Genomic DNA, 57,671 nt, shown 5'->3' with positions numbered 1-57,671 from the left:
CGGCTTCGCCGTACGGGTCGTCCAGCCGCCGTGCGTACTCCAGGCTCCGCTCCAGTGCTTCGCCCGCCTCGGCGCGCCGGCCGAGCCCGTCCAGCAGCAGTCCGCGGTTGTTGAGACAGCGGCGGATCCAGGAGGGGTGGTCCAGCCGCCGCCAGATGGCGAGCGCGCTGTCGTTGAGGGCGAGGGCGTCGTTCTGCCGCCCGGTCAGGAAGTGCAGCCCGGCGAGGTCGACCAGCGCGTAGGCCTCCGCCGCCGCGTCACCGAGCCGCCGGGCCACCCGGAGGCCGGCCTGCCCGAGCACCTCCATCTCGGCGACGCGCCCGCGGCGATGGGCGTACGGGAAGATCAGCCGGGCGAGCGTGGAGACCAGGCCCGCGCGCTGCTCCGAGGGGTCGTCCGCGTACCGCGCGACCAGGGCGACGACGTTCTCCAGCTCCCTGTCCCCCCAGGCGAAGGCCTCTTCTGCACCGGCGAAGGGGGCGACGGTTTCGACGTGGGCCGCATGGCCGCCCGGTTGGCTCGGGGTGGGTCGGCGGCGGTCGTCCCGGTCGGGACCGGGTTCCACGATCGCGGCGAGGACCCGCTCGGCGACGGCGGCGTACCAGTGCAGCGCGGTCTCGGCGATACCGGCGGTGTCCTGCTCCCCGGCCCGTTCACGGGCGAAGTCGCGGACCAGGTCGTGCGGTGCGTAGCGGCCGTAGGTCGTCTCCTCCAGCAGGGCCACGTCGAGGAGGCGGTCCAGGGCGGCCTCGGTGCTGTGCTCGCCCGTGCCCGCGAGGCGGGCGAGCAGGGGGGCGCCGTACGTGGGCAGGTCGAGCGCGCCGATACGGCGCAGGGTGCGTGCCGCGTCCCGGTCGGCCTCGCGCTCGGAGGCGGCGAGCGCGTCGTGCGCGACGGCCAGGGAGCGGCAGACGCTCAGGTCGTCGTACTCCAGGTGGTGCAACCGGAGTTCGGCGGCGGCCAGTTGTCCGGCGAGCGCGTCGGGGGTCAGGGCCCGGCGGGCGGCGAGCCGCGCGGCGACGACCCGCAGGGCCAGCGGGAGCCGGCCGGTGAGTTCGACGAGGAGCCGGGCGGCATCCGTGCCGTCCAGACCGTCGCGGCCCGAGGCCCTGCGCAGGAGTTGAGCACTCTCCTCGTCCGACAGCGGGGCGAGCGGGAACCGGGCCGCACCGTCGAGGGCGGTCAACGGCGAACGGCTGGTGACGATCACCCCGCAGCCGGCACCGCCCGGCAGCAGCGGCCGTACCTGCGCGGCACTCGCGGCGTCGTCCAGCACCAGGAGCGTGCGGGTCGGCGCGAGCAGCGAACGCAGCAACGCGGCCGCGGCCTCCGGCTCTTCGGGGATCCGGCAGGGCTCGGTGCCGAGGTCACGTAGCAGGGTGGTGAGGGCCTGAGCAGGAGTGAGGGGGGTCATGCCCGGGGTGGCGCCATGCAGGTGGAGGTGAAGCTGACCATCGGGGAAACGTTCCGCCAGCTGATGGGCGACGTGCAGCGCGAGGGCGCTCTTGCCGACACCCGCCATGCCGCTGATGACGGCGGTGGGGTACGGATCGGGTGCGGTGAGCGTGCGGTACAGGGTGTCGTGTACGGCGGTGCGGCCGATGAAATGGGGTGGGGGCGGGGGCAGTTGGGCGGGCGAGGGATTCGGCCTGCCCGGTTCGCCCGAGCCGTTCGAGTCCCTTGAGTCCCTCGAGCCCTTGGAGTCCCTTTCGCCCGCGGCTCCCCGCAGCACCTCCACGTGTGCCTCCCGGACCCCGGCCCCGGGCTCGATGCCGAGCCGGCCGACGAGGCGGGTGCGCAGTTCGCGGTGGACGGCCAGGGCCTCGGCCTGGCGGCCGGTGCGGTGCAGGGCGAGCATCAGCTGCCGGTGGTACACCTCCCGCAGCGGATACTCGCCGGTCAGCGCCGCCAGCTCCGGCACCAGCTCGTGCAGCCGCGGGCCTCCCAGCGCCAACTCGGCGTCGTAGCGCCACTCCAGAAGCAGCAGCCGGGCCTCGCACAGCCGCTGCGCGAAGGCGTACCCGCCCACCTCGGGCGGCAGCCCGGCGAGCGGTGCGCCCCGCCACAGGGCGAGTGCGCCGGCGCACTCGCGCACGACCCTCCGCCAGTCCCGGCCGGCGTGTGCGGCACGCGCCTCGGTGACGTGGGCGTCGAAGACGTGGACGTCCAACTCGCCCTCGTCGATCCGCAGCACATACCCCAACGGCACGGTGCGCAGCCGTCCGGGATCGTCGAGCAGCCGCCGCAACCGGGTGATGTGATTGTGCAGCGAGGCCTGGGCGGACGCGGGGGGCTCCCCGCCCCACAACGCGTCCTTGAGCGACTCGACGGAGACGACCCGTCCGGCGTCGAGCAGCAATGCGGCGAGCAGCACACGGGACTTGGGGCTCGCGATGGCCCGGGCATCATTCCAGCCACCCGCCTGGCCGTCCTCTCGGTCGCCCTCCCTGGCGTCATCGAACAGCACCGGCGGCCCCAGCAACCCGAACCGCATATCCCCCGTGCCCCCCGCCGTGCCGAATGTCCACCCGAGGGCAGCGAATTTCCGCCACCTCGCTTCCACCGGTTCCACCGGGACCTGCCGCTGCCCTGGCCGTCCTCGACCTTGGTTCAGTGACTTCCGGCCAATCGGGAGACGACTCAACGGCGAACCGTTGGCCATATGTTAGCGATCGGTTGGCAAAGCCTGATGTGATCACTACATCGGATCTGGCCCGGCGGTGCGCGCGTCTGGACGCGCAACTCGGGGGAGTGTCGCCGCCGCGGCCGGATCCGGGTCCCGGTCGGCAGAGGTGATCGGCCGGGGCCCACTCCATCGCTCCGGCGGGCCCACTCGATCGCCCCGGCGGACCGACTCGATCGCCCCGGCGGGGCCTCCCAATCGCTCAGGCGGGGCCCACTCAATCGCTCGCTCCGACACCTGCACGGCGTCAGATGACGGGCGGCCGCCCCAGCCGGGTGAGCCGCCACACCGTCCGCCACCGCATGGGCCGCCGCTCCCCCGCCGACTCCCGTACGCCTTCCACGAATCCGCCGGCCCACGCCCGCAGTCCGGCACCCGACCGGTTCCGGGCGAGGGTGAGCAGCACCCACACGCCCAGGTGGACGGGGACGAGCGCGAGCGGCAGCCGGCGGCGGGCCAGCCAGACCCGGTTGCGGGCGTTCACCCGGAAGTAGATGGCGTGCCGGGCGGGCGAGGTCTTCGGATGCCGGAGCAGCAGCTCCGGCGCGTACAGGATCCGCCACCCGGCATCCACGGCGCGCCATGCGAGATCGGTCTCCTCGTGCGCGAAGAAGAACTCGGCGGGCCAGTCGCCGACTTCGTCGAGCATCGCCATCCGCAGCGCGTGCCCGCCGCCGAGGAAGCCGGTGACGTAACCGCCGCGGAGGGGGTCCGAGTTGCCGATCCGGGGCACGTGCCGCTGCTGCGTCTCGCCGAGCTCGTCGGCGATGCGGAAGCCGACGATGCCGAGCCGCTCGTCGGCGGCGTACAGATCCCGCACGCGGCGCAGCACATCGGCGTCGACGAGCAGACCGTCGTCGTCCAGGTCCACCACGACGTCGATGTCACCGAACTCCCGCAGCCGTGCCAGGGCCGCGTTGCGCCCGCCGGGACAGCCGAGGTTCTCGTCGAGCTCGACGGTGGTGACCTCGCCGGGCAGCGACAGCCGGGCGAAATCGGGCAGCGGGCAGCCGTTGCCGACGACGACGATCCGCTCGGGCGGCACATCCTGCTTGGCCACGGACTCCAGCAGGGCGTCGACCTCGTCGGGCCGGTTGCCCATCGTCACCACGGCGACGGCGATCCTGGGCGCCCCCATGTCCTCACCTCGTACCGGTCGGCAGCTGACTGATTGACGGGCGATGCTAGCCGTTCACGGTAGGGACGCCTTGAGTACGCCTGCCGGACGGCGGTTCCCCTACGCCGTTCAGCGCAGGCGGCACCCGACCGGAACGGGCACAGGATGTCGGGTGCGGCAGGGCACGCGCTGCCTAGCGTGAAGGCACGAAAGGAAGGAGACCGGACGTGCTGGACCGGCTCAACCAGGCGATGGACCGGATCGAACGGGACCTCGCCCACACCGTGGACGTGGCGGACCTGGCGCGTACCGCATGCACCTCGGAGTACCACCTGCGCCGTATGTTCTCGGCCCTGTCAGGCATGCCCCTGTCGGAGTACATCCGACGCCGGCGGCTGACGGTCGCGGGCGCGGAGGTGCTGTCGGGGGACGCGACGCTGCTGGAGATCGCGGTCCGCTACGGCTACGGCTCGGGCGAGGCGTTCGCACGGGCGTTCCGCACGATGCACGGCGTGGGCCCGGGCGAGGCCCGGCGCACCGGCGCCGCGCTCGTCTCCCAGCCCCGGTTGGCCTTCCGCCTCACCGTCGAAGGGAACAGCAGCATGCACTACCGCGTCGTGGACCGCCCGGCCTTCACCGTCACGGGCTTCAAGACCCGGATCCCCCTGATCCACTCCGGCCCGAACCAGGCGATCATCGACTTCGTCCGGGGCCTGGACAAGACCGCCGTGGAGGCCCTGGAGAAACTGTCCGACCAGGAGCCGCGGGGCGTCGTCGCGGTCTGCGACGACCTGGACCCGAGCCGCGCGGAGGGCACGGAACTCGACTACTACCAGGCCGTGATCACCTCGTCCCCGACCCCGGCGGGGGTCCCCGAGGGCACCACCGCCCTCCAGGTCCCCCCGGGCACCTGGGCGGTCTTCACCACCTCGGGCCCGGCCCCCCGGGCCATCCAGGAGCTGTGGCGCGACGTGTTCACCGAGTGGTTCCCGTCCAACCCCTACCGCACCCGCCCCGGCCCGGAAATCCTCCGCACCCACCTGTCACCCGACGGCACGGAGGCGGACGCGGAGCTGTGGCTGCCGGTGGAACGCGAATCGACCCACTGATACCCGGCCACACGCAAGAACCCCAGGTCGGAGTGCATCCGACCTGGGGTTCCAGTGGAGCCGCCTTCGGGATTCGAACCCGAGACCTACGCATTACGAGTGCGTTGCTCTGGCCATCTGAGCTAAGGCGGCGCGCTGTCCGCACTATGGTGCGATCAGCAACGACGGTAAGTCTACACAGTTTCGAAGGGTGCTCCGCACCAGCCCCGGAGGCGGGCCTTCCGGGGCTGGGAACAGGGCTATGAGCAGCGCTTTCCGTCCGTGGGAGGGGTACCGCGGAGGAGGTAGGCGTTGATCGTCCGGTCGATGCAGGAGCTGCCGCGGCCGTAGGCCGTGTGGCCGTCGCCCTCGTAGGTCAGCAGGCGCGCCGAGGAGAGCTGGCCGGCCAGGGCCTTCGCCCAGCGGTACGGCGTCGCGGGGTCGCGGGTCGTGCCGACCACGACGATGGGCGCGGCGCCCTTCGCCTCGATGCGGTGCGGCTCACCCGTGGCCCGCACCGGCCAGTAGGCGCAGTTCAGGGCGGCCCAGGCGAGGCCCTTGCCGAAGACCGGCGACGCCTTCTCGAACTCGGGCAGGGCCCTGCTCACCTCGTCGGGGGTGTCGAAGGAGGCCGGCAGGTCCAGGCAGTTCACCGCCGCGTTGGCGAACATCAGGTTGCTGTAGGCGCCGTCGGCGTCCCGCTCGTAGTAGCCGTCGGACAGGACGAGGAGTCCGGAGCCGTCGTTCTCCTTCATCGCGGACGTCAGCGCCTCGCGCAGCTGCTCCCAGGAGCCCTCGTCGTACATGGCCGCGATCACGCCGGTCGTGGCGAGCGACTCGGTGAGCCTGCGGCCGTCGGCGTCGCCGGTGGGGACGGGGCGCGTGTCCAGCTTCGCGAAGAACGCCTTGAGGTTCTCCCCGACCCGCTCGGGCGAGGTGCCCTTGCCGCCCAGCGGGCAGTCGGTCTGACGTGCGCAGTCCTTCGCGAACGACCGGAACGCCGTCTCGAAGCCCGCCGTCTGTTCGAGGTTCAGCCGGCGGGCCGGCAGCGACGGGTCCATCGCGCCGTCCAGCACCAGCCGCCCCGCCCGGTCCGGGAAGAGCCCGGCGTACGTCGCACCGAGGAACGTGCCGTAGGAGGCCCCGACGTAGTTCAGCTTCTCGTCGCCGAGGACCGCCCGCACGATGTCCATGTCCCGGGCCGCCTCCACCGTGGACACGTGACGCAGCAGCCGGGGCGCGTCCGCGCCGCAGCCCTCGGCGAACGTCCGGTACGCCGCGACCAGCCCGTCCGTCTCGTTGCCGTCGTCGGGGGTGGCGTCCGTCTGCGTGTACGTGTCCATGTCCGGCCCGTCCAGACACTTGACGGGCTCGCTGCGGGCCACGCCGCGCGGGTCGACCGCCACCATGTCGTAGCGGGCCCGCACCTCGGCCGGGTAGCCGATGCCCGCGTACGCCTGCACATAGCCGGTCGCCGAGCCGCCCGGCCCGCCCGGGTTCACGAGCAGCGAGCCCAGCCGCTTGCCGGGACCGGTGGCCTTCTTGCGGGTGAGGGCGAGCCGGACGTCACCGGAGGACGGCTCGGCGTAGTCGAGCGGTGCCTTGAGGGTGGCGCACTCGAAGCCGGGGACACCGCAACCGCGCCAGGCCGGCTTCTGACCGTAGTACGACGTCAGCGCCGCGGGCGTGGCCTGCGGCAGCTCGACCAGCGCCGCCTCCGCCGCCGCTGAGGCGGCTGACGTCGTCGCGCTTCCGGAGGAGCAGGCGGAGACGAGCAGCGCGGCCGTGGCGAGCAGACCGGCGGCGGTTTTGGCCCGGTTTCGTGTCCTGCGGTGGAGACCACCGGAGCCGGAGGTGGAACGGGGGGTGCGCCGTGTGTACATCCAGCGAGCGTAACTCTGGGCGACGGAATGGGTGCCGTGCGTGCGTGTCGTGCCTCGTACGAGTTACGCGGCGTCAACCCGGAGCCGCCCGAGTCGGCCCGCTCGGTGCGGGGCCACCAGGGCCGGCCCTCTCGGCGTGGGGCGGCCGGACCTGGCTGCCCGTTTCCTCAGCCCGCTCTGAGCGCCATCGTCATCGCCTCCACCGCGAGCAGCGGCGCCACATTGCGGTCCAGGGCGTCGCGGCAGGCGGCGATCGCCTCGATGCGGCGGAGTGTGGACTCCGGGGAGCTGCCGCGGGCGAGGCGCTCCAGGGCGTCCTCGGCGTCCGCGTTGGCGATCGCCACGCGCGAGCCGAGCTGGAGGGCGAGGACGTCGCGGTAGAAGGCCGTGAGGTCGGTCAGGGCGAGGTCGAGGCTGTCACGCTGCGTGCGCGTTCTGCGGCGCTTCTGCTTGTCCTCCAGGTCCTTCATCACGCCCGCGGTGCCCCGGGGCATGCGGCCGCCCTGGGCGGCGCCGAGAGCGGCCTTCAGCTCCTCGGTCTCCTTGGAGTCCGTCTCCTCCGCGAGCTGCTTGGCGTCCTCGGCGGCCGCGTCGACCAGCTCCTGGGCCGCCTTGAGCGCGCCGCCGATGTCCTCGACGCGCAGCGGCAGCCTGAGCACGGCTGCGCGGCGTTCGCGCGCGGCCGGGTCGGTGGCCAGGCGGCGTGCCCTCTCGACGTGGCCCTGGGTCGCGCGGGCAGCCGCGGCGGCGACGTCCGGCTCGATGCCCTCGCGGCGGACGAGCATGTCGGCGATGGCGTCGACCCTCGGCGTGCTCAGGTTCAGGTGGCGGCAGCGGGAGCGGATGGTCGGCAGGACGTCCTCGATGGAGGGGGCGCACAGCAGCCAGACCGTGCGGGGGGCCGGCTCCTCCACGGCCTTGAGGACGGCGTTGGCCGACTTCTCGTTCAGCCGCTCGGCGTCCTCGACGAGGATGATCTGCCAGCGGCCGGTCGCCGGCGAGGTGAACGACTTGCGGACGGTGTCGCGCATGTCCTCGGCGAGGATCTGACTGCCGACGGCGGCGACGGAGGTGACGTCGGCGTGCGTGCCGATCAGTGCCGTGTGGCAGCCGTCGCAGAAGCCGCAGCCCGGGGAGCCGCCGAGGGCGCGGTCGGGGCTGACGCACTGCAGCGCCGCCGCGAACGCCCGGGCCGCCTGGTTGCGCCCGGCTCCGGGCGGGCCCGTGAACAGCCACGCGTGCGTCATCTTCGACGCTTCGGGCGGCGGGGTGCCGGTGACGGCAGCGGTGACCAGGGCGTCGGCGTCCCGGGCGGCAGCGGCCAGCTGCTCGCTCACCCGCTCCTGCCCGACGAGGTCGTCCCACACGGTCATGGGTCACGCCGCCCTTCCGTCACGTTCCGCGTTGCGAGGTCCATTGTGGGGGCGACCACTGACAACGCCTGCCGCCGACCACGCCTCTCAGGCGGCGCCTGCCACCCCGTCCGACCGTGCGGTCCGCAGGAGCCCCGAGTCCGGGGCTCCCACGGACGGTCCGCCGAAGGCGTCAGCGCCCCCGGCCACCCCTGCCGCGGCGGCCGCGCCCTTCGTCCGGCTCCTCGTCGTGCGGCCCGAGCAGCTCGTCCGCCAGCGAGGGCAGGTCGTCCAGCGGCGTCTCCTCGGCCCAGTCGGACCGGCGGCGGCGCGGCGCCCCGTCGGCGTCGACCTGGGGCATCTCCCGCGTACGGTCCTCGGTGCCGTCGGGCCGGGGGGCCGGGGCGTCCTTCCGGAAGTACCCGGGCGGAACCCGGTCAGCCGGTTCGTCCCCGCGCACCGGCGGGAGGACGGCCGTCTCCTCGGCGTCCGCCGGCCGGACCGGGGGCAGCACCGCGGTCTCCTCGGCGTCCCCCGGCCGGACCGGAGGCAGCACCGCCGTCTCGTCGGCCGCACCGGAAGCGTCCCGGTCGGGCACCTGCGGCAGCACCTCGGTCTCGTCCCCGGCGCGAGGCGGAACCGGCGGCTTCGGCAGCTCGGCCGTCACCTCGGCCTCCGACCCGGCGGAGGCCCGGCCCGGACCCTGCTCGTCGTCCCGCACCGGGCGCAGCACGGTCGTGTCGTCCCCCGCACCCCCCGGAGTCACCACCGGCGTGGGCACGGTCGCCGCGTCCTGACCGGTCACGGAACCCGCGGTGCCCTTCGGAGCGGTGCTCCTCGGAACGGTGTTCTTCGGACCGGCCTCGGCCGCAGCAGCTGCAGCCTCGGCGAGCCGCCGGGCCTCCTCGGCCCGCAGCAGTGCCGCCTCGGCCTTGCGCTGCTTCTCCAGGCGGAGCGCCTCGGCCTCGGCACGCAGTCGCGCCTCCTCCTCGGCCTGCTTGCGGCGCCGCTCCTCCTCCGCCTTACGGCGGGCCTCCTCCTCGGCGCGGGCCCTCTCCTCCGCGAGGAGCCGGGCCCGCTCCTCCTCGGCCTTCCTCTGCGCTTCCTCGGCCCGGCGCCGGGCCTCCTCCGCCTGCCGTTCGGCCTCGCGGCGCTGCGCCTCCTCCAGCTCGCGGCGCTTGCGCTCCTCCTCCTCGGCGCGCAGCTTGGCGAGCTGCTCCTGGCGCTCGCGCTCCAGGCGCTCCTCCTCGGCCTTGCGGGCGGCTTCTTCCTCGGCCTTGCGGCGGGCCTCCTCCTCGGCCTTCCTCCGCGCCTCCTCCTGGGCCTTGATCTCGGCCTCGGACAGCGGCAGCACCTGGTCGAGCCGGTGCCGGATGACCGTCGTGACGGCCTCGGGCTCCTGGCCGGCGTCGACCACCAGGTACCGCCCGGCGTCGGCGGCGGCCAGGGTGAGGAAACCGGCCCGCACGCGCGCGTGGAACTCGGCGGGCTCCGACTCCAGCCGGTCCGGAGCCTCGGTGAACCGCTCGCGGGCGGTCTCCGGCGCGACGTCCAGCAACACGGTCAGATGCGGCACGAGTCCGTTCGTCGCCCAGCGGTTGATCCGGGCGATCTCGGTCGGCGACAGGTCGCGGCCGGCGCCCTGGTAGGCGACGGAGGAGTCGATGTACCGGTCGGAGATGACGACCGCGCCACGCTCCAGGGCGGGCCGTACGACGGTGTCGATGTGCTCGGCCCGGTCGGCCGCGTACAGCAGCGCCTCCGCGCGGTGCGACAGGCCCGCGCTCGACACGTCCAGCAGGATCGACCGCAGCCGCTTGCCCACCGGCGTCGCACCGGGCTCGCGCGTCAGCACGACCTCGTGGCCCTTGGCGCGGATCCACTCGGCGAGCGCCTCGGCCTGCGTGGACTTGCCGGCGCCGTCGCCGCCCTCCAGGGCGATGAAGAAGCCGGAGGCCGCGGCCCCCTGCTCGGGGTCGTCGCCGCCGAGCAGCGCGTCCTTCAGGTCCTGCCGCAGCGGCACACCGGAGCGGTCGTCGACCTTGGCCAGCACCAGCGCGGCGACCGGCAGCAGCAGGGCACCGGCCAGCATCAGCGTGAAGGCCGCGCCGCCGTGCGCGAAGACGAACGTGCCGCTCTCCAGCCGGTGCGGCCCGATCGCCGCCGCCACCAGCGGGGCGATGAGCGCGCCGAGCGCCACGCAGACCCGGACGACCGCGTGCAGGTGCTCCGTCGTACGGGGGCGCCGGTACTCCTCGGCCTCCTGGTCGAGGAGGGTGTGCCCGATGTTGGCGGACAGGCCCGCGCCGACGCCGGCCAGCGCGAGGATCAGCAGCACGGTGGTGACGTCCGGGATCAGCCCGGCGGCCAGCAGGGCGACACCGGTGAAGGCGATGGTCAGCGCGAGCAGCCGGCGGCGCGACAGGGCGGGCACCAGGGCGGGCGCCGTACGGATGCCGATGACGACACCGCCGGTCAGCGCGGCCACGAACAGGCCGTAGAGCACCGGGCCGCCGCCCAGGTCCTTGGCGTGCAGCACGGCCACGGCGACGGCGGCCGACACCGCCGCGGCGACGGCCGCGCAGGACAGGACCAGCAGCGGCATCGCGCCGGTGCGGCCCTTGTCGGAGCCGGTGCCGGTCTTCGGGCGGCGCAGCCCCTCGAGCGGCGACCGCGCGCGCGGCGTGCGCGTACCGGGCAGCTCCAGGAAGGTCAGCACGGACAGGGAGGCGGCGAACAGCCCGGCGGCCACGTAGGAGGCGAGGGCCGCCTGGTGCTGGCCGAACCAGTCGATGCCGGCGCCCAGCAGATTGTTGAACAGGGACGCGACGACCAGCGCGACGGCGCCGAGGGGAATCGCTACGAAGCCGGTGCGCAGGGACAGCCGGCGCAGTGCGTCCATGTGGTCGGGCAGCGGCCGGACCGTCGCCCCCTCCGGCGGCGGGGCGGGGAGCAGCGCGGGCGCGGCGCTCTCACGGCACACCGTCCAGAACCGCTCGGCGACCCCGGCCACGAAGGCCGTGACGAGGAGGACGGCCAGTGCGTTCTCCGGCGTCCAGTCGATCCACAGGGGCGCGACGATGAGCAGCGCGGCGCGCAGACCGTCGGCGCCCACCATGGTCCAGCGCCGGTCGAGCGGGCCGTCCTGCGAGGTGAGCGCGGTGAGCGGGCCGAGCAGAACGGCGCCGAACAGGAGCGTCGCGAGGATGCGCACCCCGAAAACGGTCGCCACTGCGAACGCCACGCCCCGGTAGCCGCCCCCGAAAGAGCCCTCGGCGACGGCCGCCTGAAGTGCCAGGACGACCAGTACGAGTAGGGCGAGGGTGTCCCCCACGCCGCCCACGAGCTGTGCGCTCCACAACCGCTTCAGCTGCGGTCGTCGCAGCAGGGCGCGGACGGCACGCTCGCGGGAGTCCGCGACCAGGGCGTCGTCGGGGGCGGGCTGAGGGGCCGTTGGGTGGTCGGCTCGCGTCATGCGTTCAGCCTATCGGGAGCCACCGACACCCTGGGGGGCGCGGTCTGGCATGCGCACGCCCCGACACCGAAGTGTTGCCGGGGCGTTCGCTTTCCGAACCCTGGGCGAAGAACCGGACGCGATGGTCCGGATTCCGAACAGGGCTCGAACGACCTCAGTCCTCCGTGGACAACGACCTCAGTCCTCCGTGGACTTGGCGGCGGTCGCTGTCTTGGCGGCCGTCTTCTTCGCGGTGGTCTTCGTCGCCGTCGTCTTCTTCGCGGTCGTGGTCTTCTTCGCCGCGGTCTTCTTCGCCGTCGTCGTCTTCTTGGCCGGCGCCTTCTTGGCCGCCTTCTTCGCGGTCTTCTTCGCCGGCCCCTTGGCACGCTTCTCGGCGAGCAGCTCGAAACCGCGCTCCGGGGTGATCTCCTCGACGCTGTCGCCGGAGCGCAGGGTCGCGTTGGTCTCCCCGTCGGTGACGTACGGGCCGAAGCGGCCGTCCTTGACCACGACGGGCTTCTCGCTGACCGGGTCGGTGCCCAGCTCCTTCAGCGGCGGCTTGGCCGCGGCCCGGCCACGCTGCTTGGGCTGGGCGTAGATCGCCAGCGCCTCCTCCAGCGTGATCGTGAAGAGCTGCTCCTCGGCCTGGAGCGAGCGCGAGTCCGTGCCCTTCTTCAGGTACGGGCCGTAACGGCCGTTCTGCGCGGTGATCTCCTGGCCCTCGGCGTCGGCGCCGACGACACGCGGCAGCGACATCAGCTTGAGGGCCTCGTCGAGGGTCACCGTGTCGAGGGACATCGTCTTGAACAGGGACGCCGTGCGCGGCTTGACCGCGTTCTTGCCCGTCTTCGGGGTGCCCTCGGGGAGGATCTCCGTCACGTACGGGCCGTAGCGGCCGTCCTTGGCCACGATCGTGTGGCCGGTGGCCGGGTCCGTGCCCAGCTCGTAGTCGCCGCTCGGCTTGGCGAGCAGCTCCTCCGCGAGGTCGACGGTCAGCTCGTCGGGCGCCAGGTCGTCGGGGATGTCGGCGCGCTGGTGCTGCTCGGTGTCCTTCTCGCCGCGCTCGATGTACGGCCCGTAGCGGCCGACCCGCAGCACGATGTCGTTGGCCACCGGGAACGACGACACCTCGCGGGCGTCGATCGCGCCCAGGTCCGTCACCAGCTCCTTGAGGCCGCCGAGGTGGTCCCCGTCGCCGTTGCCGGCGTCGGCCGCGAGACCGCTGACGCCCGCGGCGGAGCCGCTGTCGGACCCTGTCTCGCCGAAGTAGAACCGCTTCAGCCACGGCACGGACTGCGCCTCACCGCGGGCGATGCGGTCGAGGTCGTCCTCCATCTTGGCGGTGAAGTCGTAGTCGACGAGCCGCCCGAAGTGCTTCTCCAGGAGGTTGACCACGGCGAAGGACAGGAAGGACGGCACCAGGGCCGTGCCCTTCTTGAACACGTAGCCGCGGTCGAGGATCGTGCCGATGATCGACGCGTACGTCGACGGGCGGCCGATCTCTCGCTCTTCCAGCTCCTTGACCAGGGAGGCCTCGGTGTAGCGGGCCGGGGGCTTGGTGGCGTGCCCGTCGACCGTGATCTCCTGGGCGCTCAGGGCGTCGCCCTCGGCGACCTGGGGCAGCCGGCGCTCGCGGTCGTCCAGCTCGGCGTTCGGGTCATCGGCACCCTCGACGTAGGCCTTCAGGAAGCCGTGGAAGGTGATCGTCTTGCCGGACGCGCTGAACTCGACGTCGCGGCCGTCGGCCGCCGTGCCGCCGATCTTCACCGTGACGCTGTTGCCGGTCGCGTCCTTCATCTGGGAGGCGACGGTCCGCTTCCAGATCAGCTCGTACAGCTTGAACTGATCACCGGTCAGTCCGGTCTCGGCGGGAGTGCGGAAACGATCACCCGAGGGGCGGATCGCCTCGTGGGCCTCCTGCGCGTTCTTGACCTTCCCGGCGTACGTCCTCGGCTGCGGCGGCAGGTAATCGGCGCCGTACAGCTGCGTGACCTGGGCGCGGGCGGCGGAGACCGCCGTGTCGCTCAGGGTCGTGGAGTCCGTACGCATATAGGTGATGTAGCCGTTCTCGTACAGCTTCTGCGCGACCTGCATGGTGGCCTTCGCACCGAAGCCGAGCTTGCGGCTGGCCTCCTGCTGCATCGTCGTCGTACGGAACGGCGCGTACGGCGAGCGGCGGTACGGCTTGGACTCGACCGAGCGGACGGCGAACCGCGTCTGCTCCAGGGCGGCGGCCAGGGCGCGGGCGTTCGCCTCGTCGAGGTGGAGGGTATTCGCGCTCTTCAGCTGTCCCAGGGAGTCGAAGTCGCGGCCCTGCGCGACCCGCCGGCCGTCGACGGTCTGCAGGCGCGCGACCAGCGACGACGGGTCCGACGAGTCTCCGGCGCGGCCGGTCGCGAAGGTACCCGTCAGGTCCCAGTACTCAGCCGAACGAAAGGCGATGCGCTCGCGTTCCCGCTCCACCACGAGTCGGGTGGCGACGGACTGGACACGGCCCGCGGACAGCCGCGGCATGACCTTCTTCCACAGGACCGGCGAGACCTCGTAGCCGTAGAGGCGATCGAGGATTCGGCGGGTCTCCTGGGCGTCGACGAGCTTCTGGTTGAGCTCGCGCGGGTTGGCCACGGCGGCCTGGATCGCGGCCTTGGTGATCTCGTGGAAGACCATCCGCTTGACCGGGACCTTGGGCTTGAGCACCTCCTGGAGGTGCCAGGCGATGGCCTCGCCCTCGCGGTCCTCATCGGTGGCGAGGAAGAGTTCGTCGGACTCCTTCAGCAGGTCCTTGAGCTTCTTGACCTGCGCCTTCTTGTCGGCGTTGACCACATAGATCGGCTGGAAGTCGTGTTCGACGTCCACACCGAGGCGGCGGACCTCGCCGGTGTACTTCTCGGGCACCTCGGCGGCGCCGTTGGGAAGGTCGCGGATGTGCCCGACGCTCGCCTCGACGATGTATCCGGGGCCGAGATAGCCCTTGATCGTCTTCGCCTTGGCGGGCGACTCGACGATGACGAGTCGGCGGCCGCCCTCTGCGGTCTCGCTGGTCGGGGACAACTTCGCTCTTCTCTCCGGTCGACGCTGGGGCCTCCCCGGAGTCGCTTACCGGGGCTGGGTACGTGGTGACGCTGCGGAGTGTGACGGTACATCCCGCCCCCGTGTCAAACGGGAAAAGCCCGCAACGGCCACTCGAACGGTAACCCGACTACCACCAGTCCTGCCGCCCGGAGTACCGGGAGCAGGGCGGCCCCTGTGCGGAGCGCGACCCCCCGGTTACCGGCGGCTGCGTCGCCGGAGCCCACCTCAGAGGCGCGTGAAGCACCACGTTCCGAGCGCCAGCGCCAGCACCGAGACGACGCCGGCGAGGGTCGCCGATGCGACAGGCCTCACACCTACGGCGATGGGCCGCTGCCGGCGCACGCAGGTCACGGTCCAAGCCAGCAGTGCGCCTCCGAACAGGGAGAACACCGCTCCCGCGAAGATCGCCGGTTCGCTCTCCATGACCCGCCGTGCCCCTTTTCCCCTGTCCGCGCATCCCCAGCCACGGGAGGCTGACACGCGCGGGCGGCGGGCAGGCGAACCCGAGGTGAACGCAGGGGCGACACGGCGGTGGATCAAGGACGTCCGGTTCCTCGTGACCCGTTTCGGACGAGGTGTTCAAATCGACTCGAATTTGTTGGCGAGTCTCCTCCACGACCCCGCGGGACCGCCCCTTGGCAGTCCCTTCAGCCCCTTCAGCGGACCGGCTCCAGGAACCCCTGCTCGACCAGCAGCCGGATCTGGGCCGGGGTGCGGTCGCGCAGCATGACCGGGTCCTCGCCGATCAGCTGGGCGATGGCGTCGAGGATGCGGCCGGCGCTCATCGTGCCGTCGCAGACGCCGGCGAATCCCGCGCCGACGGTGTCCACCCGGGTCGCCCGGCGCATGCCGCGGTTCTGGCGCAGCACGACGTGCTCGGGATCCTCCGCGCCGGGCAGCCCGACCTGTTCCTGCACGATCTCGGCGGCGAGCCGGAAGTGTCCTTCGAGCAGGGCGGCGTCGTCGTGGTCGCGCAGATGGTCGAGGCGGTCGAAGTGGGCCCGGATCGTGTCGCCGAGCGGCTGCTCGACCGGGTGCGGCCACTCCTCCACCGTGAGCGACGGCACGGCGGCGCTCGTCCTGCGCAGGGTGATCCAGCCGAAGCCGACGGCCTTCACCTTGCGCGCCTCGAACTCGTCGAGCCATGCGTCGTACCGCGCCTGGTACTCCGCCGTGTCGCCCTGGTGGTCGCCGGCGTCACGCAGCCACAGCTCGGCGTACTGATTGACGTCCTGCACCTCGCGCTGCACGATCCACGCGTCGCAGCCCCGGGGCACCCATGACCTGAGCCTGTCCTGCCAGTCCTCCCCTTCCACGTGCTGCCAGTTGGCGAGGAACTGCGCGAACCCGCCCTCGTTCAGCCGCTCCCCTGCCTCCTGAACGAGCGTGCGGCACAGATCGTCCCCGCCCATCCCGCCGTCGCGGTAGGTGAGCCGGGCGCCGGGAGAGATGACGAAGGGCGGGTTGGACACGATCAGGTCGAAGGTCTCGTCGCCGCGGACCGGTTCGAAGAGGGAGCCCTCGCGCCGTTCGACGGCCGAGGTGCCGGACAGCGCCAGCGTGAGGGCGGTGATGTGCAGGGCGCGCGGGTTGAGATCGGTGGCCACCACGCGCGTGGCGTGCTGAGCCGCGTGCAGGGCCTGGATGCCGGAGCCCGTGCCGAGGTCGAGCGCTGAGCCGGCGGGCGTGCGGACGGTGATGCCGGCGAGGGTCGTGGAGGCGCCGCCGACTCCGAGGACGACTCCTTCCTCACGCCGGCCGATCCCGCCGGCGCCGCCGACCGCGCAGCCGAGGTCCGACACGATGAACCAGTCCTCGCCGCCGGGCCCGCCGTAGGGCCGGACGTCCACGGTGGCGGCGAGTCCGTCCGCGCCGGCCCGGGCCAGCCAGCCGCTCTCCAGGCAGGCGTCCACGGGCAGGACCTCCGCCACGCGCGCGTGCGGCACGGGCTGCTGGAGCAGGAACAGCCGGACGAGCACCTCCAGGGGCGTGTCCCCGCGGGTCGCCCGGAGCGCGGGCACGGTCTCGCTCCGGGCCAGTGCCGCGTACGCGGGTGCGCCGAGCAGTTCGAGCAGTCCGTCGGCGGTGAAGGAGGCCGCGAGCAGGGCGTCCCGGAGCCGGGCGGCGACATCGGGACGGTCGGAGGCGGGCAGCGGGGGCAGGGGTGACTGGCTGGCGTTACTCACGCCCCCCATTGTGGCGCCGGTGCGGGTGCCGCACCTGCCCTTGGGGGGACGGCGCGCATTCTTGCCGTACGGCACGTGCGCCCACCGCACGGCACGCGCTCCCGCCGCACGGCATACGTTGGCGCCGCACCCGCACGGCGCACGTTCCCGCCGTACGGCCCATCAGACACCGGCGGTCACCTACGACTCAGCCGTCACACCGGCGTCACCGCACTGCCCGCCGTTCGGGGCCTCAGCTCTGCGTGGCCCCCGCCGGCGCCGTGGCCGCCTTGCAGCTGGACTGCTGGGCCATCGCCTGGCCGACCTCGCCCTCCTCCAGGTTCTTGAGGGCGTCGTTGCCGCTCTGGCTCAGCTTGTCCAGCTCGGTGGCGATGTCCTTCAGACCGTCGGCGAACTTGCCCTGGTCCTTGGTGTCCAGACCGTCGACCTGCTTCTTCAGGGAGGCGTACGAAGTGGAGATCGCGTTGAGCTCCTTGACCGCGTCCTGCTGCTTCTTCTCGCCGTTCTCGACGTCCGGGGCCCCGGCCTTGTTCACGGCGGTCCCGATCGCCTTGTAGGCGTCGGACATGTCCTGGAAGGCCTGTGCGTCGGTCTTCTGGACGTCCTCGGGCGTGCTGTTGTCCGAGGTCTCCTTCTGGATCGCCGCATTGGCCGACTCGATCTTCTTGGCCTGCGGCTGTACGGCGTCACAGACCTGCTTGGCCCAGGAGTCCAGCTTGTCGTTGCTGTCGTCGCCGCCGCAGCCCGACAGCGCCAGTACCAGTACCGCACCGCCGGACAGTGCGGCCGCGAGCTTCTTGTTCACCGGTTTGGTCCCTTCCATGGCTCTCGGCCCCGGAACATACACGCCAGAGGCACGGCAACCGCACGCCGAGCGGCCATTAAGACCATTTTGTAACCTTTTGCACCAAGCGAGAGAAGGCTCACGCGTGAGCGTGTACCCACACAGCGCGGGCGGGCGACGCGTCAACGCGCGCCGCCCGCCCGCACCTTGAAACGGGGCTCGGAATCCTCCCTACGAAACCACCGCCGGATCGGCCGACTTGGGCTCCGATCCGGCGTTGTCCTCATCACCCATCGCGATTCCGCGCCGCTTTGACACGTACACCGCCCCGGCGATCACGAGGAACGCGAGGACGGCGACCAGAATCCGCACTCCGATGCTCTTGTCGGGACCGTAGGAAAACTTGATCACCGCGGGCGCGATGAGCAGCGAGACCAGGTTCATGACCTTCAGCAGCGGGTTGATCGCGGGCCCCGCGGTGTCCTTGAAGGGGTCGCCGACCGTGTCGCCGATCACGGTCGCCGCGTGCGCCTCGCTCCCCTTGCCGCCGTGGTGGCCGTCCTCGACGAGTTTCTTGGCGTTGTCCCAGGCGCCACCGGAGTTGGCGAGGAACACCGCCATCAGTGTGCCCGCGCCGATCGCGCCCGCCAGGAACGCCCCGAGCGGGCCGACACCGAGCGTGAACCCGATGAAGATGGGCGCCATCACGGCCAGCAGACCGGGCGTGGCGAGCTCGCGCAGGGCGTCCTTGGTGCAGATGTCGACGACCTTGCCGTACTCCGGTTTCTCGCTGTAGTCCATGATCCCGGGTTTCTCACGGAACTGCCGCCGCACCTCGTAGACCACGGAACCCGCCGACCGCGACACGGCGTTGATCGCCAGCCCCGAGAAGAGGAAGACGACCGCCGCGCCGGCGATGAGACCCACGAGGTTGTTGGGCTGCGAGATGTCCATCATCAGACTCATCGGGGCGCCGTCCCCGCTGAGTTTCTCGCCCACGTCCCGTGCGCCGGTGAAGATCGCGTCGCGGTACGACCCGAACAGCGCCGCCGCCGCGAGCACGGCCGTGGCGATCGCGATGCCCTTGGTGATCGCCTTCGTGGTGTTGCCGACCGCGTCCAGGTTGGTGAGCACCTGCGCGCCCGCGCCCTCCACGTCACCGGACATCTCCGCGATGCCCTGCGCGTTGTCGGAGACGGGCCCGAAGGTGTCCATCGCGACGATCACACCGACCGTGGTGAGCAGGCCGGTGCCGGCCAGCGCCACCGCGAACAGCGCCAGCATGATCGACGTGCCGCCGAGCAGGAACGCCCCGTACACACCGAGCCCGATCAACAGGGCGGTGTAGACGGCGGATTCGAGACCCACGGAGATACCGGCGAGGACGACGGTGGCCGGGCCGGTGAGCGAGCTCTTGCCGATGTCCCTGACGGGCCGGCGGGTGGTCTCGGTGAAGTAGCCGGTCAGTTGCTGGATGAGGGCGGCGAGCACGATGCCGATGGCCACCGCGACGAGCGCGAGGATCCGCGGGTCGCCGTCCTTGCCCTGGATCGCGGCGTCGGTGACCCCGTCGAGCTCGGAGTACTTCCCCGGCAGATAGACGAAGACGGCCACCGCCACCAGCACCAGCGAGATCACCGCGGAGATGAAGAACCCGCGGTTGATGGCGCTCATGCCGCTGCGGTCGGCGCGCCGGGGCGCCACCGCGAAGATGCCGATCATGGCGGTGATCACCCCGATCGCCGGCACGAGCAGCGGGAAGCCGAGTCCGGCGTCGCCGAAGGCCGCCGAGCCGAGGATCAGCGCGGCGACCAGGGTCACGGCGTACGACTCGAAGAGGTCGGCCGCCATGCCCGCGCAGTCGCCGACGTTGTCGCCCACGTTGTCGGCGATGGTCGCGGCATTGCGCGGGTCGTCCTCCGGAATGCCCTGTTCGACCTTGCCGACCAGGTCGGCGCCGACGTCGGCGGCCTTGGTGAAGATGCCGCCGCCGACACGCATGAACATCGCGATCAGCGCGGCCCCGAGGCCGAAGCCCTCGAGCACCTTCGGCGCGTCGGCCGCGTACACCAGCACCACACAGGAGGCGCCGAGCAGGCCGAGGCCCACCGTGAACATGCCAACCACACCGCCCGTACGGAAAGCGATCTTCATCGCCTTGTGCGAGACCGTGGTCAGATCCTTTTCCGGCTCGCCTTGAGCCGGAGTGGCTTCACGCGCCGCCGCGGCGACACGCACATTGCTGCGTACGGCGAGCCACATGCCGATATAGCCGGTGGCCGCCGAGAACGCCGCTCCGATCAGAAAGAACACCGACCGTCCGGCACGCTGACTCCAGTCGTCCGCGGGCAGCAGCATGAGCAGGAAAAACACGACCACGGCGAATACGCCGAGCGTGCGCAGCTGACGAGCCAGATAGGCGTTCGCGCCTTCCTGGACCGCTGCCGCGATCTCCTTCATGCTGTCGGTGCCCTCGCCGGCCGCGAGTACCTGGCGCACCAGGACCCCCGCGAGCACCAGGGCCGCCAGTGCTACGACCGCGATGACCACGATGAGGACACGGTTGCCATCGGTCAGTACGGCGGCTGCGAGGTCTGTGGGATGGCCCGACTGTTGTGAGAGGGAAAGCCCCGCCATTCGTCCTCCTTGACGCTTGGGCTGAGCTCAAGATGTGGACGGGATTGTAGGTACCGGAACCTGATCAAAACAGAGCGCGATAAACGGAATTGGCCGTCCGAAGTAATGCCCTGAAAGCATTCTGAGGCTGCCGGAGGGCGCGCGAATGATCGTGAACGAATTCACGCGATGAACGGCACAGGACCTACTGTAAAGGCGGGCACTGACACCCGCACATGACGAAGGGCCCCACGGGTGGGGCCCTTCGAAAGAACGGTGTGCGCGGTGGCGGGGTCAGACCAGGATCGTCGGCGGCGGCGTGGTCGGCCAGGTCATCTTGATCAGCCCGCCGTGCTCTCCCGCGCTGACCTCGACGTCGTCGACGAGTCCGCTGATGACCGCGAGGCCCATTTCGTCCTCGTCGGCCTCACCGTCGGCGTCGCCGGGTCCGGCCCCGGGGGCGCGCTCGCCGGAGACCGCGTGCGGGGCCTCGTCGCCGACCTCGATGGAGAACTGCTTCTCCTCCTCGATCAGCAGCACCTTCACCGGGGCCGAGATCCCGCCGATCTGATGCAGTCCGACGGCTCGGGTGCACGCCTCGCCGACGGCGAGCCTGACCTCGTCGAGGACGGCCTCGTCCACTCCGGCCCTGCGCGCCACCGCTGCCGCCACCAGCCGGGCGGTCCTGACATGCTCGGGCAGCGCGCTGAAGCGGAGCTCAACGGTGGCCATGCATCCCCCTCGCAACTACGGGCGTGCGGTCGAGAGGCTCCGGGCCGCCGAAAGCCCGGGCCCCCTCGGTCTTCACTTCTACCGAACGACGGCCGACCCGGGCACACGGCCCGGGACCGGTGTCAGTCGGTGGCCGCAACCGCTTCCTCGACCGAGGTGTGAATCGGGAACACCTTGGTGAGGCCGGTGATACGGAAGATCTTCAGAATGCGCTCCTGGTTGCAGACCAGGCGCAGGGAGCCCTCATGGGCACGCACGCGCTTCAGGCCGCCGACCAGTACGCCGAGCCCGGTGGAGTCGAGGAAGTCCACGCCCTCCATGTCGACGACAAGGTGGAAACTGCCGTCGTTCACCAGCTCGACCAACTGCTCGCGCAGCTTGGGCGCGGTATATACGTCGATTTCGCCACCGACCCTGACGATCGTGCGATCGCCCATGGTTTCGGTCGACAGGGACAGGTCCACGGATCCTCCAGCACCTTGCTATCGAGCGGTCGCCCTAGGGGCATTCGGCTTCAGCCCCTGGACGCTTCGCCAGCCGCGATGGCATTCAATCACTTACCGGCAGGCGTGCACGACGCCTTGGCTCCATTGTCCGTCACGCCAGTGACACACTCGGTGCCGATGGCCAAGAATCACCGATCCGATCGAACCCCGACGGACCCCGCCTCCCGACCCGCGCCGGGCGCGGTCCTGGACCGGCTCGCGTCCGGCCCCAGCAGGGCTTCTCGCATTACTCATACGGAGCACTTGCCCCCGCGTGAGGGTCGGCATGCCGTCTGGCCGGACCGGATCCGCGCGGAGGTCGTCGCGGCCGTGCGAGCCGCGGGCATCGAGCATCCCTGGGCCCACCAGGCACGCGCGGCCGAGCACGCCCTGGACGGCGAGTCGGTCGTCGTCGCCACCGGCACGGCCTCCGGCAAGTCCCTGGCCTACCTCGTGCCGGTGTTCTCCACCCTTCTGGAGGGCTCGGAGGCCCCGAACGGCCGCGGCGCGACCACCCTCTACCTGGCTCCCACCAAGGCTCTCGCGGCGGACCAGTGCCGCTCCGTGAAGGAACTTTCACATCCGCTGGGCAATTCCGTGCGCCCAGCCGTGTACGACGGCGATACTCCGTTCGAGGAACGCGAGTGGATCCGTCAGTACGCCAACTACGTGCTGACCAACCCGGACATGCTGCACCGCGGCATCCTGCCGTCCCACCCCCGCTGGTCCTCCTTCCTGAAGTCGCTGAAGTACGTCGTCATCGACGAGTGCCACACCTACCGTGGGGTCTTCGGCTCGCACGTCGCCCAGGTGCTGCGCCGGCTGCGCCGACTGTGTGCCCGCTACGGCGCGTCGCCGGTGTTCCTGCTGGCCTCCGCGACCGCCGCCGAGCCCTCCGTGGCCGCCCGCCGCCTCACCGGCGTGCCGGTGGTGGAAGTGGCCGACGACGCCTCCCCCCGCGGTGAACTGGTGTTCGCCCTCTGGGAGCCGCCGCTGACCGAACTGCACGGCGAGAAGGGAGCCCCCGTCCGCCGTACCGCCACCGCCGAGGCCGCCGACCTGCTGACCGACCTCACCCTGCAGGGCGTGCGCTCGGTCGCCTTCGTCCGTTCCCGGCGCGGCGCCGAGCTGATCTCGGTCATCTCCCAGGAACGGCTGGGCGAGATCGACCGGTCGCTGGCCCGGCGTGTCGCGGCGTACCGGGGCGGCTATCTCCCCGAAGAACGCCGCGCTCTCGAACAAGCCCTCCATTCGGGTGAACTGCTGGGCCTCGCCGCGACGAACGCCCTCGAACTCGGCATCGACATCTCCGGCCTCGACGCGGTCGTCATCGCCGGCTACCCGGGCACGCGTGCCTCCCTGTGGCAGCAGGCGGGCCGGGCCGGACGGTCCGGGCAGGGGGCGCTGGCCGTCCTGGTCGCCCGCGACGACCCGCTGGACACCTTCCTCGTCCACCACCCCGAGGCCCTGTTCGACCAGCCCGTCGAATCGACCGTCCTCGACCCCGACAACCCCTACGTGCTGGCCCCGCACCTGTGCGCGGCCGCCGCGGAGCTGCCCCTGACGGACGAGGACCTCGCCCTGTTCGGCCCGGCCAGCGAGGGCCTCCTGCCCCAGCTGGAGGCCGCGAAGCTGCTGCGCCGCCGCACGAAGGCCTGGCACTGGACCCGCCGCGAGCGCGCCGCCGACCTGACGGACATCCGGGGTGAGGGCGGACGCCCGGTCCAGGTCGTCGAGACCGGCACGGGCCGGCTGCTCGGCACAGTCGACGCCGGCGCCGCCCACTCGACGGTGCACGACGGGGCGGTCCACCTCCACCAGGGCCGCACGTACCTGGTGCGGTCGCTGGACCTGGAGGACTCCGTCGCCCTCGTCGAGGAGGCCGCCCCGCCGTACTCCACGGTCGCCCGCGACACGACGTCAATCTCCGTCCTGGAGACGGACGTCGAGATCCCGTGGGGCGACGGCCGCCTCTGCTACGGCTCCGTCGAGGTCACCAACCAGGTCGTCTCCTTCCTCCGCAGACGGCTCATCACCGGTGAAGTGCTCGGCGAGACCAAACTCGACCTCCCTCCCCGTACGCTGCGCACCCGCGCCGTGTGGTGGACCGTCACCGAGGACCAGCTGGACCGGGCCCGGATCAACCCGGAGATCCTCGGCGGCTCCCTGCACGCCGCCGAACACGCGTCGATCGGCCTGCTGCCCCTCTTCGCGACCTGCGACCGCTGGGACATCGGCGGCGTGTCGATCCCGCTCCACCCCGACACGCTCCTGCCCACGGTCTTCGTCTACGACGGTCATCCGGGCGGCGCGGGCTTCGCGGAGCGCGCCTTCCACACCGCCCGCACCTGGCTGACCGCCACCCGCCAGGCCATCGCCTCCTGCGAGTGCGACGCCGGCTGCCCGTCCTGCATCCAGTCGCCCAAGTGCGGCAACGGCAACGACCCGCTGCACAAGAGGGGGGCCGTGCGACTCCTCACGGTGCTGCTGGAGGGGGCTCCGGAGCAGAAGGAGGGTGATCCGGGAGCGAACGAGGGTGATCCGAGGGAGGAGGAGAGCGCTCCGGAAGAGCAGGAGGCGGCGGGCGAGGCACCTGAGCGGCCGACCGGGGATCCGGCTGAGCCGCCGGAGGCCCCGCCCTCGCCCTGACCTCCGCAGTGAACGGCCCCCGTCCCGACGCCGCCGTCACGTCCGAGATCTCCCCGGCGACCTCGCACCGCACCAGCCGCACGCCCTGGGCCCGGGCCACCCGGCCGGCACGGGCGCAGGCCGCCGAACCGCCGTCGGCCCAGTGGTCCGCCGCGGCGAGCGCCGCGAGATCCGCACCGCCCGCCGCCCGATGCCGGATGACGACGGCCTGCCCGAGCGCCAGGACGACTCCGAACACCACACACAGAACGGCGATCGCCCCCACGCTCCACACGGTGGCGGACCCCTGGTCCGAACCGGCGCCCCGAACACCGGCACATCCCCGGCCCCGTCTCACGTGCCCACCGCCTCCTCCACCGACGCCACGGCCTCCTCGCGCACGGCGAAGGACAGACCGCGCAGCACCGGCGGCTCGGCCACAACGGTCACCCGGACGTGCTCCGCGCCCCGGCTGACGGTCACCTTCGCGCCGGGCGGGGCCGCCTCGCGGGTCAGTTCCACGACCGCGCCGGGCGAGTCCTGGCGGGCCGCCGCACGCGCGCCCGTCCGCGCCGCGTCCACACACTGGATCTGCGCGGCCACGACCAGCAGCCCCCACACCAGCGCCATCGCGAACATCACCAGCACGGGCAGCACCACGGCCGACTCCGCCGTGACGAACCCCCGGTCCGCGCCCCGCTCACATCCGCGCATTGAGGGCCTCCTTCACGATGTTCTGGAGTTCCGCGCTGACCGGGCCGCTCGTGACGACCTTGTAGAGCACCACCGCGAACGCCACCGCCGCGACGATTCCCATCGCGTACTCGGAGGTGACCATCCCCGCGTCCCTCCGCGCCGCCCGCATCCCGCACACCAGGGCACGCAGCCGTGCCCGTACCGCCTGATACATCTCAACCCCCGTAAGAAAGAGTCCGACCGAACTTCCACACTTCTGCTGGTTGTCGCTCACTGCTTCCGGCCCGTCGCCGCCTCACCCACCACCCCCTCCGAGCACCCCGCCCGCGAGTCCGATCACCACGGGCAGCACGCCGACCGCGATGAACGCAGGCAGGAAGCACAGCCCCACCGGCGCGCTCACCATCACGCCCGCCCGTCGGGCCCTGGCCGTCGCGGCGCGGCCCCAGTCCGCCCGGCCCTCCGCGGCGAGCCGCGCGACCGGCACCGCCGCGGGCAGCCCGGACACATCGGCCCGTTCGAGCAGCCGGGCCAGACCTCCGGCACCCGGGACGGCGCCCAACCTCCGCCAGGCCGTGCCCGGTTCGCCGCCCAGCCGCACCTCCGCCGCGCCCCGGGCGAGGGCGTCGCCGACAGGGCCGCCCAGGGCCTCCCCCACCGCCTGCGCCGCGATCACCGGGCCGGCGCCCGCCGCGATGCAGGCCGCCAGCAGGTCGGCCGCGAGGGGCAGTTGCCGTGCCGCCTCAGCGGGGTCGGGTGCCCCCGGGTCCGCGCCGGCCGTCTCCCGCCTCAGCCGCCACCGCCACACCGCCACCGCACCGGCCAGCCCCACTGCGGCCCCGGCGAGACCTCCGACCAGCGCCCACCCGGCACACGCCACGCCCACCGGGGCCAGCCACGTCCGCGCGAGCCCCCGCACGGCAGGGCTCAGGGCAGGGGCCGTCGCTTCCCGTACCCCCGACAGCTCCGTCAGCCGACGGCGCATCCTCCTGCGGCGCCGCACCTCCAGCAGCAACCGCACCAGCCATCCGCAGGCCAGCACGATCCCCACGGTCACCCCCAGCCTGTGGACGGCTTCTCCGCTCATGCCGCCGTCTCCGCGCCTCGCACGATCCGCTGCACCCACCACAGCCCCAGGCCCTCCAGCGCCCCGCCGGCCGCCAGACAGCCCAGTCCCGCCCCGGTGTGCAGCAGGACGTGGAGGGGATCGGCCCCGAGGGCGGTGCCGATGAGGAGCCCCAGGGCCGGCAATCCGGCGAGCATCACCGCCGTGGCCCGGGCGCCCGCCAACTGGGCTCGCAGGTCGGACCGTTGGTCCCGTTCCGCGCGCAGGGCGGCGGCGAGCCGGTCGAGCCCGGCCGCGAGTCCCGCACCCTGGTCCACGGCCACCCGCCAGCACGCCGCGAGTCCCCGTAGTCCCTCGGCGCCCGGTTGCCGCGCCGCCGTGGCCAGCGCCTCCGGCACGTCACCGCCGAACCGCGCCGCCGCAAGCACCGTCGCCTGAGCGTCCGCGAGCCCGCCGCAGTCCCGCGCGGCCCGCAGCAGTCCCTCACCCGGCTGGCGCCCGGCCCGCACCTCACCGGCGAGCGCCCCGCACAGCGCGATCACCGCGTCGGCCCGGTGCTCTCGGTCCCGCCGCACCTCGCCGGCCAGCCGGGTCCGCCGCAGCAGCGGCACCCCGGCCGCCCCGAGGACGGCCGGCAGCACCGACGCCCCGAGCACCGCCAGCACCAGCCCGGCCAAAGGTGACCACCACTCGGCCCGCAGCCGCCCACGGCCACACCGCAGCCCACCCATCATCCGCCGCCACCCGGGCGGGCCGCTCCCGACGGCTGCCCCGTCCGCGAGCAGCAACCGCGCCCGCCGCGCCGCCTCCTCACGCTCACCCAGCAGCCAGACAGCCGCCCCCATGCACGCCACGGCCGCACCCATCGACATCTCAGGCACCCCCGTCATGGCTCGCCTCCCCCACCACAGCCACACCCCTCGACACCTCAAGCACCCCCGTCATGCCTCGCCTCCCCCACCACAGCCACACCCCTCGACACCTCAAGCACCCTCGTCATGGCTCGCCCCCTTCATCGCGATCTCACCCGGCCCGCTCGCCTCGCCCCGGAGCAGCCCCCGTAGCCGCTCCCACCCCGGCTCGCGCGCGAACGCCTCCGCTCCCCACCGCAGCGCCGGCACCGTGCGCACGAGGCCCGACGGGTCCCGCTCCAGCACGTGCACCTCCGCGATCCGCCGCCGCCCGGCCCGGTCGCGCACCAGATGCAGCACCACGGAGAGGGCGGCCGCCAACTGGCTGTGCAGCGCGGCCCGGTCGAGCCCGGCGGCCGTGCCGAGCGCTTCCAGCCGGGCCGGTACGTCGGCGGCGGCGTTGGCGTGCACGGTCCCGCAGCCGCCCTCGTGACCGGTGTTCAACGCGGCCAGCAGATGCACCACTTCGGGCCCACGCACCTCGCCCACGACCAGCCGGTCCGGCCGCATCCGCAGCGCCTGGCGCACCAGGTCCTCGAGGGTGACGAGGCCCGCGCCCTCCTGGTTGGCGGGTCTGGTCTCCAGCCGCACGACGTGGGGATGGTCGGGCCGCAGCTCCGCCGAGTCCTCGGCGAGGACGATCCGCTCGTCCGGCCCCACCAGCCCGAGCAGGGCACTCAGCAGCGTGGTCTTTCCGGTGCCGGTACCGCCGCTGACCAGGAAGGACAGCCGAGCGTCGAGCAGGGCGCGCAGTATGCGGTCCCCGCCCGGCGGCACCGTGCCGGCCGTGACCAGCTCGCCGAGGGTGAAGGCTCGCGGCCGTACCACCCGCAGCGACAGGCAGGCGCAGCCCACCGCCACCGGTGGCAGCACGGCGTGCAGCCGGGTTCCGTCGGGCAGCCGGGCGTCGGCCCAGGGTCGGGCGTCGTCCAGCCGTCGTCCGGCCACCGCGGCGAGGCGCTGGGCGAGCCGCCGTACGGCCGCCGCGTCCGCGAACCGCACCGACGTCAGCTCCAGTCCGCCGCCCCGGTCCACCCAGACCCGGTCCGGGGCCGACACCAGCACGTCCGTCACCGACGGATCGGCCAGGAGCGGCTCCAGCGGTCCGCTGCCGATCAACTCGGACCGCAACTGCGCGGCAGCGCCCAGGACTTCGGCGTCCCCGAGGACCCGCCCCTGGTCCCGCAGGGCCTGCGCCACGCGCGCGGGGGTCGGCTCGGCCCCGCTCTCCGCCAGCCACCGCCGCACCCCGTCGAGCAGCGCCGCACCTTCGAGTCCGGCCAGCGTGCTCATGCCGTTCCCGCCTCGACGAGCGCCCGCTCCCAGAACCCCCTGCAGAACCGGGCGAGCGGTCCGCGCGGGGCGGCACCCGGTGGCGCCGTGCCCTCGTCCGGGCGCGACAGGCCCGGCTCGTCGGGCACTTCGCCGACCAGGGGCAGTCCGAGCAGCCGCGCGACCTCACGGTCGTCGAGCCCCGGCGGGTAGGGGCCGCGGACCGCCACTCGCAGATCCCGCAGGAGCATGCCGACCGCGGAGGCCACCCGCCCCGCGGCCGCGACGGCCCGCAGCTCGGCCGGCACCACCAGCACGCCCACGTCCAGCTGGGTGAGCACCTCGGCGACGCCGTCGTCGATCCGGCGCGGCAGGTCGACCACGACCGTGCCGCCGCGGCGCCGGGCCGCCGCGAGCACCGCGCGCACCGCCTGCGGCGGGACCGCGATCCGGTCGCCGCGGTCCCAGCTGAGCACTCGCAGCGAGTGCAGCTCAGGCAGCGACTCCTCCAGGGCTCCCCCACCGACCCGTCCGCGTGAGGAGGCGAACGCGGGCCAGCGCAGCCCTTCGGCCGTCTCACCCCCGAGGAGGACATCGAGTCCCCCGCCCAGCGGATCGGCGTCCACGAGGAGCGTGCGCAGTCCCTCCCGCGCGGAGGTGACGGCGAGGGCGCACGCGAGCGTGGACGCTCCGGCACCGCCTCGGCCTCCGATGACGCCCACCGTGAAGGCGGGCCGGCCGACGCCCTCGGCCACGTCGGCGATCCGGTCGACCAGCCACTGCTCGCCGTCGGGCAGCATCAGGACGTGCTCGGCGCCGATCTCGACGGCACGCCGCCACACCCCGGAGTCGTCCTGGTCCCGGCCGACGAGCACGACACCCCTTCTGCGCACGGCCCCGCGCACCCGCCGCACGGCGTCGTCGCCGACCAGGACGAGCGGCGCGGCCTCCCAGCTGCCTCTGCGCTCCGGCACTCCGTGGTGCACCTCGGGTGTGGCGCCCGCCGCCGCGCACAGGCGCAGCAGGTCGTCGAGGAGTTCGCTGTCCTCGGTGACGATCAGCGGTCCGCCCTGCCGCCCTCCGGCGGCGGGCGGCGGATCGTGTGTGACGGTTCCGGCCACGCTTTCCATCCCCCTTCGCTGCATGACTCGCGCGGCCCCTGCGGCCCCGCGATTCCCAAACGTGGGAAGAACCGACAAGCGGCCTCCCTGTGAACGGCCGACAGAAACCGGCCAAACGCCCCCGGGTACTCGGAACCGGCCATGAACTCGCCGCGAGCGGGACGCGCTGGAATCACGGTGCAGCGATCCCGGAAATCGTGTGGATCTTGGTGGATAACTGTGGACGTGCCGGGGGTTGTGAATATCGCCGTCACCCATACCGGTGAGCGGCTCAGGCATACCGGTGAGCGACTCAGGCCCTCTGTGCGACCGCCACAGAGCAGTCCGGCAACTACCGAACGTAACAAGACAGGTGCATGACAAGTCAGTCGACACAGCTGCATCGCAGTGGCTTTCAAGCCGCGCGATGGAGATGAAAACCCACCCGGACATGCGACGACCCCCGCCGGGGGGGAGAGCGGGGGTCGTCCCCACGGCCGACTCGGGGGGGGAGGAGTCGGGCCGGGTTAGCACGGTCGCGAACGATCCGTGACTTCCATGGTGTACCCGAGAGCCTTCTCAGGCAAACCCACACGCCCCAGCTTACGCCGAATGGGCTGCCCCTATGCTCTGGGGCGTGGAAAACCACTCGATGCCCCGCACAGCCGCCTTCTTTGACCTGGACAAGACGGTCATTGCGAAGTCGAGCACGCTCACGTTCAGCAAGTCGTTCTACCAAGGCGGTCTGATCAACCGCAGGGCCGTCTTGCGCACCGCATATGCCCAGTTCGTCTTCCTGGCCGGCGGCGCCGACCACGACCAGATGGAGCGCATGCGCGCATATCTGTCCGCCCTGTGCCGAGGCTGGAACGTGCAGCAGGTCAAGGAGATCGTCGCCGAGACTCTGCACGACCTGATCGACCCGATCATCTACGACGAGGCCGCCTCCCTCATCGAGGAGCACCACACCGCCGGCCGCGACGTCGTGATCGTGTCCACCTCGGGCGCCGAGGTGGTCGAGCCGATCGGCGAACTGCTGGGCGCGGACCGCGTGGTCGCCACCCGCATGGTCGTGGGCGACGACGGCTGCTTCACCGGCGAGGTGGAGTACTACGCTTACGGCCCGACCAAGGCCGAGGCCGTCAGGGAGCTGGCCGAGTCCGAGGGGTACGACCTCAGCCGCTGCTACGCCTACAGCGACTCGGCGACCGATGTGCCGATGCTGGAGTCCGTCGGCCATCCGCATGCCGTGAACCCGGACCGGGCGCTGCGCCGCGAGGCCCTCGCGCGAGGGTGGCCGATCCTGGACTTCCACCGCCCGGTCCGGCTGAAGCAGCGCATTCCCGCGTTCTCCGTCCCGCCGCGCCCGGCGCTCGTGGCGGTCGCGGCGATAAGCGCCGCGGCGGCCACCGCGGGACTCGTCTGGTACGCGAACAGGCGCCGGGCCACGGTCGCTTGACCTGTGGCGATGCCCAGCCCTATGTGAACCCGAAAGTAAAGAAGTGCAGCCTGGACTTCCGCTTGCTCCGGGGCAGGAGTACAAAGGACTCAACGGCCCGCGAGACCAAGGACATCCGAGAGGATCACCTTTTAACGCATTTGGCCCCACGGACCGAGCATGAACACCGGGCACCCACGCGACGTCGACCCGTCGAATACGGGCCAGCCACACCAGGTGACGGGCAAAGCTCCCGACCTGATGGGCATATATCGAGGACGCTTGGTAACCCGATGCTCATGCCAGCGGCGGTACGAGAACTCGTACCGCCGCATCATTTTTCCGGCCGCGTTTCCTGCCGCGCCATGTCACGCCACCGCACGGCGATGGACCGCCCGCAATGTCACGCCGCCCCGCGCTGCAGCGCCTCGCACACCGCCATCGACTCGCGAGCACCCAGCTCGACGGCCCTGCCGCAGTGGGCGATCCAGGCTGCCACGCCCTCCGGGGTACCGGAGACGTACCCGCCGAGGGCCTCCAGGTAGGCCTCGCGCCCCATCTCCGCGTGGCCGACCTCGGCCGCGCAGACCGACTTCGGGTCAAGGCCGCTGCCGATGAGGACGATTCGCTCTGCCGTGCGTGCGATGAGGCCGTTGTGGGACGTGAAGGGACGCAGCGCGAGGAGTTCGCCGTGCACGACGGCGGCCGTCACCAGCGCTGGTGCGGAGCCGCCCGCGATGATCAGCCCGGCCAGTCCGTCCAGCCTGCCGTGCGCCTCGGTGGCGCTCGGCAGCGGCAACCCGACGAGCGGCTCGTCGACCGGCTCGCCCTGCTTGCGGGGCCGTCCCACCTGGTCCGCCTTGTCCGCGGCCGCCACCAGGTGCAGCCGGGCCAGCACCCGCAGGGGCGACTGCCGCCAGATCGACAGCAGCTGGCCCGCCTCCGCGGTGAGCCGCAGGGCGGCACCCACGGTGCGGGCCTCGTCGTCGCCGCTGAAGTCCGTGCGCCGGCGCACCTCCTCCAGGGCCCAGTCCGCGCCGGACAGCGCGGCGGAGCCGCGGGCGCCGCGCAGAGCGGCCTCGGAGGTGATCGCGTTGCTGCGCCGCCGCATGACCCGGTGCCCGTAGACCCGGTCGACGGCCTTGCGGACGGACTCCACGGAATCGGCCACTCCGGGCAGCGCCCCCAGGGCCGCGAGGGGATCGGCGCTCGCGCCTGCTGTACTCATGAGTACGACCCTACGCACCCCGGGGCCCCGCTCCGCGGCGGAGTGGCCTTCTTCACGCGCGCGTGCGCCCGCCCTTCACGCGCGTGCGTCCGGCCACGTCCGCCCGAAGGACTACTCCTTGGCCGCCGGAGCGCCCGGGACGCCCGTGGCCGCCGGAGCACCGGGCACGCCCTTGGGTGCCGGGGCCGGCCGGTCCGACAGGAAGGACGCCCAGCCCGCCTTGGGCGCCTGGCCGACCTGCAGGGTGCGCAGCTTCTCCAGCGTCTTCGGGTCCTGGGCGTCCAGCCAGTCCACGAGCTGCCGGAACGAGACGCAGCGCACCTCCTCCTTGGTGCACACCGTCTCGATGACCTCCTCGACGGCCCTCATGTAGGTGCCGCCGTTCCAGGACTCGAAGTGGTTGCCGATGATCAGGGGCGCGCGGTTGCCGTTGTAGGCCCGTGAGAAGCCCTTGAGCAGGCCGTCGCGCATCTGGTCGCCCCAGAAGTCGTGCATGGCGGGGTTGCCCTGGGTCCTGGTGCCCGACTGGTTGACCATGAAGTTGTAGTCCATGGTCAACTGCTCGAAGGAGTGGCCGGGGAACGGCACGAGCTGCATGGACACGTCCCACAGGCCCTGCTTCTTCTTCGGCCAGACCTGGTCGTTCACGCCGCTGGTGTCATAGCGGAAGCCCAGGTCGCGGGCCGCCCTCATGAAGTTGCGCTGGCCCTCGAGGCACGGCGTGCGGGCGCCGATGAGCTCCTTGTCGTAGTCGAAGGGCAGGGGGGCCGCGCCCGTCAGGCCGGTGTTGGTCTTCCAGGTCTTCACGAACTGCTTGGCCTGGGAGATCTCGTCCTTCCAGTCCTGGACGGACCACTCGCCGACACCTCCGCCGCTGCCGCAGAAGTGGCCGTTGAAGTGGGTGCCGATCTCGTTGCCCTCGAGCCACGCCAGGCGCAGCTGCTTCGCGGTGGCGGCGATGCCGCGGCGGTCGTTGAAGCCGATGTCGGAGCGGCCCGGGGAGTGCTGCGGCGGCCGGTACCGGTCGCTCTTCTCGTCGGGCAGCATGTACACGCCGCTCAGGAAGTACGTCATGGTCGCGTTGTTCTTCTTGGCGACCTTGCGGAAGTGGGAGAACAGCTTCTGGCTGTCCTCGCCCGCGCCGTCCCAGGAGAAGACGACGAACTGCGGGGGCTTCTGGCCGGGCCGCAGGCGTGCCGGCCTGGGCAGGTGCGGCTGGGCGCCGGTGTAGGCGGTGGAGCCGTCTCCGATCAGCCGGACGGCGCTCTTCGGAGCCTGCGCCGGTGTCGCTTTCTGCGGGTCGGGGGCCTCTTGCCGGGGGGTGCCGGTCGCGCAACCGGCGAGCGATGCGGCGCAGACCGCGGCGATCACGGAACTCGCGGCGATCCTGTGGGTGGCGGCCATGTTCCGCCCACCTTCTTCCTTCTCTCGGGTGCGGACAGCGCCGCCAAATTCGCACGAGTTCGAAAAGGAATTAGTACGACAAGCCGATCAAATGGCCACTTCACACTTCAGAGTGATCCATTCACCCATTTGCCCGTAATGTCTATGCTCGGCCTTTACTCTGCATTACGATCCGTTTACCGAGCGTTGATTCATCCCGCCGATTTACGCCGTGACCGCCGCGACCGAGCCCCGCCCCGAGCGGGACCCCCCAGTTACGCGACCGCGCAGCCCCGGAGGAGACGGGAAACCATGTCAGCCTGCGTCCCCACACGCGCCGCCGATCCGAACCGCACCGAACGCACCCATCCGCCCCACAGTCCGCCGCCCACCGGACCCCGCCGATTCAGGATCGCGGGTGCCGATGTGTCGGCCTCGATCGCGGTCTTCCTGATCGCCCTGCCCCTGTCCCTGGGCATCGCCCTCGCCACCGGCGCCCCGCTCCAGGCCGGCCTCGTCGCCGCCGCCGTGGGCGGCCTGGTCGCCGGGCGGCTCGGCGGCTCCCCGCTCCAGGTGAGCGGCCCGGCCGCTGGGCTCACCGTCGTCACCGCCGACCTCATCCAGCGCTACGGCTGGCGGACGACCTGCGCCATCACCGTCCTCGCCGGCGTCGCCCAGCTCGGCCTGGGCTGCCTGCGCGTGGCCCGCGGCGCCCTTGTCGTCAGCCCCGCCATCGTGCACGGCATGCTCGCCGGGATCGGCGTCACCATCGCCGTCGCCCAGCTGCACATCGTGCTCGGCGGCACACCGCAGAGTTCCGTACCGGACAACCTCCGCGCGCTGCCCGCCCAGTTGGCACACATGGGCCCCGCGGCCGTGTCGGTGAGCGTGCTGACCCTGGCGCTGCTGCTGCTCTGGCCGAGACTGCCCGGCCGGGTCGGACACCTGCTGCGCAAGGTCCCGGCCGCGCTCGTAGCCGTCGCCGGAGCCACCGCGGTCGCCGCCCTCGCCGGGCTCCGCCTGCCCAAGGTGGACCTGCCGTCCTGGAGCAACCACGCCTTGGCCGGGCTGCCCGAAGGCCCCGTGCTCGGCCTGGTCGCCGCCGTGCTCACCACGACGCTGGTGTGCAGCGTGCAGTCGCTGCTCGGCGCGGTCGCCGTGGACAAGTTGGTGGCCGGCCGCCCCGGCTTGTCGCCCCGTGTCGGGCGCTCGAATCTCGACCGCGAACTGCTCGGGCAGGGTGCCGCCAACATCGTCTCCGGCTCGCTCGGCGGACTGCCCATCGCCGGCGTCGCCGTGCGGAGTTCGGCGAATGTGCACGCGGGCGCTGTCAGCCGGAACTCCACGATGCTGCACGGCGTTCTCGTAGTGATCGCCGCGCTGCTGATGGTCCCGATCCTGGAGCTCATCCCGCTCGCCTCGCTCGCCGCCCTGGTGATGGCCGTCGGCATCCAGATGGTGTCCCTGAACCACATCCGCACGGTGACCCGCCACCGGGAAGTCTGGGTCTACGCCGTCACCACCCTCGGCGTGGTCTTCCTCGGCGTCCTGGAGGGCGTGGCGCTCGGCATCGCCATGGCCGTCGGCGTCGCGCTGCACCGCCTCACCCGCACCCGCATCACGCACGACGAGAGGGAAGGAGTCCATCACGTCCACGTCAGAGGACAGTTGACGTTCCTCGCGGTGCCACGGCTCAGCCGGGCCCTGCATCTCGTGCCCCACGGCGCCGACACCGTCGTCGAGCTGGACGGGTCGTTCATGGACCACGCGGCGTACGAGACGTTGCAGGACTGGCAGAAGACGCACACCGCGCAGGGCGGCACCGTGGAGATCACCGGCCGGCATCCCGGCACCCGACTCTCCGAGCCCCAGGCCTCCGGCGACTGCCGCTGCCGGCCCTGGACACCCTGGCGCAACCACCAATGCGACGGCCCCCAGTCCGTACCCCCTTCCGAGAAGAACCCGGACGGGTCGGACCGCTCCGAGCCGGACCCGTCGGGCACCGGCGGAGCCAGCGGGCACGAACTGGCGCGTGGCATCAGCGCGTTCCAGCGCAACACCGCACCCCTGGTGCGCACCGAGCTGGCCCGGCTGGCGAGAGAGGGGCAGCGGCCTTCGCAGCTCTTCCTGACCTGCGCCGACTCCCGGCTGGTCACATCGATGATCACCTCCAGTGGTCCGGGCGACCTGTTCGTCGTGCGCAACGTGGGCAACCTCGTCCCGCGACCGGGCGAGGAGAGCGGCGACGACTCGGTGGCGGCGGCGATCGAGTACGCCGTGGACGTGCTCCAGGTGCGGTCCATCACGGTGTGCGGACACTCGGGATGCGGCGCCATGCAGGCCCTGCTCAACTCCGAGCCGGGCGGCGCCCCGACCCCGCTGAAGCGGTGGCTGCGGCACGGGCTGCCGAGCCTGGAGCGCATGGCCGACGACAGCTCGTCCTGGGGCAGGCTGGCCGGACGGTCCCCCGAGGACGCGGTCGAGCAGCTCTGCCTGACGAACGTGGTCCAGCAGTTGGAGCACCTGCGTGCCCACGACTCGGTGGCCCGGGCCCTCGACGAGGGCGCCCTTGAGCTGCAAGGGATGTACTTCCACGTGGGCGAGGCCGAGGCGTACCTGCTCACCGAGACGGAGACCGGCGGCGTCTTCGACCGCGTGCGGGAGCCGGACCTGTCGGCGTGAGACGGCGCCTGGTGCGGTGCGTCTCGCCCGCGTCGGAGTCGCCCGCGCCGGAGGAGGGTGTGCCCCCGATCGACAGCGGGGGCACACCCCCTGGCCCGTCGGACCGCGAGCAGGGTGACCGGCGGCACACGCACTGAACTTTCCCTGGTCGGCGTCCGTGGGTACGGATGACCCCGGTCCCCTACAGCACCGTCCGACAGGTCTAAACCAATCGGCGGTCGGCCCTTGTCATCGCACCCCCGGGTCTGATGAGCTGTGGCCTGGGACACAACGGACACCCTGGGAAAGGCAGATGCCGTGAGCAATGAAAGCCTGGCCAACCTTCTGAAGGAGGAGCGACGCTTTGCGCCCCCCGCCGACCTGGCCGCGAACGCCAACGTCACCGCGGAGGCGTATGAACAGGCCAAGGCTGACAGGCTCGGCTTCTGGGCCGAGCAGGCCCGTCGGCTGACCTGGGCCAAGGAGCCCACCGAGACGCTCGACTGGTCGAACCCGCCGTTCGCCAAGTGGTTCAAGGACGGCGAGCTCAACGTCGCCTACAACTGCGTCGACCGCCATGTGGAGGCCGGGCTCGGCGACCGGGTCGCCATCCACTTCGAGGGCGAGCCGGGCGACAGCCGCGCGATCACCTACGCCGAGCTCAAGGACGAGGTCTCCAAGGCCGCCAACGCCCTGCTGGAGCTGGGAGTCCAGGCCGGTGACCGGGTCGCCGTCTACATGCCGATGATCCCCGAGACGGCGATCGCGATGCTGGCCTGCGCCCGGGTCGGCGCCGCCCACTCGGTCGTCTTCGGCGGCTTCTCCTCGGACGCGCTCGCCACCCGCATCCAGGACGCCGACGCGCGCGTGATCATCACCTCCGACGGCGGCTACCGGCGCGGCAAGCCGTCCGCGCTCAAGCCGGCCGTGGACGAGGCCGTCGAGAAGGCGGGCATCGTCGAACACGTCCTGGTCGTGCGCCGCACGGGCCAGGAGGTCGCCTTCACCGAGGGACGCGACGTGTGGTGGCACGACGTGGTGGGCCGCCAGAGCGCGGAGCACACCCCGCAGGCGTTCGACGCGGAGCACCCGCTGTTCATCCTGTACACCTCGGGCACCACGGGTAAGCCGAAGGGCATCCTGCACACCTCCGGCGGCTACCTCACGCAGACCGCCTACACACACCACGCCGTCTTCGACCTCAAGCCGGAGACCGACGTCTACTGGTGCACCGCCGACGTCGGCTGGGTCACCGGCCACTCGTACATCGTCTACGGGCCGCTGGCGAACGGCGCGACGCAGGTCATGTACGAGGGCACGCCCGACACCCCGCACCAGGGCCGCTTCTGGGAGATCGTGCAGAAGTACGGCGTGACGATCCTCTACACCGCGCCGACCGCGATCCGGACGTTCATGAAGTGGGGCGACGACATCCCCGCCAAGTTCGACCTGTCCAGCCTGCGGGTGCTGGGCTCGGTGGGCGAGCCGATCAACCCCGAGGCGTGGGTCTGGTACCGCAAGAACATCGGCGGCGACCGCACCCCGGTCGTCGACACCTGGTGGCAGACCGAGACCGGCTCGATGATGATCACCCCGCTGCCGGGTGTGACCGCCACCAAGCCCGGCTCCGCGCAGACGCCGCTGCCCGGCATCTCCGCGACGGTCGTCGACGACGAGGCGAACGAGGTGCCGAACGGCGGTGGCGGCTACCTGGTGCTGACCGAGCCGTGGCCGTCGATGCTGCGCACCATCTGGGGCGACGACCAGCGCTTCATCGACACGTACTGGTCGCGATTCGAGGGCAAGTACTTCGCCGGTGACGGTGCCAAGAAGGACGACGACGGCGACATCTGGCTGCTCGGCCGGGTCGACGACGTCATGCTCGTCTCGGGCCACAACATCTCCACCACCGAGGTGGAGTCCGCGCTCGTCTCCCACCCCTCGGTCGCCGAGGCGGCCGTGGTCGGCGCGGCGGACGAGACGACCGGGCAGGCGATCGTCGCGTTCGTGATCCTGCGCGGGACGGCGGCCGAGACCGAGACGCTCGTCGACGAGCTGCGCGCCCACGTCGGCGGCGCCCTCGGCCCGATCGCCAAGCCCAAGCGGGTCCTGCCCGTGGCCGAGCTGCCCAAGACCCGCTCCGGCAAGATCATGCGGCGGCTGCTGCGGGACGTCGCCGAGAACCGTCAGCTGGGTGACGTCACCACGCTGACCGACTCCACGGTCATGGACCTCATCCAGTCCAAGCTCCCCGCCGCGCCCAGCGAGGACTGATCGCGGCACCAGAATGACGAGGCCGGCGGAGGGCACCCGATCACCGGGTGCCCTCCGTCAGTGCGTCCCCGCGGCGAGGGCCGCCGGATGCGCACAGCCGTACGTTTACCTAAACTAAGCAAAGCAAGTGCTCCATGGTGCGCCGGGAAGTCTGGTCGGCATGTGTTCCGTCCTGCCCAGCGACCGGAGGTTCCCCCCGTGACCGCGCCCCGCTCCACCACCCCCCGCAAGGTCCTCGGCCGGCTGTCGCTGCCCGAGCGGACCTACGTGGCGGACGCGCTGCGCACCGAGACCGTCGGCGGGGTGCTGCTGCTCGTCGCCGCGGTGACCGCGCTGCTCTGGGCGAACATCCCCGCGCTTCATGACAGCTACGAGAGCGTCTCCCACTTCCACCTCGGCCCCGCAGCCCTCGGCCTGGACCTGTCCGTCGCGCACTGGGCCGCCGACGGGCTGCTGGCGATCTTCTTCTTCGTCGCCGGGATCGAGCTCAAGCGCGAGCTGGTCGCGGGTGATCTGCGCGACCCGAAGGCCGCCGCGCTGCCGGTCGTCGCCGCCCTGTGCGGCATGGCCGTCCCGGCGCTCGTCTACACCCTCACCACTGTCGTCGGCGGGGGCTCCCTGGACGGCTGGGCCGTGCCGACCGCCACCGACATCGCGTTCGCGCTCGCCGTGCTCGCCGTCATCGGCACCTCCCTGCCGAGCGCGCTGCGGGCCTTCCTCCTCACACTCGCCGTCGTCGACGACCTCTTCGCGATCCTGATCATCGCGGTGTTCTTCACCGCCGACCTGAACTTCGCCGCGCTCGGCGGCGCCGTCGCCGGTCTGGTGCTCTTCTGGCTGCTGCTGCGCAAGGGCGTGCGCGGCTGGTACGTGTACGTGCCGCTGGCCCTCGTCGTCTGGGGGCTGATGTACAACAGCGGCATCCACGCCACCATCGCCGGTGTCGCCATGGGCCTGATGCTGCGCTGCCACCGGCACGAGGGCGAGGGCCACTCCCCCGGCGAGCGCATCGAGCACCTCGTGCGGCCCCTGTCGGCGGGACTGGCGGTGCCGCTGTTCGCGCTGTTCAGCGCGGGCGTCGCGGTGTCCGGCGGGGCACTCGCCGACGTGTTCACCACGCCCGAGACGCTCGGCGTCGTCCTCGGGCTCGTGGTCGGCAAGGCGCTCGGCATCTTCGGCGGCACATGGCTGACGGCCCGCTTCACCCGGGCCTCGCTCAGCGACGACCTCGCCTGGGCCGACGTCTTCGCGGTGGCGAGTCTCGCCGGCATCGGCTTCACCGTGTCGCTGCTCATCGGCGAACTCGCCTTCACCGACGACCAGACGATGACGAACGAGGTGAAGGCCGCCGTCCTGCTGGGCTCGCTCATCGCCGCGACACTCGCGACGGTCCTGCTGAAGATGCGGAACGCCAAGTACCGCCGTCTGTGGGAGGAAGAAGAGCGAGACGAGGACGCCGACGGCATCCCGGACATCTACGAGGAGGACGACCCGGCGTACCACCTGCGGCTCGCCGCGCTCTACGAGCGCAAGGCCGCGGAACACCGGAGGATCGCCCAGGAGAAGGCAGCCGCGCGCCACGGGCTTGCCGAAGTACCGGGCGGGGCAGGCGAGGACCACCACCGTCCGGCATGATCTGACGAGACGGTACAAAAGACGGGACCGTACGCAGTCATGCCGTGCGCAGTCGGACGACTGTGGCGGTCACGAACAAGACGCGTAATTCGGACCGTACGCAGAAGAGGGAGACCGCGATGAGCGCACCCGACGGCAGCCCGGTCGGCGCCGAACGCAGCATCGGCCAGCTGTTCGCCTCGGCGACGGCGGAAATGTCGGCGCTGGTGCACGACGAGATCGCGCTGGCGAAGGCGCAGCTCAAGCAGGACGTGAAGCGCGGCGCCACGAGCGGCGGCGCCTTCTCGGCGGCCGGCGCGGTGCTGATCTTCTCGCTGCCGATGCTGAACTTCGCGCTGGCGTACGGCATCCGTACCTGGAGCGACTGGAACCTCGCGGTCTGCTTCCTGCTGTCGTTCGCGGCGAACGTGCTGGTCGCGGGCGTCCTCGCGCTGGTCGGCGTGACCTTCGCGAAGAAGGCCAAGAAGAGCAAGGGCCCGCAGAAGGTCGCCGCGTCGATGAAGGAGACCGCGGTCGTGCTGCAGAAGGCCAAGCCGCACCCGCGGCCGGAGCTCCCGCAGGACCGGGTCCCCGAGGCCATCGAGGCTGTGGCACGCTCGTCGTCATGACAGACCCCGCCAATCCCCCCGCACAACCGGCCTCGGCTGTCCTCCTCGACGTTCCCGGCGGGCGCGAGGTGAGCCATCGCGACGTCGCCGCCAACGGCGCCCGCTTCCACATCGCCGAGCTGGGGGACGGGCCGCTGGTCCTGCTGCTGCACGGCTTCCCGCAGTTCTGGTGGACCTGGCGGCACCAGCTGGTGGCGCTCGCCGACGCCGGCTTCCGGGCCGTCGCCATGGACCTGCGGGGCGTCGGCGGCAGCGACCGCACACCGCGCGGCTACGACCCCGCCAACCTCGCGCTCGACGTCACCGGCGTCATCCGCTCCCTCGGCGAGCCCGACGCCGCGCTGGTCGGCCACGACCTCGGCGGATACCTCGCGTGGACGGCCGCCACGATGCGCCCCAAGCTGGTGCGGCGGCTGGCGGTCTCGTCCATGCCGCACCCGCGGCGCTGGCGCTCGGCCATGCTGAGGGACGTCAAGCAGAGCCGCGCCGGTTCACACATCTGGGGATTCCAGCGGCCCTGGATCCCGGAGCGGCAGCTCACCGCCGACGACGGGGCCCTCGTCGCGGAGCTGATCCAGGAGTGGTCCGGGCCGCGCCCGCCCGAGGACGAGGCGCTGGACGCGTACCGCCGCGCCATGTGCATCCCCTCCGCGGCGCACTGCGCAGTCGAGCCGTACCGCTGGATGGTGCGCTCCCTGGCCCGCCCGGACGGCATCCAGTTCAACCGGCGGATGAAGCGGCCCGTGCGCGTGCCGACCCTGCATCTGCACGGCTCGCTCGACCCCGTGATGCGCACGCGGAGCGCGGCCGGGTCCGGCGAGTACGTCGAAGCCCCCTACCGCTGGCGCCTGTTCGACGGACTCGGCCACTTCCCGCACGAGGAGGACCCGGTCGCGTTCTCCTCGGAACTCATCAACTGGCTGCGGGATCCCGAACCCGACCGGTGACCGGCCGGCCCCACCCGGTCACCGGCACGTGAACGCTTGTCTGACGAACGGCCAATTGCCCGGCGCATAGGCCAATTGGACGCTCCCGGAGCGGTTATCGACCATGGGGCGGGGGCACACGTCGGGGTATGGGCTGGACGCACGACTACAGTGACGCAACCCGCAATCGCCGCTCGGCGGGCGGTGCGAACCCCCACCGGCGAAGCGGCGCACCGCAGATGGCGACCGCGGACCCCCGGGTCGGGATTCCGCGTATCCTCCGCCGCCGGGCCCGCTGGGTCACCGTACGACTGCGCCACACTCGCGACTGAGGCATCACTCGCGCGAGTGACACCGCGCCACCTGCCGCTGAAAGGCCGCTCCTAGAGCCTCCAGGCCCTACAGGGCGCAGCTGTCGCTGCCCACCTGCTGGGTGGCGGTACGGCCCTTGGTGATGTCCTCCCGGATCTCGTCCACGGTCAGCGCGTATCCCGTCTCGGCGTCGTCGAGCGACTTGGCGAAGACGACGCCGTAGACCTTGCCGTCCGGGGTGAGCAGCGGGCCGCCGGAGTTGCCCTGACGGACGGTCGCGAAGAGGGAGTAGACGTCGCGGCGGACCGTGCCGCGGTGGTAGATGTCCGGGCCGTTGGCGGTGATGCGGCCGCGCACGCGGGCGGCCCGCACGTCGTACGCCCCGTTCTCCGGGAAGCCCGCGACGATCGCGCCGTCGCCACTGCTCGCGTCCTTCTCGGTGAACCGCAGCACGGGCGCCTTGAGATCGGGCACGTCGAGGACGGCGATGTCGCGCCGCCAGTCGTACAGCACGACCTTGGCGTCGTACTTCCTGCCCTCGCCGCCTATCTGCACGGTCGGCTCGTCGACTCCGCCCACCACGTGCGCGTTGGTCATCACGCGGCGGTCGGAGAAGACGAAGCCGGTGCCCTCCAGGACCTTGCCGCAGCTTGGGGCCGTGCCCATGACCTTGACGATGGAGCGCTGGGCGCGGTTCGCCACGGGGCTGTTCGCCAGCGCCGGGTCGGGCGGCTGGACGTCGGTGATCGGCTCGTTCGAGAAGGGGCTGAAGACCTGCGGGAAGCCGTTCTGCGCGAGGACGGAGGAGAAGTCCGCGAACCAGGTGGCGGCCTGGTCCGGCAGGGCCTGCGAGACGCCCAGCAGCACCTTGGAGTTGCGGACCTCCTTGCCGAGCGTCGGCAGTGTGGTGCCCGCGAGGGCCGAGCCGATCAGCCAGGCGACCAGGAGCATCGCCACGACGTTGACCAGGGCGCCGCCGGTGGCGTCGAGGGCCCGGGCCGGGGACCAGGTGATGTGCCGGCGCAGCTTGTTGCCGAGGTGGGTGGTGAGGGCCTGGCCGACGGAGGCGCAGACGATGACGACGACGACCGCGACGACGGCGGCGGTCGTGCTCACCTCCGCGTTGTCCGTCAGCGCGTCCCAGATGACGGGCAGCACGTAGACCGCGACGAGGCCACCGCCCAGGAAGCCGATCACCGACAGGATGCCGACGACGAACCCCTGGCGGTACCCCACGACCGCGAACCACACAGCGGCGACCAGCAACAAGATGTCCAGCACGTTCACGGAGGCCACCCTGTCATGCGCGCCAGTCGAGCGGGACCTGCTTCTCCCGGTCCCAGGGCCGCTCCCAACCCGCGAAGTGCAGCAGCCGGTCGATGATTCCGGCCGTGAAACCCCAGACAAGGGCCGATTCGACCAGAAATGCCGGACCTCGGTGGCCGCTGGGGTGGACGGTGGTCGCTCGGTTGGCGGGATCCGTGAGATCCACCACGGGGACGGTGAAGACCCGGGCGGTCTCGTTCGGATCGACGACGCCGACCGGGCTCGGCTCGCGCCACCAGCCCAGCACGGGTGTGACGACGAAGCCGCTGACCGGGATGTAGAGCCGGGGCAGGACGCCGAAGAGCTGGACGCCGGAGGGGTCCAGGCCGGTCTCCTCCTCCGCCTCGCGCAGGGCGGCCCGCAGCGGACCGTCGCCGTAAGGGTCGCCGTCCTCCGGGTCGAGGGCGCCGCCCGGGAAGGAGGGCTGGCCGGCGTGCGAGCGCAGGGAGGTCGCACGCTCCATGAGCAGCAGCTCCGGGCCGTGCACCCCTTCGCCGAACAGGACCAGCACGGCGGACTGCCGCCCCGCCCCGTCCTCCGGGGGCAGGAACCGGCTCAGCTGCCTCGGCCGGACGGTCTCCACGGCGTGCACCACCGGGTCCAGCCAGCCGGGCAGCCCGTCCTTGCTCAGCGCCACCGGGCCGCCCTGTGTGTCGCTCGCACGCGTCATCGCCACCCCCGTCGTCCTGCCGCATCCAACGCACGACGGGTCCGAGATCGTTCCGCGAACGCCCGGGATCCCCTGAACGGGCGGCGCGTGGGGTTCTTCGGATGGCGCGTGGGGTTCTTCTGATGGCGCGTGGGGCTCTTCCCGTCGCACGCCGGGCCGCTCGGGCGGCGCGTCGGATGCTGCGGGCAGCTCATCCGGCCCCCAGCGGCGGCGCCGGTTTGCCGCCCGCGTCCAGGTAGGCCTGTGGGGGCTTCAGACGCTGCCCGGGGAAGCCGCCCTTCTCGTACTTGAGGAGCTTCTTCGCCTTCTCCGGGTCGGTCTCGCCCTGGCCGTAGGCCGGGCAGAGCGGGGCGATCGGGCAGGCGCCGCACGCGGGCTTGCGGGCGTGGCAGATGCGGCGGCCGTGCCAGATGACGTGGTGCGACAGATCCGTCCAGTCGCTCTTCGGGAAGAGCGCGCCGATGGCGGCCTCGATCTTGTCCGGGTCGGTCTCGCCGGTCCATCGCCAGCGGCGCACCAGGCGCTGGAAGTGCGTGTCGACGGTGATGCCGGGGCGGCCGAAGGCGTTGCCGAGCACGACGAACGCGGTTTTGCGGCCGACGCCGGGCAACTTGACCAGGTCCTCCAGCCGGCCGGGCACCTCGCCCCCGAAGTCCTCCACCAAGGCCTTCGAAAGCCCTATGACCGACTTCGTCTTGGCCCGGAAGAAGCCGCACGGGCGGAGGATCTCCTCCACCTCCTCGGGGTTGGCGGCGGCCAGGTCCTCCGGGGTCGGGTACTTGGCGAAGAGGGAGGGTGTCGTCTGATTGACGCGCAGGTCGGTCGTCTGGGCGGACAGGACCGTGGCGACGACCAGTTGGAAGGGATTCTCGAAGTCCAGCTCGGGGTGGGCGTACGGGAACACCTCGGCGAGCTCGCGGTTGATCCGGCGGGCCCGGCGGACCAGTGCGGTGGGCGACTCGTCGCCCGGCGGGTGGACGACGGCCTTGGCGGGTGCGGTGCCCTTGAGACGGGCGGTGGCCTTCTTGGGCGCGACCGCGACCTTCTTGGCGGCGGGCGCCTTCTTCAGGGCGGCACCCTTCGAGGCCTTCTTGGCGGCAGAGGTCTTGGAAGCGGCCTTCGTGGCGGACGCGGCCTTCTTCGCGACCGTCTCCTTTTCAGACGCGGCGCCCTTCACGGAGGCCGTCTTCTTCACGGAGGCCGTCTTCTTCACGGAGGCCGTCTTCTTCGCAGACGCGGCGCCCTTCACGGAGGCCGTCTTCTTCGCAGACGCGGCGCCCTTCGCGGACGCCGGCTTCTTCACGGAAGCCGCCTTCTTCACCGGTTCCGTCTTGTTCTCTTTCGTCGTTTTCCTACCGCCATCGGGGCTCTGTTCGCCCACAGCGGAATCGCGACGTACAACCACCCGCGCAGCCCCCTCGGCCTGTGCTCTCACCGGCGATTTGGACACCCGGCCAGCCTAAGGCCCGGCACCGACATCCGCCCCGGCCCCTGAAGATCGGCGCCCAATTGGACCCCTGCCGCGTACCCCGGGACACGTGTGCGGCATCCTTGTGACAGATCACACTGTTTGGACCGCCCGACAAAATGGGCACCACGGTCCCTCGGTACACGGGGGAGCAAGATCCCCTGAGCAGGTCGAATAGGAGAGAACTCGTGGACGACGTTCTGCGGCGCAATCCGCTCTTCGCGGCGCTCGATGACGAGCAGGCCGCGGAGCTCCGCGCCTCCATGAGTGAGGTGACCCTCGCCCGCGGTGACTCGCTGTTCCATGAGGGCGACCCCGGTGACCGCCTGTACGTGGTCACGGAGGGCAAGGTGAAGCTCCACCGCACGTCCCCCGACGGTCGCGAGAACATGCTGGCCGTGGTCGGCCCCGGCGAGCTCATCGGTGAGCTCTCGCTGTTCGACCCGGGCCCGCGCACCGCGACCGCCACGGCACTGACCGAGGTCAAGCTGCTCGGCCTCGGCCACGGCGACCTCCAGCCCTGGCTGAACGCCCGCCCGGAGGTGGCCACGGCGCTCCTGCGCGCCGTCGCGCGCCGGTTGCGCAAGACCAACGACGCGATGTCCGACCTCGTCTTCTCGGACGTCCCGGGCCGCGTCGCCCGCGCCCTGCTCGACCTGTCGCGCCGGTTCGGCGTGCAGTCCGAGGAGGGCATCCACGTCGTGCACGACCTCACGCAGGAGGAGCTGGCCCAACTCGTGGGCGCGTCCCGCGAGACGGTCAACAAGGCCCTCGCGGACTTCGCCCAGCGCGGCTGGCTGCGCCTGGAGGCCCGCGCGGTGATCCTCCTGGACGTGGAGCGCCTCGCGAAGCGCTCGCGCTGACGCGCACACCCTCCCGTACGTCATCGGGCCCCGTCTCCTCACGAGACGGGGCCCGACGTCGTATCCGCGCACGGTCAGATGAGCCCGTGCTCCTCCAGGTAGTCCAGCTGGGCCCGTACCGACAGTTCCGCCGCAGGCCACAGGGAGCGGTCCACGTCGGCGTAGACGTGGGCGACGACCTGCGCAGGGGTGCGGTAGCCGTCCTCGACGGCCGTCTCGACCTGGGCGAGGCGGGTGGCGCGGTGGGCGAGGTAGTACTCGACGACGCCCTGGGCGTCGTCCAGGACCGGGCCGTGGCCCGGCAGGACGGTGTGGACGCCGTCGTCGACCGTGAGCGAGCGCAAGCGGCGCAGGGAGTCCAGGTAGTCGCCGAGGCGGCCGTCGGGGTGGGCCACGACCGTCGTGCCGCGACCGAGGATCGTGTCGCCGGTGAGGACCGCCCGGTCGGCCGGGAGGTGGAAGGAGAGGGAGTCGGCGGTGTGGCCGGGGGTCGGCACGACGCGCAGTTCCAGCCCGCCGGTCGTGATCACGTCTCCGGCGGTCAGGCCCTCTTCGCCCAGCCGCAGTGCCGGGTCGAGGGCACGCACGCGGGTGCCGGACAGCTCGGCGAAACGGGCGGCGCCCTCCGCGTGGTCGGGGTGGCCGTGCGTCAGCAGGGTCAGAGCGACGCGTCGGCCTGCCTGTTCGGCCGTGGCGAGAACCCGGCGCAGGTGCTCGTCGTCCAGCGGCCCCGGGTCGATCACCACGGCCAGGTCCGAGTCGGGCTCGGCGACGATCCAGGTGTTCGTGCCGTCCAGGGTCATCGCCGACGCGTTGGGGGCCAGGACGTTGACGGCCCGCGCGGTGGCGGGCCCCGAGAGGACCCCGCCGCGGGGCTGGCCGGGAAGGGCGCTTGCGTCCGTCATGCGGTGGCTCCACCGGTCGGGATGTGCTTGGTGAACTCGTCGTGGCCCGGCCAGGAGAGCACGAGCTCGCCGTCGACCAGGCGGGCGGTGGCCAGGACGGGGGTGAGGTCGCGCCCCGGGGCGGCGTCGAGCGCCCCGGCGGCCGTCTCGTACGCCGTCAGCTGGCGCAGGGTCGCGATCGTCGGCGGCATCATCAGCAGCTCACCCTTGTCGTACCCGGCCGCCGCCTCGCGCGGGGTGATCCACACCGTGCGGTCGGCCTCCGTGGAGGCGTTGCGGGTGCGCTGCCCCTCGGGGAGCGCGGCCACGAAGAACCAGGTGTCGTAGCGGCGGGCCTCGAACTCCGGGGTGATCCAGCGGGTCCAGGCGCCCAGCAGGTCGGAGCGCAGGACCAGGCCGCGCCGGTCCAGGAACTCCGCGAAGGACAGGTCCCGGGCGACCAGGGCGGCCCGGTCGGTCTCCCAGTCGGCTCCCGTGGTGTCACCCACGACCGAGTCGGCCGCCGGTCCGGCGAGCAGCACGCCCGCCTCCTCGTACGTCTCGCGCACGGCCGCGCAGACGATCGCCTGGGCCGCCGTCTCGTCGACGCCGAGCCGATCGGCCCACCACGCGCGCGTGGGGCCCGCCCAGCGGACGTGGTGGTCGTCGTCGCGCGGATCGACGCCGCCGCCCGGATACGCGTACGCGCCTCCGGCGAAGGCCATGGAGGCGCGTCTGCGCAGCATGTGGACGGCGGGGCCGCTGCCCGTGTCCTTCAGGAGCATGACGGTGGCCGCGCGCTTCGGGGTCACCGGGGTGAGGGTGCCGGCCGCGAGCGCGCGGATGCGGTCCGGCCACTCCGGGGGGTACCACTGACCGTTCGCCATGGGCGCGAGGCTATCCCGTGACGGGCGGATGTTCGAGTGGCCCCGGGGACGGAATCCGCAGCTGGGGCCATCGAAGAGGGCGGGGTACGGGGTGCGCGGCGGGGTGCTACGCGAGCTCCACCTGGATCTCGACCTCGACCGGGGCGTCCAGCGGAAGCACCGCGACGCCCACGGCGCTGCGCGCGTGCACGCCCTTGTCGCCGAGGACCTCGCCGAGCAGCTCGCTCGCGCCGTTCAGCACCGCGGGCTGGCCCGTGAAGTCGGAGGCCGAGGCGACGAAGCCGACGACCTTCACCACGCGCGCGATGCGGTCCAGGTCACCGGCGACGGACTTCACGGCGGCCAGGGCGTTCAGCGCACACGTGCGTGCCAGCTCCTTGGCCTCCTCCGGGGTGACCTCCGCGCCGACCTTGCCGGTGACCGGAAGCTTGCCGTCCACCATCGGGAGCTGCCCGGCGGTGTAGACGTACGCTCCGGACTGCACGGCCGGCTGGTACGCGGCGAGCGGCGGGACCACCGCGGGCAGGCTCAGGCCGAGCTCGGCCAGCTTCGCCTCGACGGCGCCCACTACTGCTTCTCCCGCTTCAGGTAGGCCACGAGCTGCTCGGGGTTGTTCGGCCCGGGCACGACCTGGACGAGCTCCCAGCCGTCCTCGCCCCAGGTGTCCAGAATCTGCTTCGTGGCGTGGACGAGCAGCGGCACAGTCGAGTATTCCCACTTGGTCATGCGGCCGACTCTAGCCCCTGGCGGGCGGGGGCCACGCGGCCCACCACCGCACCGGTTATCCACAGCCTCCCGCGTAGCGCGGGCACGGACTGGTTAGGCTCGAATACGTGAGCAGGCTCCAGGTCGTCAGCGGCAAGGGCGGTACCGGCAAGACCACGGTGGCCGCGGCCCTAGCGCTGGCCCTGGCCACGGAGGGGAAGCGGACGCTTCTCGTCGAGGTCGAGGGCCGTCAGGGCATCGCGCAGCACTTCGAAACGGAGGCGCTGCCTTATGAGGAACGGAAGATCGCAGTAGCACCCGGGGGCGGGGAGGTGTACGCCCTCGCCATCGACCCCGAACTGGCCCTTCTGGACTACCTCCAGATGTTCTACAAGCTGGGCAGCGCCGGACGGGCCCTGAAGAAGCTCGGCGCGATCGACTTCGCCACCACCATCGCGCCCGGCCTCAGAGACGTCCTCCTGACCGGCAAGGCGTGCGAGGCGGTGCGCCGCAAGGAGCGCAGCGGGCGGTTCGCGTACGACTACGTCGTCATGGACGCCCCGCCGACCGGGCGGATCACCCGCTTCCTGAACGTGAACGACGAGGTCGCGGGCCTCGCCAAGATCGGCCCGATACACAATCAGGCGCAGGCCGTGATGCGGGTGCTGAAGTCGCCGGAGACGGCCGTGCACCTGGTGACGCTGCTGGAGGAGATGCCCGTCCAGGAGACCGTGGACGGCATCGCCGAGCTGCGTTCGGCGCGGCTGCCGGTGGGGCGGATCATCGTGAACATGGTCCGGCCGGAGGTGTTGGACGAGACGGACCTGGAACTCGTACGGACGGTCCCGCGTTCCACTGTCGCGCGGTCCCTGTCGTCCGCGGGGCTCGGCGGGGCGCGGCGCGGCGGGCACGCCGAGCGGCTGGTGGACCCGCTGCTCACGCAGGCCGAGGAGTACGCCGAGCGGTACACGCTGGAGCACGAGCAGCGGGCGGTCCTGACCGAACTGGGCCTGCCGCTGCACGAACTGCCGCTGTTCGCCGAGGGCATGGACCTCGCGGGGCTGTACGAGCTGGCCCGCGAGCTGCGCGAGCAGGGCGTGTCATGAGCCGGAGCGGACAGGGCACGCGAGCAGCACGCGTCGCGAGCCGGAACGGACAGGGGACCCGAGCAGCACGCGTCGCGAGCCGGAACGGACAGGGGACCCGAGCAGCACGCGTCGCGAGCCGGAACGGACAGGGCACGCGAGCAGCACGCGTCGCGAGCCAGGACGGACACGACACGCGCGCAGCGCGCGTCACGAGCCGCGACAGACAGGCAAGGCCCGTCATGAGTCGGAAGCAGGGGATGTCATGAGTCGCTCGGACCCGGCCCACACCCACGACCCGGCCCGCCCGCACCTCGCCCCCGCGCGCCTGCTCGACATCGATCCGCTGCTGGAGGACCCGAAGACCCGGATCGTGGTCTGCTGCGGCTCGGGCGGGGTCGGCAAGACCACCACCGCGGCGGCCCTGGGCCTGCGCGCGGCCGAGCGGGGCCGCAAGGTGGTCGTCCTGACCATCGACCCGGCCCGCCGGCTGGCCCAGTCCATGGGCATCGACTCCCTCGACAACACCCCGCGCCGGGTGAAGGGCATCGACGACTCCGCCGGCGGCGAGCTGCACGCGATGATGCTCGACATGAAGCGCACCTTCGACGAGATCGTCGAGGCGCACGCGGACGGCGAGCGGGCGGCCGCCATCCTGGGCAACCCCTTCTACCAGTCGCTCTCGGCGGGCTTCGCGGGCACGCAGGAGTACATGGCGATGGAGAAGCTCGGGCAGCTGCGCGCCCGTGACGAGTGGGACCTGATCGTCGTCGACACCCCGCCCTCCCGTTCGGCGCTGGACTTCCTGGACGCGCCCAAGCGGCTCGGGTCGTTCCTGGACGGCCGGCTGATCCGGCTGCTGACGGCCCCGGCGAAGCTGGGCGGCCGAGCCGGGATGAAGTTCCTGAACGTCGGGATGTCGATGATGACCGGCACCCTCGGCAAGCTGCTCGGCGGTCAGCTCCTCAAGGACGTCCAGACGTTCGTGTCCGCGATGGACACCACCTTCGGCGGCTTCCGCACGCGCGCTGACGCGACGTACAAGCTGCTCCAGGCGCCGGGCACGGCGTTCCTCGTGGTGGCGGCCCCGGAGCGGGACGCGCTGCGCGAGGCCGCGTACTTCGTGGAGCGGCTGGCCGCGGAGGACATGCCGCTCGCCGGGTTGGTGCTCAACCGGGTGCACGGCAGCGGGGCCGACCGGCTGTCGGCCGAGCGGGCGCTCGCCGCCGCGGAAAATCTTGAAGAGCCCCGCATTGTGGATCAGGAGGGCGGGAAAGCAAGACTTCGTAACTCCCCCGACGCACCCGACAGTTCAGACTCTCCCACGTCCGGAACACCAGCTGAGGCCCCGGCAGCGGCTCCCGAGGGTGGCTCCCCCACCGAAGACGCCGAGCATGCCGAGGGCACTGAGCACACCGCGGACGCTGCGAACACCGAGGACCCCGAGCGGTCCGTCGACCAGCTCACCGCAGGCCTGCTGAGGCTGCACGCCGATCGCATGCAGTTGCTCTCCCGTGAGCAGCGCACGCGTGACCGCTTCACCGCGCTCCACCCCGAGGTGGCCGTGACGGAAGTGGCCGCACTGCCCGGCGACGTGCACGACCTCGCGGGACTGCGCGACATCGGCGACCGCCTCGCGGCTGACGAACGCGAGCTGCCCGACCCTGCCGACCAGCCGGAGCCGCCTGAGGCGAGTGCCTGAGGCGCGTGCCCGGAGGGCAACCCGGCGAGGGCGTAGGGCTCGTGACGAGGGGCGACGAACCCGCAAGTGATGGCGAAGGGCTAGAGCCGCAGGTGATGGCGAAGGGCCCGGACAGGGCCCTCGAACCTGGACCTGGACCTGGGAGGCTCCCCGGAGGGAGGGCTCCTCAGCTCACCGCTCAGCTCACCGCCGCGTAGTTCTCGTAGATCTCGTCGTCGTCGAGGGGCAGCACACCGCACCCCCGCTCGTACTCCGTGCGCGCCGTCTCCAGCAGCCGGCGCCAGGAGGTCACCGTGGGACGCCTGCGCAGCAGTGCGCGGCGCTCCCGCTCCGTCATGCCTCCCCACACACCGAACTCGACGCGGTTGTCGAGCGCGTCGGCCAGGCACTCCGTGCGCACCGGGCATCCGGTGCACACCGCCTTGGCCCTGTTCTGCGCTGCTCCTTGAACGAACAGTTCATCCGGATCGGTAGTGCGGCAGGCCGCCTGCGCACTCCAGTCGACTACCCAGCCCATACCGGCGCCGTCCTCTCCCGAATCGAGGCTCCCCCACGGCGGCAGCGGCATATTCACCGCCGCCAGTTGAGGACGTTACGGAAGGTGGGCACAGCGCAACACCCCCTTCGGGCCCAATCTTGAATGGCCCGAACGGACTATGGGTAAGCGGCAGATCACCCGGGGGAGTGAGCTGGCGACATACGTAACCTTCCCGGCAAACCGGGACAGTTCAGTTGCGTCACATGGGACGCCGTATGACACACAAGGCGGATTCGGACACGTCCCCATCAAAAAAGTCGGGGAACACCCAGAACGATTCGGGGTCGTCGGACGTATTGATACGTGACCTCACTGCTGTGACAGTTGAGAGCAGCTTAGGCCAAGGCCTATACGCCTGTCCGGCGAATGAGAACGTAGGCTGCCCTCATGCCAAAGAAGCGCTCGGGCGGTGGTCTGTCTCCCACGCAGCAGGCCGCCAAGTTCCTCGGTGTCAGTGTCCTCGCGGGAGCCGTGCTGGCCGGCATCGCGCTGCCCGCGGTGGGCGCGCTGGGACTGGCGGCCAAGGGATCGGTCGAGAGCTTCGACGAGCTCCCGGCCAACATGAAGACCCCGCCGCTGAGTCAGCGCACCACGATCCTCGACGCCGACGGCGGCCAGATCGCCACGGTCTACTCGCGCGACCGCACGGTGGTCCCCCTCAAGGACATCTCGCCGTACCTGCAGAAGGCGATCGTCGCGATCGAGGACTCGCGCTTCTACCAGCACGGCGCGGTCGACCTGAAGGGCGTCCTGCGCGCCCTCAACAAGAACGCGCAGACCGGCGGAGTCTCCGAGGGCGCCTCCACACTGACGCAGCAGTACGTGAAGAACGTCTTCATCGAGGAGGCGGGCGACGACCCGACCAAGGTCGCGCAGGCCACCCAGCAGACCATCGGCCGCAAGATCCGCGAGCTCAAGTACGCGATCCAGGTCGAGGAGGAGCTGGGCAAGAAGAAGATCCTCGAGAACTACCTGAACATCACGTTCTTCGGTCAGCAGGCCTACGGCGTCGAGGCCGCCGCCCAGCGCTACTTCTCCAAGTCCGCCAAGGACCTCAGCGTGGAGCAGGCGGCCCTGCTCGCCGGCATCGTCCAGTCGCCCAGCCGGTACGACCCGGTCAACGACGAGGCGGAGGCCACCAAGCGCCGCAACACCGTGCTGCAGCGCATGGCGGCCGTCGGCGACATCTCCCGGGCGCAGGCCGCCGACGCGATGAAGGCGCCGCTCGGCCTGAAGGTCAGCAAGCCCAAGAACGGCTGCATCACGGCGGTCAAGGGCGCGGGCTTCTTCTGTGACTACGTGCGCGAGGTCTTCCTGACCGACCCGGTCTTCGGCAAGACCAAGGAGCGGCGCGCGAAGGTCTGGAACCAGGGCGGCCTCACCATCCGCACGACGATGGACCCGCAGTCCCAGAACGCGGCGCAGCGCTCCATCAAGGACCACGTCTACAAGAGCGACGAGGTGGCCACCGCCGCCTCCATCGTCCAGCCCGGCACCGGCAAGATCCTCGCCATGGGCCAGTCGCGTCCGTACGGCTTCAAGAAGAACGAGACGCAGATCAACCTCTCCGTCGACCAGTCGATGGGCGGCGGCATGGGCTACCAGCCCGGTTCGACGTTCAAGCCGATCGTGGCCGCCGCGGCCCTCGAGGACGGCATGCCGGCGAACAAGACGTACCCGTCCCCGTACCAGATGGCGTACCCGAGCCCGGTCTCGGCCTGTGACGGCAAGCGGTGGGTGAACGACCCCAACAGCCCGGCCAAGCTCCAGAACGAGAACTCCTCCGAGGTCGGCCCGTACGACATGCGGGAGGCGACCGCCAAGTCGGTCAACACCTACTACGTGCAGATGATCAGCGACATCGGCATCTGCCCGGTGACGACGATGGCCAAGAAGATGGGCGTCGTGCGGGCCGACGGCGACAAGATGCCGCAGGTGCCCTCCATCGCCCTCGGCACCCAGGAGATGTCCCCGCTGACCATGGCGAACGCGTACGCGACCTTCGCCTCGCGCGGCATGCACTGCACGCCGATCGCCATCGAGTCGGTGAACCGGCGGGTCGGTGACAAGACCACGTCGCTGGAGGTCCCGAAGTCGACCTGCTCGCGCGCGATGTCGGAGAACACCGCCGACACGATCAACGCGCTGCTGAAGGGCGTCGTCGAGGACGGTACGGGCACGAAGGCGGGCCTCGGCAGCCGTCCCAGCGCCGGCAAGACCGGTACGACGGACGAGCGCTACGCGGCCTGGTTCGTGGGCTACACGCCGAACATGGCCGGTGCGGTCTGGGTCGGCGACCCGGCGCACAAGCGGAAGATGTCCGGCATCACCATCGGCGGCCGGTCGTACGGCAAGGTCTTCGGTGGCGAGGTCCCCGGTCCGATCTGGCGCGACATGATGTCCGGCGCGCTGGAGGGCAAGCCCGTCGAGAACTTCAACTCCGTCCACATCCCCGACAGCAAGCCCCGGGACCGTGGTGACGGCGACGGGGACGGCGGCCGTGACGACGGGGGCGACGGCGACGGCGACGGCGGCAACGACGGCTTCATCGGCGGCCTGGTCGGCGGCAACAACGGCGGCGGCGGCGACGAGCCCACGCCCTCGTTCTCCATCCCGGAGGGCTTCATCCGCGGCCAGGGCAACGGCGGGAACGGCAACGGCGGCCGGTTCGGCTGAGCCGGCGGCGTGACCTCACGCGACGAAGATGGCCCCCTCTCACCCGCGTGGGTGGGAGGGGGCCGTCTTCATTCGACCGAGAGGTCGGCCCGCGCCTGGCTGAAAGATCACCTGACTGAAAGATCACCTGGGTGAAAGATCAGCCGACGTCCGACCGAGATGTGCTGGAGGATCAGCCGGCCAGCAGCTTCTTCACCGCGGCGGCGACGCGGCCGCCCTCGGCCTGCCCGGCCACCTTCGGGTTCACGATCTTCATGACCGCGCCCATGGCCCGCGGCCCCTCCGCACCGGCCGCCTTCGCCTCCTCGACGGCCTGGGCGACGATCTCCTGGAGCTGCTCGTCCGACAGCTGCTGCGGCAGGTAGGTGGCGAGGACCTCGCCCTCCGCCTTCTCCCGCTCGGCCTGCTCGGCACGACCACCCTGCGCGAAGGCGTCGGCCGCCTCACGCCGCTTCTTCGCCTCCCGGGTGATCACCTTCTGCACCTCGTCGTCGGAGAGCTCGCGCTTCTCCTTGCCCGCGACCTCCTCCTTGGTGATCGCGGCGAGCGTCAGCCGGAGCGTCGAGGAGCGCAGCTCGTCGCGCTCCTTGATCGCAACGTTGAGGTCTTCCTGCAGCTTCGACTTGAGCGTGGTCATGGGGTCGATTGTCGCAGGTGCGGGAGGAGCGGCGCCCCTCGATTTGTGGGGCGGTCGTCTAATGCCCGGTGCCGTCAGGGGATTTCGGGCACGGCTCCGGGACGGGCAACGGCCCGGGTCTGACACGATGGTCGTATGCGCGCGCGATATGGAGTACCCCTGGGAATCGCGGCGGCTGGCGCCGCCGGACTGCTGTACTCGGCGGGCTTCGAGGCCCGCTCCTTCCGCCTGCGCCGGGTCACCGTCCCGGTCCTGCCCCCGGGAATGCGTCCCCTGCGCGTGCTCCAGGTCTCCGACATCCACATGGTCGGCGGCCAGCGCAAGAAGCAGCGCTGGCTGCGGTCCCTGGCGGGCCTGCGCCCCGACTTCGTGATCAACACGGGCGACAACCTCTCCGACCCGGAGGGCGTCCCGGAGGTCCTGGACGCGCTCGGCCCCCTGATGGACTTCCCGGGCGCGTACGTCTTCGGCTCCAACGACTACTACGGCCCCAAGCTGCGCAACCCCGCCCGCTACCTGCTCGAGAAGGCCCAGGGCCGCCACGGGCTCAACGGCAACGCGCCGGCCGAGGGCGTGGTGCACAACCCGTGGGAGGACCTGCGGGACGGCTTCGACGCGGCGGGCTGGCTCAACCTGACCAACACACGCGGCGAGCTCAAGCTCGAGGGCGGCTCGGTCGAGCTCACGGGCCTGGACGACCCGCACATCAAGCGGGACCGCTACGCGCAGGTGGCGGGCGGTCCGTCCGAGGCGGCAGACTTCTCGATGGGCGTCGTACACGCCCCGTACCTGCGCACCCTGGACGCGTTCACGGCCGACGCCTACCCCCTGATCCTGGCCGGCCACACCCACGGCGGCCAGCTGTGCATCCCCTTCTACGGCGCCCTGGTCACCAACTGCGACCTGGACACGGAACGGGTGAAGGGCCTGTCCACGCACACGGCGGAGGGCCATACGTCGTACCTCCACGTGTCGGCGGGCTGCGGCACGAACCGCTACACACCGGTGCGGTTCGCGTGCCCGCCGGAGGCGACGTTGCTGACGTTGGTGGGGCGCGAGGTCCCGGGAAGGTAACGCGAGGGGGCCGACCCGGGTGGACGGCCCCGGCTGGGCCGGGCGGACTGACACAGGTGGGCGGCCCGGGCAGGCTGGACCCGGACGGACCGGGCCGGGGGACCGGCCCGGGCGAAACCCACCCGGGCAGACCGGGCCGGGGGGACCGACGCAGGCGGGCGGCCCGGGTGGACATGCCCAGGTGGACCTGCCCGGGTGGACCTGCTCAGGTGGACCGGCCCAGGCGGGCGGCCCGGGTGGACATGCCCAGGTGGACCTGCCCAGGTGGACCTGCCCAGGTGGGTAACCCGCACAGCCCCGCCCACATCGCCCCCTATGTCCGTTTCTGTCAGCGTGGGGGCATGACCGCCCCGATACCCCGGGACATCCCGGACCTCCCAGCGATACCGTCCCCGCCGGCACTGAAGCCCGCCCCCGTGCCGGCCACGGCCGTCGTCACCCCGGTCCGCCGCCCCGCGGCCGCGGCCTTCCGCCTGCTCATCGCCCTCGCGGCGGTCGCGGGTGTCACGCTCGAACTGCTCCTCGGCGACCCGTCCCGGGTCCTGAGCTCCTTCGCGATCCAGAGCAACATGCTGCTGGCGCTGGTCATGGCACTCTCGGCCCGCCGCGCATGGACGGCGAGCCGGCCCCTGCCGGGTGCCGTACTGGGCGCGACGCTGCTCTACGTCGTCATCGCGGCCCTGGTGCACCACCTGCTCCTGGCGAACGCGGCGAGCCCGTTCTCCCTCACGGGCGAGGCCGCCACCCCGACGGGCCGGCAGGCCCTCTCCCACGCGGTGCTGAACACGGTGACCCCGATCGCGGCAGCACTGGACTGGCTCCTGCTCACGTCCCCCGGCCGCATGCACCTCCGCCAGGCCAGCACCTGGCTCCTCTACCCCATGGCCTACCTGGCCTTCTGCCTCACCCGGGGCGAGCTGCTCCTCCCGGGCACCCCCGACCGCTACCTCTACCCCTTCCTGGACGTCGGCCAGGACGGCTTCAAGCGCGTTCTCGGCAACGCCCTCCTCCTGGGCCTCTCCTTCTACGCCCTGGCCGTGCTCCTCGTGGGCCTCGACCACGCCCGCCCGAACCCCATCCGCCAACGCGGCAAAACCGGATTTCGTCTCTAGCCACCGGTGGGCTAAAGTAAACGTCGTCGCCGCGACAGCAGCGACATCGGGGTGTAGCGCAGCTTGGCAGCGCGCTTCGTTCGGGACGAAGAGGTCGTGGGTTCAAATCCCGCCACCCCGACAGTGAAGTATCAGGTCAGAGGGCTCTCACCAAGTCGGTGGGAGTCCTCTGACGTTGTTGCGTGTCTAACTGCGTGACTACGGCGAGGAACCGATGAGATGCCGTCACCACTGCGGCACCCTCAGGTAGCCACGAAGCCGGCCATGCCTCTCGGACGCACGCCTACTCCCAGAGCCGAACTGCGTAGTAGACCGCTTGCATGGTGCGCGCCGCTATGGTGCAGACATCACGCAGCTTCCTGATCTTTCGGGGGAGGCGGAACGTCTTGATCTTCTTCTCCGACAAGGGGTCACACCTCTCGATCCGAGTGATTGACCCGACTGGAGAGCAGAG

At 71.6% G+C, this 57,671-nt stretch carries 44 protein-coding genes, 2 tRNA genes and 1 pseudogene (1 of these 47 running past the window's edge); 16 read left to right on the top strand and 31 right to left on the bottom strand.

Features of this window, described 5'->3' with window-relative positions:
- Both IE153_RS33700 and IE153_RS33695 read right to left on the bottom strand, forming a co-directional pair.
- Nucleotides 1-2,494, bottom strand: the 5' portion of a protein-coding gene (locus IE153_RS33700) for an AfsR/SARP family transcriptional regulator (RefSeq protein ID WP_189593521.1). It extends 509 nt beyond the left edge of the window; 2,494 of the gene's 3,003 nt are visible here — the first part of the coding sequence; its start codon is at nt 2,492-2,494; the stop codon falls past the left edge of the window.
- A 436-nt stretch (nt 2,495-2,930) separates the two neighbouring features.
- Nucleotides 2,931-3,821 carry a glycosyltransferase family 2 protein gene (locus IE153_RS33695; RefSeq protein WP_189593520.1) on the bottom strand — a complete coding sequence of 297 codons (891 nt, stop codon included), beginning with the start codon at nt 3,819-3,821 and terminating at the stop codon, nt 2,931-2,933.
- A gap of 206 nt (nt 3,822-4,027) precedes the next feature.
- Here IE153_RS33695 and IE153_RS33690 point away from each other — a divergent pair, with 206 nt between their 5' ends.
- A complete protein-coding gene (locus IE153_RS33690) occupies nt 4,028-4,909 on the top strand; it encodes an AraC family transcriptional regulator (protein ID WP_189593519.1) in 882 nt (293 codons plus the stop codon).
- Between the two features lie 55 nt (nt 4,910-4,964).
- Here IE153_RS33690 and IE153_RS33685 read toward each other — a convergent pair.
- The 11 genes from IE153_RS33685 to bldG form a co-directional block, all read right to left on the bottom strand.
- Nucleotides 4,965-5,041 (bottom strand) — tRNA-Thr (locus tag IE153_RS33685).
- Nucleotides 5,042-5,148: 107 nt separating this feature from the next.
- Nucleotides 5,149-6,771 carry an alpha/beta hydrolase gene (locus IE153_RS33680; RefSeq protein ID WP_189593518.1) on the bottom strand — a complete coding sequence of 541 codons (1,623 nt, stop codon included), beginning with the start codon at nt 6,769-6,771 and terminating at the stop codon, nt 5,149-5,151.
- 167 nt (nt 6,772-6,938) lie between these two features.
- Nucleotides 6,939-8,144 (bottom strand): DNA polymerase III subunit delta', encoded by a 1,206-nt coding sequence (locus IE153_RS33675; RefSeq protein WP_189593517.1) that lies wholly within the window; start codon nt 8,142-8,144, stop codon nt 6,939-6,941.
- Nucleotides 8,145-8,316: 172 nt separating this feature from the next.
- Entirely contained in the window at nt 8,317-11,598 is a 3,282-nt protein-coding gene (gene tmk, locus IE153_RS33670) for a dTMP kinase (protein ID WP_189593516.1), read from the bottom strand.
- Nucleotides 11,599-11,775: 177 nt separating this feature from the next.
- On the bottom strand, nt 11,776-14,628 hold the full coding sequence (gene topA / locus IE153_RS33665) for a type I DNA topoisomerase (RefSeq protein ID WP_189593515.1): 2,853 nt from the start codon (nt 14,626-14,628) through the stop codon (nt 11,776-11,778).
- 246 nt (nt 14,629-14,874) lie between these two features.
- Nucleotides 14,875-15,072, bottom strand: coding sequence for a hypothetical protein (locus IE153_RS33660; protein ID WP_189593514.1), 198 nt, complete (start codon nt 15,070-15,072; stop codon nt 14,875-14,877).
- A 233-nt stretch (nt 15,073-15,305) separates the two neighbouring features.
- Nucleotides 15,306-16,844, bottom strand: a complete 1,539-nt coding sequence (locus tag IE153_RS33655) for a DUF7059 domain-containing protein (protein ID WP_189593513.1) — start codon at nt 16,842-16,844, stop codon at nt 15,306-15,308.
- 223 nt (nt 16,845-17,067) lie between these two features.
- Entirely contained in the window at nt 17,068-17,658 is a 591-nt protein-coding gene (locus tag IE153_RS33650) for a small secreted protein (protein ID WP_189593512.1), read from the bottom strand.
- Nucleotides 17,659-17,850: 192 nt separating this feature from the next.
- On the bottom strand, nt 17,851-20,256 hold the full coding sequence (locus IE153_RS33645; protein WP_189593511.1) for a sodium-translocating pyrophosphatase: 2,406 nt from the start codon (nt 20,254-20,256) through the stop codon (nt 17,851-17,853).
- A 273-nt stretch (nt 20,257-20,529) separates the two neighbouring features.
- On the bottom strand, nt 20,530-20,967 hold the full coding sequence (locus IE153_RS33640) for an ATP-binding protein (RefSeq protein WP_185012347.1): 438 nt from the start codon (nt 20,965-20,967) through the stop codon (nt 20,530-20,532).
- Nucleotides 20,968-21,089: 122 nt separating this feature from the next.
- A complete protein-coding gene (gene bldG / locus IE153_RS33635; RefSeq protein ID WP_003991900.1) occupies nt 21,090-21,431 on the bottom strand; it encodes an anti-sigma factor antagonist BldG in 342 nt (113 codons plus the stop codon).
- A 78-nt stretch (nt 21,432-21,509) separates the two neighbouring features.
- Here bldG and IE153_RS33630 point away from each other — a divergent pair, with 78 nt between their 5' ends.
- Nucleotides 21,510-24,101: a DEAD/DEAH box helicase gene (locus tag IE153_RS33630; RefSeq protein WP_229829298.1), complete on the top strand. Its 2,592-nt coding sequence runs from the start codon at nt 21,510-21,512 to the stop codon at nt 24,099-24,101.
- On the opposite strand, the pseudogene IE153_RS33625 reads toward IE153_RS33630, so the two are convergent.
- The 7 genes and pseudogenes from IE153_RS33625 to ssd form a co-directional block, all read right to left on the bottom strand.
- Nucleotides 24,028-24,438: pseudogene (locus IE153_RS33625) on the bottom strand (Rv3654c family TadE-like protein); the annotation flags it as partial. The gene IE153_RS33630 and the pseudogene IE153_RS33625 overlap by 74 nt on opposite strands.
- Nucleotides 24,435-24,794 (bottom strand): TadE family type IV pilus minor pilin, encoded by a 360-nt coding sequence (locus tag IE153_RS33620; protein WP_031103557.1) that lies wholly within the window; start codon nt 24,792-24,794, stop codon nt 24,435-24,437. The pseudogene IE153_RS33625 and the gene IE153_RS33620, both read right to left, overlap by 4 nt.
- Nucleotides 24,781-24,990, bottom strand: a complete 210-nt coding sequence (locus IE153_RS33615) for a DUF4244 domain-containing protein (RefSeq protein ID WP_078899406.1) — start codon at nt 24,988-24,990, stop codon at nt 24,781-24,783. Before IE153_RS33615 ends, IE153_RS33620 begins: the two co-directional genes overlap by 14 nt.
- A gap of 81 nt (nt 24,991-25,071) precedes the next feature.
- Nucleotides 25,072-25,863, bottom strand: a complete 792-nt coding sequence (locus tag IE153_RS33610) for a type II secretion system F family protein (protein WP_189593510.1) — start codon at nt 25,861-25,863, stop codon at nt 25,072-25,074.
- Nucleotides 25,860-26,732 carry a type II secretion system F family protein gene (locus IE153_RS33605; protein WP_189593509.1) on the bottom strand — a complete coding sequence of 291 codons (873 nt, stop codon included), beginning with the start codon at nt 26,730-26,732 and terminating at the stop codon, nt 25,860-25,862. The genes IE153_RS33610 and IE153_RS33605 overlap by 4 nt, the downstream gene beginning before the upstream one ends.
- A gap of 93 nt (nt 26,733-26,825) precedes the next feature.
- On the bottom strand, nt 26,826-28,046 hold the full coding sequence (locus tag IE153_RS33600; RefSeq protein WP_189593508.1) for a TadA family conjugal transfer-associated ATPase: 1,221 nt from the start codon (nt 28,044-28,046) through the stop codon (nt 26,826-26,828).
- A complete protein-coding gene (gene ssd / locus IE153_RS33595) occupies nt 28,043-29,155 on the bottom strand; it encodes a septum site-determining protein Ssd (protein ID WP_189593507.1) in 1,113 nt (370 codons plus the stop codon). The genes IE153_RS33600 and ssd overlap by 4 nt, the downstream gene beginning before the upstream one ends.
- Before the next feature lie 595 nt (nt 29,156-29,750).
- Here ssd and IE153_RS33590 point away from each other — a divergent pair.
- Nucleotides 29,751-30,584 carry an HAD family hydrolase gene (locus tag IE153_RS33590; RefSeq protein WP_189593506.1) on the top strand — a complete coding sequence of 278 codons (834 nt, stop codon included), beginning with the start codon at nt 29,751-29,753 and terminating at the stop codon, nt 30,582-30,584.
- Between the two features lie 382 nt (nt 30,585-30,966).
- Here the strand turns inward: IE153_RS33590 and IE153_RS33585 are convergent, their stop codons facing one another.
- Together IE153_RS33585 and IE153_RS33580 are read right to left on the bottom strand one after the other, a co-directional pair.
- Nucleotides 30,967-31,791, bottom strand: a complete 825-nt coding sequence (locus IE153_RS33585; protein WP_189593505.1) for a Fic family protein — start codon at nt 31,789-31,791, stop codon at nt 30,967-30,969.
- Nucleotides 31,792-31,902: 111 nt separating this feature from the next.
- The gene (locus IE153_RS33580) at nt 31,903-33,195 is read right to left on the bottom strand and encodes a polysaccharide deacetylase family protein (RefSeq protein WP_189593504.1); all 1,293 of its coding nucleotides are present in this window, start codon (nt 33,193-33,195) and stop codon (nt 31,903-31,905) included.
- A 291-nt stretch (nt 33,196-33,486) separates the two neighbouring features.
- Between IE153_RS33580 and IE153_RS33575 the strand changes: the two genes are divergently transcribed.
- From IE153_RS33575 to IE153_RS42050, 6 genes are all read left to right on the top strand, one after another.
- Nucleotides 33,487-35,856 (top strand): bifunctional SulP family inorganic anion transporter/carbonic anhydrase, encoded by a 2,370-nt coding sequence (locus tag IE153_RS33575; protein ID WP_189593503.1) that lies wholly within the window; start codon nt 33,487-33,489, stop codon nt 35,854-35,856.
- 297 nt (nt 35,857-36,153) lie between these two features.
- On the top strand, nt 36,154-38,109 hold the full coding sequence (acs, locus tag IE153_RS33570; RefSeq protein ID WP_189593502.1) for an acetate--CoA ligase: 1,956 nt from the start codon (nt 36,154-36,156) through the stop codon (nt 38,107-38,109).
- Nucleotides 38,110-38,307: 198 nt separating this feature from the next.
- Nucleotides 38,308-39,744, top strand: a complete 1,437-nt coding sequence (nhaA, locus tag IE153_RS33565; protein ID WP_189593501.1) for a Na+/H+ antiporter NhaA — start codon at nt 38,308-38,310, stop codon at nt 39,742-39,744.
- A 119-nt stretch (nt 39,745-39,863) separates the two neighbouring features.
- A complete protein-coding gene (locus IE153_RS33560) occupies nt 39,864-40,352 on the top strand; it encodes a phage holin family protein (RefSeq protein ID WP_184909494.1) in 489 nt (162 codons plus the stop codon).
- On the top strand, nt 40,349-41,299 hold the full coding sequence (locus IE153_RS33555; RefSeq protein WP_189593500.1) for an alpha/beta fold hydrolase: 951 nt from the start codon (nt 40,349-40,351) through the stop codon (nt 41,297-41,299). Before IE153_RS33560 ends, IE153_RS33555 begins: the two co-directional genes overlap by 4 nt.
- A 128-nt stretch (nt 41,300-41,427) precedes the next feature.
- Nucleotides 41,428-41,610 carry a hypothetical protein gene (locus IE153_RS42050; protein ID WP_229829297.1) on the top strand — a complete coding sequence of 61 codons (183 nt, stop codon included), beginning with the start codon at nt 41,428-41,430 and terminating at the stop codon, nt 41,608-41,610.
- 67 nt (nt 41,611-41,677) lie between these two features.
- Here the strand turns inward: IE153_RS42050 and IE153_RS33550 are convergent, their stop codons facing one another.
- The 3 genes from IE153_RS33550 to nth all read right to left on the bottom strand — a co-directional run bounded on the left by IE153_RS33550 (nt 41,678) and on the right by nth (nt 44,835).
- Nucleotides 41,678-42,877: a MarP family serine protease gene (locus tag IE153_RS33550; protein ID WP_189593499.1), complete on the bottom strand. Its 1,200-nt coding sequence runs from the start codon at nt 42,875-42,877 to the stop codon at nt 41,678-41,680.
- A gap of 13 nt (nt 42,878-42,890) precedes the next feature.
- Nucleotides 42,891-43,586: an NUDIX hydrolase gene (locus IE153_RS33545; RefSeq protein ID WP_189593498.1), complete on the bottom strand. Its 696-nt coding sequence runs from the start codon at nt 43,584-43,586 to the stop codon at nt 42,891-42,893.
- A 190-nt stretch (nt 43,587-43,776) separates the two neighbouring features.
- Nucleotides 43,777-44,835 (bottom strand): endonuclease III, encoded by a 1,059-nt coding sequence (gene nth, locus IE153_RS33540; RefSeq protein ID WP_189593590.1) that lies wholly within the window; start codon nt 44,833-44,835, stop codon nt 43,777-43,779.
- Nucleotides 44,836-45,242: 407 nt separating this feature from the next.
- Between nth and IE153_RS33535 the strand changes: the two genes are divergently transcribed.
- Entirely contained in the window at nt 45,243-45,917 is a 675-nt protein-coding gene (locus tag IE153_RS33535) for a Crp/Fnr family transcriptional regulator (RefSeq protein WP_010031945.1), read from the top strand.
- Between the two features lie 74 nt (nt 45,918-45,991).
- Here IE153_RS33535 and IE153_RS33530 read toward each other — a convergent pair whose 3' ends face one another.
- From IE153_RS33530 to sp36, 4 genes are all read right to left on the bottom strand, one after another.
- Nucleotides 45,992-46,822: an MBL fold metallo-hydrolase gene (locus IE153_RS33530; RefSeq protein ID WP_189593497.1), complete on the bottom strand. Its 831-nt coding sequence runs from the start codon at nt 46,820-46,822 to the stop codon at nt 45,992-45,994.
- Nucleotides 46,819-47,688 (bottom strand): NUDIX hydrolase, encoded by an 870-nt coding sequence (locus IE153_RS33525; protein WP_189593496.1) that lies wholly within the window; start codon nt 47,686-47,688, stop codon nt 46,819-46,821. The genes IE153_RS33530 and IE153_RS33525 overlap by 4 nt, the downstream gene beginning before the upstream one ends.
- A 106-nt stretch (nt 47,689-47,794) precedes the next feature.
- A complete protein-coding gene (locus IE153_RS33520) occupies nt 47,795-48,256 on the bottom strand; it encodes a RidA family protein (protein WP_189593495.1) in 462 nt (153 codons plus the stop codon).
- Nucleotides 48,256-48,414, bottom strand: coding sequence for a Sp36 family protein (sp36, locus tag IE153_RS33515; protein ID WP_097218487.1), 159 nt, complete (start codon nt 48,412-48,414; stop codon nt 48,256-48,258). Before sp36 ends, IE153_RS33520 begins: the two co-directional genes overlap by 1 nt.
- A 107-nt stretch (nt 48,415-48,521) precedes the next feature.
- Here sp36 and bagA point away from each other — a divergent pair, with 107 nt between their 5' ends.
- Together bagA and bagB are read left to right on the top strand one after the other, a co-directional pair.
- Nucleotides 48,522-49,499, top strand: a complete 978-nt coding sequence (gene bagA, locus IE153_RS33510; protein WP_189593494.1) for an ATPase BagA — start codon at nt 48,522-48,524, stop codon at nt 49,497-49,499.
- Nucleotides 49,500-49,743: 244 nt separating this feature from the next.
- Nucleotides 49,744-51,180, top strand: a complete 1,437-nt coding sequence (gene bagB, locus IE153_RS33505; protein WP_189593493.1) for an ATPase BagB — start codon at nt 49,744-49,746, stop codon at nt 51,178-51,180.
- Nucleotides 51,181-51,358: 178 nt separating this feature from the next.
- Here the strand turns inward: bagB and wblA are convergent, their stop codons facing one another.
- Nucleotides 51,359-51,697: a transcriptional regulator WblA gene (wblA, locus tag IE153_RS33500; protein ID WP_030846174.1), complete on the bottom strand. Its 339-nt coding sequence runs from the start codon at nt 51,695-51,697 to the stop codon at nt 51,359-51,361.
- 408 nt (nt 51,698-52,105) lie between these two features.
- Here wblA and IE153_RS33495 point away from each other — a divergent pair, with 408 nt between their 5' ends.
- On the top strand, nt 52,106-54,394 hold the full coding sequence (locus IE153_RS33495) for a transglycosylase domain-containing protein (RefSeq protein WP_189593492.1): 2,289 nt from the start codon (nt 52,106-52,108) through the stop codon (nt 54,392-54,394).
- A gap of 172 nt (nt 54,395-54,566) precedes the next feature.
- Here IE153_RS33495 and IE153_RS33490 read toward each other — a convergent pair whose 3' ends face one another.
- Nucleotides 54,567-55,031, bottom strand: a complete 465-nt coding sequence (locus IE153_RS33490) for a GatB/YqeY domain-containing protein (protein WP_031105819.1) — start codon at nt 55,029-55,031, stop codon at nt 54,567-54,569.
- 135 nt (nt 55,032-55,166) lie between these two features.
- On the opposite strand from IE153_RS33490, the gene IE153_RS33485 reads away from it, so the two are divergent.
- From IE153_RS33485 to IE153_RS33475, 3 genes are all read left to right on the top strand, one after another.
- Nucleotides 55,167-56,105, top strand: a complete 939-nt coding sequence (locus IE153_RS33485; protein ID WP_189593491.1) for a metallophosphoesterase — start codon at nt 55,167-55,169, stop codon at nt 56,103-56,105.
- Nucleotides 56,106-56,446: 341 nt separating this feature from the next.
- Nucleotides 56,447-57,217, top strand: a complete 771-nt coding sequence (locus IE153_RS33480; protein ID WP_189593490.1) for a Pr6Pr family membrane protein — start codon at nt 56,447-56,449, stop codon at nt 57,215-57,217.
- 47 nt (nt 57,218-57,264) lie between these two features.
- Nucleotides 57,265-57,338: transfer RNA gene (locus tag IE153_RS33475), tRNA-Pro, on the top strand.
- Nucleotides 57,339-57,671 lie beyond the last annotated feature (333 nt).

Source organism: Streptomyces massasporeus (assembly GCF_014648995.1).
Lineage (GTDB): Bacteria > Actinomycetota > Actinomycetes > Streptomycetales > Streptomycetaceae > Streptomyces > Streptomyces massasporeus.
This window is presented reverse-complemented; position numbering and strand designations above follow the sequence as displayed.

What these genes read in the sequence shown, in the direction of transcription:
- IE153_RS33695 (WP_189593520.1), bottom strand. Translation starts at nt 3,821, where the DNA reads ATGGGGGCGCCCAGGATCGCCGTCGCCGTGGTGACGATGGGCAACCGG.
- IE153_RS33675 (WP_189593517.1), bottom strand. Translation starts at nt 8,144, where the DNA reads ATGACCGTGTGGGACGACCTCGTCGGGCAGGAGCGGGTGAGCGAGCAG.
- IE153_RS33605 (WP_189593509.1), bottom strand. Translation starts at nt 26,732, where the DNA reads ATGACGGGGGTGCCTGAGATGTCGATGGGTGCGGCCGTGGCGTGCATG.
- IE153_RS33495 (WP_189593492.1), top strand. Translation starts at nt 52,106, where the DNA reads ATGCCAAAGAAGCGCTCGGGCGGTGGTCTGTCTCCCACGCAGCAGGCC.
- IE153_RS33630 (WP_229829298.1), top strand. Translation starts at nt 21,510, where the DNA reads ATGGCATTCAATCACTTACCGGCAGGCGTGCACGACGCCTTGGCTCCA.
- IE153_RS33525 (WP_189593496.1), bottom strand. Translation starts at nt 47,688, where the DNA reads ATGGCGAACGGTCAGTGGTACCCCCCGGAGTGGCCGGACCGCATCCGC.
- wblA (WP_030846174.1), bottom strand. Translation starts at nt 51,697, where the DNA reads ATGGGCTGGGTAGTCGACTGGAGTGCGCAGGCGGCCTGCCGCACTACC.
- IE153_RS33645 (WP_189593511.1), bottom strand. Translation starts at nt 20,256, where the DNA reads ATGGCGGGGCTTTCCCTCTCACAACAGTCGGGCCATCCCACAGACCTC.
- bagB (WP_189593493.1), top strand. Translation starts at nt 49,744, where the DNA reads ATGAGTCGCTCGGACCCGGCCCACACCCACGACCCGGCCCGCCCGCAC.
- IE153_RS33480 (WP_189593490.1), top strand. Translation starts at nt 56,447, where the DNA reads ATGACCGCCCCGATACCCCGGGACATCCCGGACCTCCCAGCGATACCG.
- tmk (WP_189593516.1), bottom strand. Translation starts at nt 11,598, where the DNA reads ATGACGCGAGCCGACCACCCAACGGCCCCTCAGCCCGCCCCCGACGAC.
- IE153_RS33680 (WP_189593518.1), bottom strand. Translation starts at nt 6,771, where the DNA reads ATGTACACACGGCGCACCCCCCGTTCCACCTCCGGCTCCGGTGGTCTC.
- IE153_RS33575 (WP_189593503.1), top strand. Translation starts at nt 33,487, where the DNA reads ATGTCAGCCTGCGTCCCCACACGCGCCGCCGATCCGAACCGCACCGAA.
- IE153_RS33620 (WP_031103557.1), bottom strand. Translation starts at nt 24,794, where the DNA reads ATGCGCGGATGTGAGCGGGGCGCGGACCGGGGGTTCGTCACGGCGGAG.
- IE153_RS33585 (WP_189593505.1), bottom strand. Translation starts at nt 31,791, where the DNA reads ATGAGTACAGCAGGCGCGAGCGCCGATCCCCTCGCGGCCCTGGGGGCG.
- IE153_RS33615 (WP_078899406.1), bottom strand. Translation starts at nt 24,990, where the DNA reads ATGTATCAGGCGGTACGGGCACGGCTGCGTGCCCTGGTGTGCGGGATG.
- IE153_RS33555 (WP_189593500.1), top strand. Translation starts at nt 40,349, where the DNA reads ATGACAGACCCCGCCAATCCCCCCGCACAACCGGCCTCGGCTGTCCTC.
- IE153_RS33560 (WP_184909494.1), top strand. Translation starts at nt 39,864, where the DNA reads ATGAGCGCACCCGACGGCAGCCCGGTCGGCGCCGAACGCAGCATCGGC.
- IE153_RS33590 (WP_189593506.1), top strand. Translation starts at nt 29,751, where the DNA reads ATGCTCTGGGGCGTGGAAAACCACTCGATGCCCCGCACAGCCGCCTTC.
- IE153_RS33660 (WP_189593514.1), bottom strand. Translation starts at nt 15,072, where the DNA reads ATGGAGAGCGAACCGGCGATCTTCGCGGGAGCGGTGTTCTCCCTGTTC.
- IE153_RS33655 (WP_189593513.1), bottom strand. Translation starts at nt 16,844, where the DNA reads ATGGGGGGCGTGAGTAACGCCAGCCAGTCACCCCTGCCCCCGCTGCCC.
- IE153_RS33580 (WP_189593504.1), bottom strand. Translation starts at nt 33,195, where the DNA reads ATGGCCGCCACCCACAGGATCGCCGCGAGTTCCGTGATCGCCGCGGTC.
- sp36 (WP_097218487.1), bottom strand. Translation starts at nt 48,414, where the DNA reads ATGACCAAGTGGGAATACTCGACTGTGCCGCTGCTCGTCCACGCCACG.
- IE153_RS33485 (WP_189593491.1), top strand. Translation starts at nt 55,167, where the DNA reads ATGCGCGCGCGATATGGAGTACCCCTGGGAATCGCGGCGGCTGGCGCC.
- IE153_RS33610 (WP_189593510.1), bottom strand. Translation starts at nt 25,863, where the DNA reads ATGAGCGGAGAAGCCGTCCACAGGCTGGGGGTGACCGTGGGGATCGTG.
- IE153_RS33490 (WP_031105819.1), bottom strand. Translation starts at nt 55,031, where the DNA reads ATGACCACGCTCAAGTCGAAGCTGCAGGAAGACCTCAACGTTGCGATC.
- ssd (WP_189593507.1), bottom strand. Translation starts at nt 29,155, where the DNA reads ATGGAAAGCGTGGCCGGAACCGTCACACACGATCCGCCGCCCGCCGCC.
- IE153_RS33545 (WP_189593498.1), bottom strand. Translation starts at nt 43,586, where the DNA reads ATGACGCGTGCGAGCGACACACAGGGCGGCCCGGTGGCGCTGAGCAAG.
- IE153_RS33600 (WP_189593508.1), bottom strand. Translation starts at nt 28,046, where the DNA reads ATGAGCACGCTGGCCGGACTCGAAGGTGCGGCGCTGCTCGACGGGGTG.
- IE153_RS42050 (WP_229829297.1), top strand. Translation starts at nt 41,428, where the DNA reads ATGGGCTGGACGCACGACTACAGTGACGCAACCCGCAATCGCCGCTCG.
- IE153_RS33640 (WP_185012347.1), bottom strand. Translation starts at nt 20,967, where the DNA reads ATGGCCACCGTTGAGCTCCGCTTCAGCGCGCTGCCCGAGCATGTCAGG.
- IE153_RS33650 (WP_189593512.1), bottom strand. Translation starts at nt 17,658, where the DNA reads ATGGAAGGGACCAAACCGGTGAACAAGAAGCTCGCGGCCGCACTGTCC.
- IE153_RS33530 (WP_189593497.1), bottom strand. Translation starts at nt 46,822, where the DNA reads ATGACGGACGCAAGCGCCCTTCCCGGCCAGCCCCGCGGCGGGGTCCTC.